Source organism: Natrialba sp. SSL1, from assembly GCF_001861355.1.
Classification (GTDB): Archaea; Halobacteriota; Halobacteria; order Halobacteriales; family Natrialbaceae; genus Natrialba.
The window spans coordinates 1-57,671 of record NZ_MASN01000012.1 but is presented as its reverse complement, the minus strand read 5'-3'; the positions used below and the strand labels follow the sequence as shown (position 1 = coordinate 57,671).

Genomic DNA, 57,671 nt, shown 5'->3' with positions numbered 1-57,671 from the left:
CATCGTAATTCCCGAGACTTCGGCGAAACCCGCGACTGTCTCGCCGTCGATTTCGACTTCGAAGTTGTACTGCGCGTATGGCCCGTCTCCGCCCGTGTATGGTGTTTCGTCGCCGGTCATTGTGTGTTGGATCCTGCTTGTAAAAGTGGGGAGTTCCGCGTACTCTTCGTCGCTCCCGTCGTCGTTCAAGTCGCTGCTAATTCGTTTCAGAGTTCGTCCAGTGAGTTCTGCAGCACGATCCCATCACCGTCATCGTCGAGGAAGCTCCCGGCACCACCAGTCTGTGCGCTGGCGCCGCCAGCTCTCTCAGTTGCGCTCTGACCACCTTCATGGTCTGGCATACCCGTTTCGTTGATTCGGTCGTTGATCTCGCTGATCGCGCCACACCACCGGCGTCGTTCCCAGTGGGGGAGTGTGAGGACCTCGTCGTGGCTCCAGCCGAAGTGATAGGCGATGAACGCGACCTCCTCGAAGAGGGTGTCGGGATCGGACAGCCGTATCACTCGCTCGGGTTTCCCGCTTCGACCTCCGTCTGTTCGTGTTCGCGCTCGGTATCGTTCCCAGCGTCCGAACCATCGGGTACAGCGGTAGCGGCTCCAGTCGAATCGGCCGACTCACTGGTTCCGTGAACCCCCTCGATGGGGTCTGCGTCGGCGTTCACACCTGGCTGCTCAATCTCCGCATCGGCTGGCGGTGCGAGCTGTGCACCGGTTTCGACATCCACGTCGAACACCGACCCGCAGTCCGGACACGCCGTTTCCGTAGCGTTCCGCCCGCGGTTGTTGACTCGTTCGTACATCGCCTGGAGGTACTCGAGATCCGTTACGAAGAGATTCTGGATGACGTCTTCGTCGATCGTCTCGAGTGTCCCGAGTTCAGTGACGACACGTGAGAGCAAGACGATGGTCAGGTACGACGAGTTCGATTGTACGCGCGGGTTCTGCAACGGCTGGATTTCGTCGGCAGCGGTCGCAAGGCGCATCCGGCCCTCCGTGTGGAGTGTGCCATCGTCATCGACGTACCCCCGAGGTAGCGTGAATTCGAACTCGGTCTGTAGTGGCTGGTCTGTCATGGGTGGCGAACACCTCGATGCGTGAGCGCCGACTGCGTACTCGTCGCCGTGCGCTCGACGAACGGCGTGGTCGTCGCCGATCCGGTGTGCAGACAGCCCTCTGCATCGACAGTCCAACTGTCACGGTACCGGTTGCGACCAACCGTGTACGTGCGGGCTATCGACACTGCTGTCTCGCTTTCCCCGTCCGATCCGGTCATACGTTCTTCCGTTCCATCTCCTCGAATTCGACGGTGTAGGTTTCGACGGCGATCGCTTCTGGGCCGCCGCCTGCCTGTGCGTTGAGTGCTGGCGGTTCGTACTTCCGAATCCAGGCGTTGGTGAACTCGAATCGGAGAGCAGACTCACCCGCCTTGTCCTGGATGATGACGGCGATATTCTTTCGTGCCTCCTCAGCGTCACCGTTTGCGACGGCTTTTCGCCAATCGTCGAGTCGTTCGTTGTCTTCTTCGGCACCGCGGGCCAGTACGAGTGGCGTGTAATGGACGTCACCGAAGAGCTTCTTCGAGTGCTTCGGGTCGTCGCCTTCGCGGTAGTCCTGTTCGTCCGTTTCCTGGGTCGGCAGTTTGACCTCGAGGAAACCGGGAATATCGACGCCGTCGAGTTCGACGGCGAACTCCGTGCTTGGAAGTGGTCCGTGTTCTGGCATATGTGCGCTGTTGTCTGTTGTGAGTTGGTGTCGGCTGAGGCGCTCCCGTAGTCACGGCGCCCCGCCTCGTTCGGTTGTTTGTTACGCGTCTCGTGTCCGCAGGTTGTTCCGCGTGTCTGTGCTCGCGGGCTGGTAACTAACGGCTCGCAGTGCTGGTGGCGTTAGGCGTCGCCGGTGTCCTGACTGATGCGGAAGATCACGAACTCAGCCGGCTTGACCGGTGCAACGCCGATTTCGACGATGAGACGACCGTTGTCGATATCGTCCTGTGTCATCGTTTCCTCGCCACAGCGGACGTAGAACGCCTCGTCTGCGGTCGACCCCTGGAGACCGCCCTCGCGCCAGACAGTTGTGAGGAAGTTTTCGGCGGACTGACGGATCCGTGCCCAGAGGTCCTTGTCGTTCGGCTCGAACACCGACCACTGGGTCCCCTCGTCGATCGACTGCTCGATGAACAGGAACAGGCGTCGGACGTTGAGGTATTTCCATTCGGGATCGCTCGAGGTGGTTCGCGCCCCCCAGACGCGAACACCGCGGCCCTGGAAGCTGCGGATACAGTTGATCCCCTTCGGATTGAGTACGTCCTGTTCTCCCTTCGTGATCTCGTGTTGCAGGCCAACGATGCCGCGAACGACTTCGTTTGCGGGGGCTTTGTGCACGCCGTGCTGTGCGTCGCTTCGGGCGTAGATACCGGCGATGTGGCCGCCTGGTGGGGCGAGCTTTTCGCGATTCGTCACTGGATCGAGGACGGTAAGCCACGGATAGTAGTACGCCGCGTACGTGGAGTCGACCGGTGTCTCCATCTCCGAGACTGGGCCGGGGTTCTGTGGCGCTTGGAGGATCGCAAACCGCTCGCCCATGTTCTCACAGTGAGCCACGAGGGCGTCGGTCAACCCACTCACATCGTTCTCGTCGGGAACACAGACGATCGAAATGTCGTCGAGTGCCTTGAAGCCAGCAAGGCCAGTCCGGAGACCCGGCTTGTCGATCCCTTCGTAGTGGCTCAGGGTGACTTCGCCCTCTGCATCGGGCTTCTCTGGTTCCTCGGTGACGACCTCGACCTCGACCTCTCGCTCACCGGAGCGAATCTCTTCGAGCTCTTCGATGAGATCGTCCTTCGAGGCATTTCCTGCGATTTCGAACGGCTTTGCGACACCGCGAAGATCGTTGTACCCCAGCTCCTCGAGTTCGTCTGGGATGTAGACGACGGTTTCCTCACCGTCCGTCTCGACGAGACCGCCGTCGGAACACGCCGTCGGCGTGTCGCGGCTCAGCCACGTGAGTCCCTCGACGGGGCGTCCGTCTCCGAGGTATTCGACATCGACGAGAACGGAGGAAGTCACTTGCTTTTCGTAGAACTGGCTCGACTGTGGGTCACTCGAGAGACCATCGAAGACTTCCTCGACATCGGGTGTGGGTTCCGGACGGTTGGATTCCGGCTGGCTGACCTCTTCGAGATCACACGACCAGTAGCGGACGATCATGTCGAATTGGCCTGGGCGCTGGCCGTCGCGAACGATGACTGCGACGGACGTTCCCCACTCGCCTGGGCCGTTCGCTTCGATTTCGACGGTTTCCGTACCGGTTTCGTCGATCAACGCCGTCGTTGCAACGTCGTTCGGATCCACGGCGGTCACGCGACCGATGTAACAGCGGCTACCACCGTTCTTGAAGAATCCGTCGACAGCAACGTCGAGGTGGGAGTTCTTCGGGCTCGAACCGTACACGCGTTCGAACTCGGCGTAGTTCGTCACCAGCCGTGGCTCCACCGGGCCACGGCGCGTTTGACCGAGGAAGCCAGCCGTACTCGTGCTAACTCCTTCGACCGATTTGCTTCCGCTACTGACTTCCTCGACGTAGACACCTGGGGCCTGATACTCTGGCATTCTTAATTACCTCTTGAACTTCTACTACGTTATGTGTGTTCTATATTGATATAATATAATACTTTTGCTTAACCTACACGTTCCGCCGGTGGCGGTTCTCGACGTTTCTACGCTTCAGGAACGACACCAACCAGAATTTCGAGCGACTCGGCCGCTTCACACACCTGGTCGTGTGCGTCGATCAACTCGAGTAGCGGTCCGTTCTCGTCGATCCGTGATTGGAGTCGAGAGACCGCTTTCAGGTAGCGTTCGAGACTCTCCTCGGTGACGACCGATTCGAGGGGTTCACCGAGTCGGACCAGGTAGTCCAGCAGCGCGGAGAGTTGTGCGCGATAGACGTCTTCGCGTGTGGTCGCGGCGTGATTGTCCCGGGAGAGCTCTGCGATTTCACGGGTGATCCGCGCGCCTTCGCCCGTGTGTGGCTCGAGTCGGTCGCTCAGCGTTTCGAAGAACCGGACACGGTCTTTGACGGTCTTCCGGAGCAGGTACGTCTGCATCGTGTCTCGCTCCTGTTCGAGTTCGCCGACCGTCTCTTCCATCGCCCTGAGCCGTTTGACGATTCCGGTCAGGTCGTCGGGTCGGTCTTCGGTCTGGTCCGAGACTGGTGTCTGGTGTGGGTTGTCGGTATCGGCGAGGTGTGCTGCAAGCGCTGCGAACAACAGCTCGTGATCAGCTGCGTACTGCTTGCCGGTGTCGGTGTCGGTGTCAGTGTCGGTTGCCGCGGTTGCTATCGGTTCCCACCGCCCATCCGGCTGGCGCTCGAACCCGCCGAGATAGACGGCCGGGTCGTCCGTTTCCGGTGTCCCGGTTCGGTGGTTGGCATGGTACTGCGCTGTCAGTGCTCTGGTAATCGCCTGTGGGTCGGCCGTTTCCGGATCGTACCCGTCGAGGTCGAGCGTCGGCGGCTCTGTGGGTGTCTCCGGGGGCTCCTCGCGGTGTGTCAGTTCGAACACTTCGACATCGCGGTTCGGTACCGCTTCGTCGTCGATTGCACCGTCCGTGTCCGGAACGGGAACGGTTTCGACGGCGACCTCGCTGAACTGGATAAACAGGTGTACCTCGTCGGTCGTCGGTTCGGGAAGCGACTTCGTCGTTACCTGTTCGACGACGATCGGTCGCCCGCGTCCGTCGAGTGCAAAGCCAGCGTCGACCGTAACGTCGAGGCCGGTCTCTGTTTCGGTAACGGACTGAACTTCGAGCCCGTGGACGATTCCCGATCCATCGAGGAACCGGGTTATCGTCTCCAGTCGCTCAGCGTGGTACGCTTGCTCTGCTTCCATATCGCGGGGGGTCATCAACTTCCCCCTGAAGAATCGATTCTTCTTGAACTGAGAGAGTCCTCCCATCTCGTTGGTCGTGTAGTCCCCGTCCCGAGTCATGGCAAAGCGAGCACATCTATCGTTCTCAGTCACTATGTTATAAAATGATCGATTGGTTCAGTATTGAACGAATGCTACTGGTAGTAAACAGTAGTGCCTTCAGTCGGACACCGAACAAAAGTGTACGCATCAGGTTGGGTAATTAGGGGCACACCGCTATATTTTATATACTCAGCGTTGGAATTGCAGCTACGAGCCGGCTGTACCGAAGCTCAAACACACCGCAGACACGACTCGCTCCATTCCGCTCCTCGAATGCAGGCCACTATTCAGTCCCGGACCGATCGACGCGTCGACCTCACTGTCACAGATAACGACGGCATCGAACAGTCGCTTACCGTCACACGCGAGGGTGAACTCGAGTACCACTCCTCGGACGAAATCCCACCGCCTACCGGCGACGACCGGGCGGTGGCGGCACGTACACAGCATGCACAACGATCCAGATTTGCCAAGTACGTCGCCTTTCGTGCCTGCGGGTTCGATACGATCGATCCCTACAGCACGACCGATCGAATCACCTATCCGGAACACCTGGCTGCTGCGACGCTCGTGCTTGGCGCAATGACGCCCGAAACGGTTGCATCGACGTTCGAAACGGCGTATCGACAGCGAGTGGCTGGTGCTGACCGGCGCGTACTCAGCCCGGATTCCGACTCTGGAGTCGACACTGACTCTGCACCCGATGCTGACACCGCGGCGTCAGCCGCAGATGGACTGCCCGTCGATCCGCCGACTGGGTTCGCACCGTCGACCTGTCGACTGATCGAGCAGGACATTGCCGTCGACATTGAAGACGCGGCACTTCGGCCGCTTCTCGACATCCTCATCGAACTCGAGGGACTCGGCGCGCTCCGGAAATCGATGGCTGCCCTCCCGGAACGACGAAGCGGTGACTGTTTCGCTCGCCTCGCCAGTGCCCTCTCGCAGGTACCTGTCGACGGTTCGCCACCCCTCCCGACGGTGGACGCAACCACCGACCGCGACGGTACGACGCTCGTCTTTCCCTGTCGTCCCCTTCGCGTTGAGTGGGTGCGCGATGGGTGTACTCGAGTAGAATACGAGCAGTCGAGCGAATCCGTTGCTGACGACGAGAGCAGCGTCCGGCTGCAGTTGCCGGTGGAGGAGACGCCGTTCGAGTCCGTTGCTGCGTTCCAGCGCGCTCTCGTCGACCAGCTTCGGTGCCAACTCCGCGATTGCTATCTTGGAATGGGTGTTGCACCGCCGCGCGATTTCCGGGTTCGTGGGCCGGGGATCGACTCGTTTACTGCTGTGTATGAACAGGATGCGTTCTATCAGCGCTACCACGATCCGGATGCGGTTATCGACTGGATGCGGTTTCCGCCGCTGCCGTCCCTTTGATATGCGTTTCGACTGCGCTGTTTCGTTTCGCCGTCCCACCACTCGCTCTCGTGTGTTTCTTCACTCTATCTCTGTCCTTCTCTTCATCTCCGTTGCCTTTCGCGTCCTCTCGTCACCCTTTCGTCGCCCTTTCGTTGACTGCTCTTCCTCGTACCACCCCTTCCCCTCACTCGCCCCCATCCACCGCGGAAACTAAATCTATATTGCACATGAGAAAGGTAGCTTTCACTAGTGATGAACGTCCCACCTACTCGCGACACCCGCCGCGGCCGCTGCGTCTGGCTCGGTGGGGTCGATCCCGTCCGGAGCCGTCAGTTGTGGACACGCTCGTGTGTTCAGTCCATCGCCGATCTCCTCGTCGTTGGCCGCTGGGACGGCCGCGTAACTGCGTTCGACCGCGACACACTCGACCCCCACTGGACGGTTGCTCACCCCGGACACGCGGTCACGATGACGCCGCTCACAGACCGACTCATCGTCGGGAGCCGTGGCGAGCAGGGGACGATTGCGGCGTACGATATCGACACTGGCACGCAGTGCTGGCAGTACGAAACGGCGACAGACATCGGCGTCCCCACCAAGGACGGACTTTTCGCGCTTCCGCACGTGACCGCACTCGAGTCGGAACCGGCCGCCAGCCTCACTGCCGACCGCGGCCGTGTGTACGCGGCCGCCCAGCGGTACGAACGCGATGGCGAGCATCGGTGCTGGCAAAGCGTCGTGCTCGCGTTCGATGCGGACGGAACCGTCGACTGGCGATACAAGACAGATGCGTCGTCGAACGCGCTCTCACTCGGCGACCGGTCGCTCGGATCGACCCGTCACAGACACGACGGCGGTGCTACTCACTCGAGTACCCACCTCGCCGTCGGCTACAACCGCTGTCTCGGTGACCACAACGTCGGTCTCGTCGTCCTCGATGCGGACTCTGGGACAGTGAACTGGAACTGGGATCCCGGCACTACAAGCGGCCGGCGCGTCGGCGACGTGGCTGTCCATGGCGACCGCGTTGCGGTCGCGAGTCACGGCGACAGGTGTGGCTACCTGCTCGGTCCCGGCGGTGAGGAACGCTGGCGGGTCCCCCTCGCTACGGAAACGGAGTGTGACGGGGAGACGCTGTATGCATATCCGAACCACGTCGCTGTCGGCGACGATCACGTCGCGTTCGTCACCGGGAACACCTACGCCGTGGGGAGCCGCGAAACCGCTTCGCGCCACCCGAACGAGCACCAGCTCGCCGTGTTCGATACGGACGGCACCACCCGCTGGAGTGCCGAAATCCGCGGCTACGCACACGAACTGGCCACAACGGCGTCGTCAGTCGTCGTTCCGTGTGCACAAAACGTCCGGGTCCGCGATCCGATGACGCACGGCGTCCGTCAGTTCGACCTCGAAACGGGAGCCGGGACCGTCCTGGAGACCGACGGTATCGCGACCGCAGTGGCACTCGAGTCGGCCACGAACACGAACTCGACTGCTGCGTCGGATCTGAACACGATCGGTGCGGTCGAGGAACCAGTCGAGTACCACGACGGCGATCACAGCTACGGCGAGTACGCGCTTCGAACCTGGGTACTCGAGTAGTGGTTTCTCTCCCTCTGCGATCGGTGTGAGGGTCGGGTGATGATCCGATGACGTTCCGGTGATAGTGTAGTGATGGTCCGGACGTGGCTTGTATTGCTCTGTCCGTCCAGTTGTGACGGAGTGGAAGGGGCTGCTGGAAACAGGTGGTCGCCGTCAGAGCCAGTCAGAAGATGCCACCGATGAACGCCAGTCCCATGCCGACGAGGACGACTGCGGTCACGAGCGGGAGGTACGGCGTGTAGCGTTCGACGGTCTCCCGGTGGCGTTCGTAGCCGGCGATCAACAGTAGCGTTGGAACGAGGATGGCGATGATTACGGCCAGCGAGTAGAGCAGCATGAGTTCGAGACAGTACGCCGTCCCGACGCAGATTGCCAGGATCTGGATCGGCTCCTCGTGTGCGAAGCCGAGCAGTAGTGCAGTCGCTCCGAGTGCGAAGAGGCCGCGGTCGGCGTCTGATTCGTCGAGATGGCGGTGACCGTCGCCATCGCCGCCGAACAGTTTGGTTCGGAGGTTGCTCAGTAGACCGCTATTGCTGACTTCGTCTTCGTTGATTTCGGCGGTGTTGTGGTCGTGTTCGTGCTCGCTCCCGTGCCCGTTCCCGTGCTTGTGTGTATGCTCCTGTTGGTGGTCATGGTCGTGCCCGTGTTCGTGTCCGTGGTCGTGCCCATGGCCATGACCGTGGCTGTGTCCATGTCCACCGTGACGATACTCGTGGATCCCCAGCAAAATGAGCATCGTCCCCGCAACGTACCGGAGCCACGGTCCCTCTGCGAAACTCGCGAACCGGCTAAACCAGAAGTACGCAAGCACCAGCACGACGCTACTGAACAGGTGTCCAAGACCGAGTATCAGTCCCCCGAGTGTCCCGTAGAGCCACGTCCGAGAGTGGTTGAGCCCGTAGGTCGCCGCAATCGGCCAGCCGTGGTCGGGAAGCACACCGTGAACGAACCCGATCACGATCACCCCCAAGACGAGATCGAGATCCATACCGTATAGCGTCCGATAGCCCACAAAAGGACTGTTATCACCATTTCGGGGGAATCGTAATACTGCTTGGTGCTGAGACCGAACGACCGATACGATGCGAACGAGTTTCAATATCCCGGACGACCTCCTCGAGGAGTTCGACGAGACCTGGCAAGCGGAAGGGTTCGAGTCGCGCTCGCGTGCGGTTCGCGAGGCGATGCAGGAGTACATTGCGGCACACACCACCTTCGAGTCCGTCTCTGGTGATGTCAGCGCAACGCTAGCGTTCGACTACCAGCACGAACACGTTATCCGCGACCTGCACGATATTCAGCACGATTTTCAGGACGTGATCGTCACGACGAGCCACATGCACGAAGACGGGTGGTGTCTCGAGACGGTCTTCTGTCGCGGCGACGCGACACGCGTGCGTGAGTTGGTTTATGAACTGCGGGACTTCGACGCTGTTGGTCGAGTGAAGGTGTTGTTGTTGCGGTCCTAGGTTTACCGCCCTCTCCTCTCCTCTCCTCTCCTCTCCTCTCCGTGTCCCACCACAGCACTCGCCACCCACCTTCCGCTACTCACCTCCCGCTACCCCACCGCGAACACCGACCGCCACCCAACACACAACACCGACCGCTTTCCCCGCCCGCCACAAACTGCCCTACTCGAGTAGCCCTGCCCGCACACTGCAGCACTCTCCCCACACACCACAGCCCCGTCACCTGCACATCACAGCCCCGCCCCCACTCACTCACAGCACCGCTACCCAACATTGCGGGGTACACGCTCCAGCACGTGTCTCTGCAGCGTCACACCGCTTCGCCACTCGTGTCGGCAAGTCGCGACGTTTTTGCCCGCCTGCGATGACGAATGGATATGGCCGATACACCCGCGCGCGCCTCGCTTACGATCCGCCGCGTCGACCAGTCCGATGCGCCTGCGCTTGCCGCCCTCTACCGTCGTGCGTATCAGAGCGCTGCCGACGACGGCTTTCCATCGAGTATGGTCGATATCGAAGCCGAAACTGTCTCCTCGTGGCTCGAGCGTGACGCGACGACCATCATCGCCGAAACCGCAGACGACGAACCGGCTGGCACCGTTCGTCTCCTCGAAGAACGCGACGTTCCCTACGCCGAACGCCTCGCAGTCCATCCCGACTGGCAGGGTCAGGGCGTCGGCAGCCACCTGATGGACCGACTCGAGTCCATCGCCAGCGAGCAGGGCCACGACCGTATCCAGCTCTCGACCTACACCGGCCATCCGTTCCTTCTCGAGTGGTATCGCGATCGGGGCTACGAGCGGACGGGTACTCAAGAGATCACGGATCGGCCCTACGATATGTGTTCGATGGAGAAGTCGCTCGAGCCGGCTCGTGGGGGAGAGGAAGGAGTGATCGGTGAGCAGTGAGTGGTATAGTAGCCACTGCAAGTCAATGCACACCTGATCGCCAGCCTGCTCGGCGATCAGTGTGTAAATAGTTGCAGTTGTTACTATAGGTGGTGGGCAGTGAGCAGTGAGTGGTGAGCGGCAAGCGGACAGTAGTAAATCTTGTTCAGCATCCAATCGATATCCTAGCCGAAAGACCACGAACGCTCACTGCGGGAGATGTGAGTCAATTATATGTGGGGCGGTGCGAATACTCTGGTATGACCGTAGGACCAGCGATTGACGACCTTCACTTCAGTCAGGAACCCGACGTCGACGAGGTACCCGGGCCGAAATCGAACGAACTCCGCGAGCGCCAGCGAAACGTCGACAGTAACGCCGTCGCGTATCCTCGACGCGTTCCAATCGCCCTCGATGAAGCGCGAGGCGCGACGATTCGGGACGTCGACGGCAACACGTTCCTCGACTTCTTCGCAGGAATTGGTGTGCTGAACGTTGGCCACTCGAACCCGTACGTCCTCGATGCCGTCAAGTCGCAACTGGACGATGTCGCGCATACGATCGACTTCCCAACAGAGGCGCGAATCGATCTGATCGACAAACTCCGCGAGATTGCACCGGGTGGCCTCCAGGGCTCGAGTAACGTCGTCTTCGGCGGTCCGAGTGGGAGCGACGCGATCGAGGGCTCGATCAAGCTCGCAAAGCACAACACCGGCCGACACGGTGTGCTGGCGTTCGAGGGTGCATACCACGGCACGACGGCCGGCGCGCTCAGCCTTACCGCCGGCAAGAAGTACAAGAAGAACTACAGCCCGCTGCTCGCGGATGCCGTCCACGTCCCGTATCCGGACCCGGAGGGGACCGAGGATGGGATTAGCGTCGAGCGCGCGCTCGACGCCGTTCAGCGGAAGTTCGAGGACCCCTACGGCGGCCACGAGTCACCGGCGGGGATCTGGGTCGAGCCGATTCAGGGCGAAGGCGGTATCAACGTCCCGCCACAGGGCTTCCTGCAGGGGCTGCGAGACATCGCGGACGACAACGACGCGCTGCTCGTCGTCGACGAGATCCAGACCGGCTTCGGCCGTACCGGCGAGTGGTTCGCCTCGGATCACTACGACGTAACGCCGGACGCGATCACGATGGCGAAGGCGCTCGGTGGCTCCGGCCTTCCGATCGGCGGCATGCTCTACCACGAGAAGTTCGACACCTGGGGCCCCGGTGGCCACGTCGGAACCTTCCGCGGCAACGCACCCGCGATGGTCGGTGGTATCCGCGCGATCGACTACATCGAGTCCCACGACCTGCTCTCCCACGCGACCGAACTCGGCGAGTACATCTGCGGTCGCTTCGCCGAAGTTGCGGAAACGACGCCGGAAATCGCGGACGTCCGCGGCAAGGGACTGTTCGTCGGCGTCGAGTTCGTCGACGAGGACGGCGCGCCGGCAGACGACCTCGTCGAGGAGATCCAGACGCGCTGTTACGAGAACGGCGTCCTCGTCTGGAGCGCCGGCCGCCACGGCAACGTCCTCCGTCTCATCCCGCCGCTCGTGCTCACCGAGCAGCAGGCTGAGGTCGGGACTGACATCATCTGTGCGGCGATCGACTCGAGTACCGGTTCGAACTGATCTCGCTTCGGTTCACGTTCGCGACTTCTGATTCGCGTTTCACCATTTTGTCAATCAGTTGACCTCGTCTCCTCGAGTGGCTATGTGGATGCCTGTCCGGTGTTGCTGACTGGTTGATTGCTGGTGGTGACTGTGGTGACTGGGTGGTGACTGGTTAAAGGCCGGTCGGAATGGTTGGGTAGATTGCTGGTCAGTCCTCGACCGACTGCTCTTCGAAACTCCCTCGTTCTCGCATCATCGAGGTACCTCGTTCGATCCAGCGGCGGCGATAGAAGACGACGCTGAGGTACCCAACTCGGAACACGAAGTCGAGGACGACGGCGACGTACGCCGCGACGACGCCGTATCCGAGGATGACGCCGAACACGTAGGTGAAGCCGAGCAGGAACACGAACGTCCCGATAACGCGGGAGACGAACGGAACGACGGTTTCACTCCCACCCCGGAGCGAGCCCGCGAGTGTGAGATACGCCGCGATCAACAGCGCGGCAATCGCGTACGCCTGCGCGAAGCCGACTGCGTAGCTGATCGTCTCCGGCTCGCGCGTGAACACGAGGACGAACTGCTCGGCGAAGAAGAACAGCAAACCGCAGAGTCCGCCGATGGTGAGCACGCTCAGTGACGTTGCGGCGATTCCGTTGTAGTAGGCGGTGGACGCCTCGTTGCGCCCGAGCGACTGGCCGACCATGATGTTCGCTGCGACGCCGTAGCCTCGCGCAAGCGGCGAAGCGACCTGCTGGTACATTCGTCGTCCGATGTGGTAGGCGGCGTTGACCTCGGTGCCAAACGCGAGCAAGATGGCGTTGAACGGGAACTCCGCAATCATCTCCGTGACGCCCTCAGCGATCCGCGGCCAGCTGATGAGCATCAACTGCTTCGTGATGACGAGTTCGCGCGGGGCGACGAACTGAATCTCGCTGCGTGGCGACCAGAGTATCGCGAGGAAAGTCAGCGCGCCCAACGTGTCGGCGACCGCGGTCGCGACCGCGATCCCGATGACGGTCAGCTCCGGCAGCGGGCCGAGTCCGAAGGCGAGGCTGACGGTGAGGACGATGTTGAGCGCGTTGACGGCACCGTTGACGTACATCGGCGTCTTGGTGTCGCCGGTCCCCTGGATCGACCGGGCGGCGATGAAGTTGGTGTGGATCGCCGGGGCCGAGATCATGATAATCATGAGGTAGGTACTGCCGTAGTTGATCACGGCCTCCATCGCGCTTTCCTCGGTGAGCGCCCCGAGTACGGCGATTGCGTACTCGTTGAGCAAGAGGCCGAACAGGATGAACGGGATACCGCCAAGAAGACCGATTAGCACTGCCTGCGAGACCGCCTGATTTCGGTTCGCCGTCGCGTCCGCGCTCGTGTCCTGACTCGAGAGGGCGATCGCTCCGTCGCCGATTCCGATCCCGAATCGGAGTGGGAATCGCGCGTAGATATCCGCGAGGCCGACGGCTGCGACCGCGGCGGGAGAGAAAAAGCCCGCGACGATCAGGTCCGTCGTCCGCATCAGCGTCCGCAACACCTGTTCGGCCATCACTGGCCACGAGAGGCTAAACACGCGCCGCCAGACGCGCCAGAACCGGCGTTCAGCCAGCGATAAGAGAACGATAAACACAGGCCGATTTCCCACCTTCAGGGATTAAACGTTGAGTTGTCGGAAAAGTGACCCGGCTCGTCTGTATTTCGGGTGTAGATCCGCTGCGTGTCTCGATCGCTGCGTGTCCCGATTGGTGAGCCGAAAGCTTGGCTCTGATCAAGTCGAGACGATTGCCGGTCCGAGCCTACTCGTCGTCGTACGGCCACCGCCCGCCAATCTTCAGCTCCTGGACGTAGCCCTCGTCGATCATCGCTTTCGTCTCTTCTCGAGTACGCTGTGGGAACTCGCGGTCGGCCTCCGCAGCCGTGAGCGCCGCTGCAGCGATGAGAGCCGACAGCGCTCGCAGGTCGCGCACGTCCAGTTTGTCCAGCGTGTCGGCGTGCGTGTGTCCCCAGCCGCGGCCACTCGAGTCGGATGTCGACGACGTCATCGATGCCGGCACGCCCTCCTGGACGAACGCCCACTGGTCCCCGTGCGGGCTGATGGTGTCGCTCGTCGACAGCGGCACGTCGAACTCGTCTGCGACCTCCTCGAACAGCGCTTCCAGCGCGTCGAACTCGTTGGCGTTGACCCGGAGGTTCCGGGAGTTCCCGGCACCGTCGATGTTGATGACGCACTTGACGTTCGAGAGCTCTTGGGTCGCCGCGGAGTGGTAGGCCCCCTGCAGTCCGATCTCCTCCGAGCCGAACGGGACGAATCGGACGCGGGTCTCGAGATCGTCTTCGACCTGTGTGAGCAGCCGTGCGATTTCACAGACCAGCGCAGTGCCCGCGCCGTTGTCGTTGGCTCCTTCCGAGATGTCGTGGGCGTCGACGTGGGAGGTCACCATTACGACTTCGTCGGTGTCCGGCCCGACTTCGCCGACGACGTTCACCGAGTTGGTGCGTTCGTTGCGAGCCTCGACCTCGAGTTCGACGGAGAGCGGTTCCGACGCCGAATGACGCAACAGTCGCTGGCCGACTTCTTTCGAGACGCCTACGGCCGGAATCGGTCCAGGGCGGTTGTCGTAGCCGATTTCGCCGGTCGCCGGCAAGCAGCCCTCGACGTGGTTCCGGAAGACGAAGCCGACCGCACCGGCGTCGACTGCGCTGACGTACTTCTCCATCCGGTGAAGCCTGCGGCCGTAATCGTTCGGCGTCTCGCTCGAGGCCATCACGACCTTCCCCTCGAGTTCGGCATCTTCGAAGTCTTCCGGCCGACCATAGCCGACGTCGACGAGTTCGGCTTCGACGGTGTCGCTCGGCGTCCCCGGGAGGGCGAGTACCTGATAGTCGGCCGCGAACGTTTCCTCGTGTGCGCCGCTCGTCGAGAGCGTGGCAGGGCCGCGCCACCAGCCGTCGATTTCGAACTCGTCCAGGTGGACATTGCGCAATCCAACGGTTTCGAAGGCGTCCCGAATACGCTCGGCCCCTCGTCGTTCGCCCTCCTGTCCAGCCATCCGGTTGCCGATGTCGACCAGATCTTCCAGAACCTCCCAGTGGAAGGTGCTCGTATGCGCGTCGCCGATCACTTCGGTGGGGAGTCTCGTCATGAATAGGTGCCTGTCGGCCTGTCAAAAGAAGCTGTGGAACGCGGAAGTCTCACACGGGAGTGAGACCAGTCTGGTTGCGTTCGAGTCGGATCGGGTCACACTCTCCTCGTCGGTTCACGTCGGTGGTTCCGGGACCCATACGTTCAAACGAACGGCGTTGCTGCACCAGAGTATGACACGAACTGTCGGACGCTATCTGAACGCTCGCGGAACGAGAGGGGCGACGGTCGCGCCGGATGGCCGTCTGGCGTTTCGCGCTGACACCACCGGAACGATGCAGGTCTGGACGCTTGACGAACCGGGCGGCTGGCCGACCCAGCAGACGTTCTACGACGAGCGCGTTTCGTTCGTCGACTGGTCGCCAAGCGGCGACGTGATCGCCTTCGGCAAGGACGCCGGTGCCGACGAGCACGACCAACTGTACCAACTCGATCCTACCGACCGTTCGATCGACCGACTGACGGACCAGCCGGATGCGATCCACGAGTGGGGCGGCTGGAGCCCCGAGGGAGACCGGATCGCGTTCACTGCCAACCGTCGCTCAACTGCTGACTTCGACGTCTACGTGATGGATATCGATACTGACGAGGGCGGGACTGACCACGGAAGCGCAGCCGACGCCGATGAACCGACGCTCGTCTGTGCGGGCGACGGCCGTATCAGCGTCGTCGGCTGGAGTCCGTCTGGCGACCGACTCCTCTGCAGAAACGCCCACGCCAGTTCGGACATTGACCTCTCCGTCGTCGACGTCGATAGCGGCGAGCGTCGGCACGTTACCCCGCACGAGGACGCCGCTCGATACGGTCACCCCACCTTCGGCCCGGACGGCGAGGCGATCTACTGCACGAGCGATCGCTTCGGCGATACTCTGGAACTGATCCGTATCGATCTGGGGACACTCGAGTGCGAACCTGTCGCCGTCGGTGACCAGGAACGGAACGGAAACGGGAACTGGAGTATCGACGAGTTCGAACTCGATGCGGCCACCGGCCGGCTCGCGTACGCGCGGAACGTCGACGGCTACTCGGAGCTATTTATTGGCGAACTTCACACATCAACCCAGGCGGACACCGCCCCAGTCGAGGTGCCAGACGGCGTCGTCTCTGGGCTGACGATCGACCCTGCAGGAGCCCGGGCGGCGATGACGGTTTCGTCGACCAACCTGAACTACTCGATCTACGCCGTCGAGTTGGAGACGCTCGCTGACGGCGAGACACCAGCGGTGGAGCGCTGGACGGTCCCCTCCTCTGGCGGCGTCCCGCTCGACCAGTATCACGAGCCCGAACTGATTCGATACGAGACGTTCGACGGGAGGGAGATTCCGGCGTTTTTCACCCTTCCTGACGACGACGAAGAAGCGGGAGCGCGAGAGGGGAAGAAAGCGGGAGAGACACCAGTCATCGTCGACATCCACGGCGGCCCCCACTCCCAGCGACGCCCGTCGTGGCGAAACCGGCCCATCCGTCAGTACTTCCTCGACGCGGGCTACGCCATTTTCGAGCCGAACGTTCGCGGTTCCTCGGGCTACGGGAGCGAGTACGCCGCACTCGACGATGTCGAGAAACGGATGGATTCCGTCCGGGATATTGCACACGGAGTCGAGTGGCTCCGCGACCAGCCGGCGATCGACGCCGACTCGATCGTCTGCTACGGCCGTTCCTACGGCGGCTTCATGGTGCTCGCGTGTATCACCGAGTACCCCGACATCTGGGCGGCTGCCGTCGATTTCGTCGGCATCTCGAACTGGGTGACCTTCCTCGAGAACACCGGCGACTACCGCCGACCCCACCGCGAGGCAGAGTACGGATCACTCGAGTCCGACCGCGAGTTCCTCGAGTCGATCAGCCCGATTCACGAGGTCGATCAAATTTCGTGTCCGCTGTTCGTCCAGCACGGCGCGAACGACCCGCGTGTTCCGGTCGATGAGGCCCGACAGATCGCTGCCGCCGTCGAAGAACAGGGTGTCCCCGTCGAAACCTGCATCTTCGAGGACGAAGGTCACCACACGACCAAACTCGAAAACCGTATCGAGCAGTTCGAGCGGATTGGTGCGTTCCTCGACGAACACGTCTAATTTCGGATCGACGCGTCGTCTTCACCAACCGCGGAACCGTTCTCGACCCATATTCTTCGGCCCCGTCGAGCACTACGACAATTTTGTGGAGCGAAAGCGAGCACCACGCCGGCTGCTGACTCTTGATGTTCGTCTGTCATCCAAAAGTACCTACCCAGAATACAGTTATCTATTTAGGCACTTTTGGACTTCTCTACTCGGGAGCAGCCTCTACGGCGAGAGCAACGAGTACAGAACTGCACCAACGACAATACTCCCCTCAGGTATCGGCCGAGCGCTAGCACTACCCATAGCTATTCGACTGTGGAACGACAACCCCACGACGACCAATGACAAGCATCGACGCAGAGCGGTTCCGAAACACGTTCGAAACGTACTCCGATATCGGCCGCACCGACAACGACGGCCTCCACAGACTCACGCTGTCGGACGCCGACGTTCGTGTCCGCGACCAGCTCGTCGACGATCTCGAGTCGCTCGGGCTCGACGTCCGTATCGACGAAATCGGGAATATCTTCGGTCGGCGGGAGGGAACCGATCCCGACGCTGCGCCGGTACTGATCGGTTCTCACCTCGACTCCCAGCCCTACGGCGGGCGGTTCGACGGGCAGCTCGGTGTTCTGAGCGCCCTCGAGACGCTGCGCGCGTTCGACGACCAGGGTATCGAGCACCGCCGCCCCATCGAACTCGTCAACTGGACCAACGAGGAAGGATCGCGATTCAAGCCGGCGCTGATGGGCAGCGGGACGTTCGTCGGCGAGTTCAGCGTCGAGGAGACGCTTGCTCGCACCGACGCCGACGGGACGACTGTCGAGGAAGCACTCGAGTCGGCCGGCTATCGCGGCGACGCCGAGTGCGGTCCGCACGAACCGATCCACAGCTACCTCGAACTCCACGTCGAACAGGGGCCGGTACTCGAGGAGCACGGCCAGTCGGTCGCGGTCGTCGACGGAATCTACGGCATGTCGTGGCTCGAGGCGACCATCGAGGGAACGGCCGACCACGCCGGTCCGTCGCCGATGCATTCGAGACGCGACGCGTTGGTTGCGGCAACCGACGTTGTACAGGGAATCCGTCGCCTTTCGAACCGCTACGAGGACGTTGTGACGACGGTAGGCGAACTGACGGTCCAACCCGGTTCGATCAACGTGATCCCCTCAGAGGTGACGTTCACTGCAGACGTCCGCAGCTACGACGACGCGATCGTTGCTGAACTCGTCGAGCGTGTCGAGTCCGAACTCGAGGCCGCCTGTGCACGCGAGGGTACCGAGTACGAACTCGAAGAAATCTGGCGAATCGAGCACACGGAGTTCGCTGATTCTGTCCGGACTGCTGCCCGCGAGGCGGCCGAGGAGGCGGGTGTTTCCTACCGGTCTATGGTCGGCGGTGCCGGCCACGATGCGAACTATCTGACCGAGGTAACGGATGCGGGAATGCTCTTCGTTCCGAGCGTCGACGGCCGGACTCACAACGAGGACGAGTTCACGGAGTGGGAGGACGTGGTCGCGGGAGCGAATACGTTCGCGGCGACGACGCGTCGGCTGTCGCAGTAGCTTCGGATTCCACCTCGTTTCACAGCGCAAGTGAGTCCGCGTAGTACACATACTATAACTGATCTATGAGCCTTTATCTCTGCATATTGTTGTATTCGTGCGCGTCGTCTTACTCGAGTACGGTGCACCTGAACGGAGTCGACATCGCGGTCGGAACTGGGTCCTGAAGTGCAGTGGAGGGTGGGGGCACGAGTGAAGCTGACAGTTTGTTGCCGTCAGCTTGGTCGGTCTGTCACTGTCTGCGTTCGCCGGCAAACCCGAACCCGACAACAATCACTATCCGTGGTGCGTTCGTGTCGTGCGGACAGAGAGCAATGGATAGACGCGCCGTCTGGCTTCTCTGTCTCGGCCTCGCCGGCATGCTGGCCGTCTCAGTGGCTGCACCGGCGCTGCCGACGGCCGTTTCGGTTGTCGACGACGACGCCGTCGACTCATCGGAACCGAGCGACGAAGCCGAATCGATCCTCGACGACCAGTTCGGCGAACCGGAGGGAGCCGACGAAGCCGAGAACCCGCTGCCAGTCGAATGGCTTCTCCTCGGTACCGGCCTCGTCTCGCTGCTGGTACTCGGCCGTGCGCTCGTCGTCAATCCGGATCGGGGACGAACGATTCTCGCAACTACCGTCATCATCGTCGCGCTGATCGGCGTGCTGTTCGCCTTCGACCGATCCGGCCAGATCGGCGGGGACGCTAGCACCGGTCTCGTCTCCGAATCGTTCCCGCTCGTTATCGGGGCGCTCGTCGCGTTTCTGACCGTTCTCGCGGCGGCGTTCGTCTTCTCCCGTGACGACGATCCGGTCCTCGACGGGACGGACAGTACCAACGGCTCCGTCGAACTGCAGTCACCGACCCGGCGGACCGCCAGCGCGTCCGACCCCGTCTCCATCTCGCATGCCGCTGCGGACAACGACGTGTATCGGACCTGGCTGCTGATCGCCGATGCAGTCGGCACGGGCAACGATGCCGCCACAACGCCGGGAGAGATCCGAACCCAAGCGATCGAGTGTGGCTTCGACCGCTCGGCAGTCGACGAACTGACTCGCCTGTTCGAAGCTAGCAGGTACGACCACCGTTCCCCGACACTGGACCAGGAACGTCGAGCACGTGCGCTGGCGGAGGACCTTGCACTCGAGTTGAGCGAGACAGACGGCACACGCGAGACGGAGCGTGAGCCACCAGTGGAGGAGTCCGATGAGTGAGATGGCCGACGGCACTGCCAGATACGTTCGGTTCGCGATGGTTCTACTCGCCGCTGTTGCGATTGCCGGCGGTGGAATCGTGTTGCTCGCGACCGATGTCGTTCTGGCTGTTCTCCCCTACGAGGTCGTTGTCGCCCTCGAGGTGTTCGGTCAGTTGGGGCTCTATCTGGTGTTGCTCGCTCTGCTGATCCAGAGTTACCGCATCGTCCGCCACATACTTCGATCCGGTGAGTCGGCGGCGTCGCCGCCGGACCGCGACACTGCGAGTCGGGTTCCAACGCCCGGCGACGAGTTGTACCACCAGCTTATCTCCGTCTCGGATCGTTCGGATCCGACGTACGAGGCGGTTAGAGATAGATTGCGAGCACGTGCCCGCAACGCACTGGTGGCTGCCGAGAACCAGACCGAAGTCGATGCGGCCGAGGCAGTTGCAACCGGTGACTGGACGGCCGACGACGGTGCTGCGGCCGTGCTCGCCGACGATGAGGACCGGCCGCCTACGTCGTTCGAGGACCGTGTGCTTGCCGCTCTGGGCGGTACAGATATTCTCGCACGTCGTGACCTTCGCCGGGCAATGACCGCTGTCGGAGCGCTTGCCGGGGCGGCACCCGATGCCCGCCGGCCAACAGCTGTTCCCCCGCTCGAGTCGACGGCGGCGATCGGCCCTGGGTCCGAAACGGATGCTGGCGATGGGGGGTCGAACACAGGCAGCCAGACGAACGAGGATGATGGTCCGGCGACGAATACGAGCGCCGATACTGGTTCGGCGACGAACGCGAGTGAGAATGGTGAATCGACGCCAGCCGTCACGACGCGCCGGACGGGGCGTTGGGTAGGAATCACCGTCGTTGCGCTCGTCGGAATCGTCATCGGTGTGCTCTACCAACAACCCGCAGTGATCGTCTCGAGTGGCGTCGGGATGGGATTTGCGGCCTATTCGCGGCTCGGATCGGTCGATGCTGACCCACCGGAGATCGCAGTCGAGCGCAGCGTCAGTGAGGCCCACCCTGAGCCCGGCGAATCGGTTTCGGTGACGACGGTCGTTCGAAACGAGGGTGAGCGTCGCCTCGTCGACGTGCGGATTATCGACGGCGTACCGTCCGAACTGGCCGTCGAATCGGGTTCGTCGCGGGCGGCGACGACGCTTGCTCCTGGTGGGTCGGCGGTGGTCCAGTATACGGTTACTGCCCGGCGCGGCCGCCATCAGTTCGATCCGGTGCAGGTTCTGTGCAGAAACGCGAGCGGGTCGGTCGAAACAGACGTTCGAATCACGGCGTCGGGGCCGGACGCAGAGGGGGCATCAGCAGCAGCGTCGCCGTCAGCTGACTCGCCAGTGACCGAGCAACCGACTGCTGATATAACGACCACGGATACGACACTCACGTGTCTCCCGACACTGCAGTCGCTCCCGTCGGGTGTCGACCACCTGCTCGCACACCGTGGCTCGACTCTGTCCGGTCCGCTGCAGACGACCGATTCTGGCCCTGGGGTCGAGTTCCACAGCGTCCGTGAGTACCGTTCGGGCGACCCGATGCAACGAATCGACTGGAACCGCTACGCGCGACACGGCTCGCTGGCGACGGTTTCGTTCCGTGATGACCAGTCGGCGACAGTGGTCATCGCCATCGACGCCCGCGACAGCGCGTATCGATCACCCGACGAGGCGACACCGACACACGCCGTCGACCGGGCTGTCGACGGTGCGGCTGCCGCCTTCGGTACGCTGCTCGATGCAGGACACACTGTCGGCCTCGCGTCTGTCGGTCCCGACCCACTCTGGCTCGCGCCGGGAACCGGTCGCGAACACCGGATTACTGGCCGAACGATGCTCGGCACGGCACCAGGACTCAGTCCACAGCCGCCCACAGCTCGGTCTGCTGACCGCCCGAACGCGGATTCCGATGCTGATGCTGATGGGCCTACGGACACCGTTCGAACCGACGAGGGCAGGACTGTCGCGACTACTGCTCCTGCCAGCGGTGCTGACATCGACCTCTCCCACTTCAACCGCATTTCCCCAGCATCGACACAACTCATCCTCATCTCGCCTCTCTGTGACGACGGCGCGCTCGAGTTCGTTCGCTCACTGCACTCGAGTGGGTTTGCGCTGTCAGTCGTTGCGCCGGATCCGACGACGGTGGATGGGCCGTCGAGGGCGCTTGCACGGGTCGAACGGAGGGAGCGAGTGCGACAGCTCCGGTCGGAGGGGGGTACCGTGATCGATTGGGGCTGGGATAGTGACCTTCAGACTGCGCTGAGAGGTGGTCGGTGATGAGCCGGAGCACCGATTCGCCGGCGACGGTGAGTTCGTGGAGTGCGATCTGTTTCGCGGGTGTCGGCTGGAGTGTTGGGATTCCGTACTCGATCCATGCGACGGCGCTTTCGACGGTGGGCTGGCTTGTGCTCGGACTGGCGCTGCTCGCTGGCGACCGAACGACGCTAACGACGGGTGCCGGTGTGCTCGTCCTCGGTGGGTTCGTCGCCGCTGGAAACGGTGCGTCGACCGCCGCTGTTCTCGTTGCGGTAACGGCGTCGATCCTTGCGTGGGACAGCGGTCAGAACGCGATTAGCATCAGGCGTCAACTGGGTCCGTCCGCTCCGACCGTTCGGGCTGAACTCGGCCACAGCCTTGCCAGTCTCGCTGTCGGGAACTGTCTCGTTCTGGTTGGGATTGTTGCATCTGGTCTGGGCGGTGGCGTACAACCGCTAATTGCAGTCGTTCTGTTCTTCCTCGCAGCGAGTGTCGTCGCGATCGCGTTAGGCCCGAGCGCAGTACTTGACGGTCGAATATTTGGGGGCGGCGACGCCGAATCTGCTGAGAGTGAGCGGTAATCTTCCCGGTGTATCGGCCCGTCTCCTCTAAATGAAAATTTTACGAAATACCTAGTTATAATCGTACTTAGTGTGAAAGTACGCGCCAACTCTCGGTTTTTGACCTACTAATGGGAAAGATTTATATACTGCCTCTGTATCTTGTATGATGATGTCTTGCAAGGACGGTGTTTCACGACGAGACGCATTAAAGCTAACTGGAGGGGTCGGGCTTGTTGGTCTCGCTGGGTGCCTTGGCGGCGGTGACCAAACCGATATTACGGTCGGATCGTCGTCGTCCGGGTCGACGACGTACGACAACTCACAGGCAATCCAGCGAGTCGTTAGCGAGCAATCCGACTCGATCAACTTCATTACGCAGGACGCCGGCGGTGACCCGCAGTCGATGCGACTGTACGCCGACGACGAACTAAACGCCTACTCGACGGGGAACTTCATCCTCAATCAGGCGCTGACGGACTCGGGGCCGTTCGAGGAGCCGGACAACATCGATACGTTCCCACTGCACGGCTTCTCACACCTCTCGCTGAACCTCTACTGGGTTGCACTGGAGGACAGCGGGATCGAGACCACCGACGACCTGTTCGGTGCCGACATCTACGCGCTCCCTGCTGGCTGGGGGCTTCGGGACATGACCGAACAGATGTACGGCGAAGTCGGTCTCTGGGAGGAACTAGAGGACGGGGTTGTCAACTTCGAAACCAGTGAGGCGGCGAGTGCAATGGAGGAAGGCCGTGTCGATGCAGCGGTCGTCTACACGTCGAACTACGATGCGCTGCCCGCCTGGGCCGTCGAAGTCGACGCGCGGAACGACGTCCAGATGGTCGAGATGACCGACGAGTTCGCCGACGCAGCCGAGGAGTTCGCGGGTGCAGGATACGAGGAGCTCGACGAGGCGCCGGGCGGCTGGGATCAAGACGTCGACATTGGCGACGACTCCTACGCAACGTGGACGGAGACGTACCCGTACATGTTCGACCCAGACATCTCGGACGAGGTCGTCTACGACCTCATGGAGATCTGCCACGAACACTACCAGTCGATGCAGGACGCACAGCCTGCGATTCTCGACTACTCCGATCCCGATAACTTCACGTTCGCCCTCACTCACACCGACGAAGTCGGTATCCACCCCGGTGCAGCCGACTGGTACGAAGACAACGGCGTCTGGAACGACGACTGGACTCGAGGCGAAATTTAACTGAGTGACGACGGGACGAACACGGAATATATGGTTTATTCAACAGCTGATAAGAACCGGCTCGATATCGCTCGCGATGCGATCACGCTCTTTGCGATCGTTACCTGGGTGTGGATCCTCTACTACGCGTTTACCCAGCAGATGGATCGCATCCTCTTCACCGTCATCTTCCTCGGTGCGATCATGCTCGTCTACCTGGGAGACGAACTGATCGACGCGATCGAGGACGGAAACACACTCGACATGGTTCTACTGAGCGTCTCGAGTGTGATCACGATCGGGACCACGGTGTACATGTATGCGTTCTACGAGACACTGCTCTCGATCCGGGTCGGGACCGCCCTGACTCACGAGTACGCGATCGCTGCGGCGTTCGTCCTCGTAGTGTTGTACCTCTCGTACCGCGCCTACGGGTTGACGTTCCTCGCAGTCATCGTCGCTGCGATCCTGTATGGAGTCTACGGAAACTACGCACCCGGTATCCTTCGCCACGGCGGCTTCAGCCTCAACCGTACGGCGAACATTATGGTGCTCGACTTTCAGGGAGTCTACGGCTCGATCTCCCGGATTATTGCGACCTGGGTCGCGTTGTTCCTGCTCTATGCGGGACTGATGCGCGGCTTCGGTGCGTTCGACCTCATCATGCGGCTTGCGCTGCGTGCCGCAGAACTCGTCCGGTCGGGCGTTGCACTTTCTGCGGTCACCGCGAGCATCATCATTGGTTCGATTACCGGGAGTCAGGCCGCGAACACGGCGATCACCGGCTCGTTCACGATTCCGCTGATGAAGGAGAGTGGGATCGACTCAGAGGTGGCCGGCGGCATCGAATCTGTCGCGTCAACCGGCGGACAGATCATGCCGCCAGTGATGGGCGCAGCCGCCTTCGTGATGGCGTCCTTGCTCGGCATCACGTACCTGGACGTGCTCGTCGCCGGCCTCATCCCGGCGGCGATCTTCTACGGCTCGGTCATCATCGCCGTCCACTACACGGGGACTGAACAGCTCCGCGGGCAGGACCTCGATGTCGCGGTAACGAATCACTTCGACGAACGGCTGAGCCGTCGCGAACTCGCGATTCAGGGCGCACGGTTCGGGATTCCGTTCGCGATCCTGATCTGGACGCTCGGCGTTCTCCAGTGGACGGTGCTGACATCCGCGCTCTACACCGTCGTCGCGATGTTGGTCACCGGCTTTGGCTTCCCGCTCGTCGCGACGATCACCAACGGCGGCGACGTCAAAGCGGAGTTCTCCGACCTCCTCGGACAGGCTGCCTTCGGCTTCCGTGAAGGTGCGATTATCCTCGCGCCAATCGCGATCATCATCGCCTCGATTAATGGCGTCGTCGACATTCTCGAGGCGTCGGGCGTTCCGGGTGTGCTCTCGCTTGCCCTGCTCGACCTCTCGGGCGGCGTGATGGTCGTCGCGGTCATCCTCGCGATGATCATCTCGATCATCCTCGGACTTGGGATGCCGACGGTGGCAGCCTACGTCGTCGTCGCAGCGCTGATCGCACCGGCACTCGTCCAACAGTTCTTCGTGCCGGAACTCGCCGCACACTACTTCGTCCTGTACGCGGCGATCCTATCGGGACTGACACCGCCGATCGCGATCGCTGTCGTCGTCGCAACCGGAATCGCCGACAGCAACTTCTGGCGCACCTGCTTCGAGGCGCTGAAGATCTCGGCCCCGATCTACATCCTGCCGTTCGCGTTCATCTACAACCCCGAACTCGTCGTCGGCGGCTGGGGACCATGGACGTTCGCGTCGGGACTGATCGCGCTGTTCGGCGCGTTCGGCGTCTCCCACGGACTCAACTACCACGGGAAGTTCTTCCACCCGAGCCCAGCCGTGGTCTTCCCCGTGAAGGGCGTCTACTTCGTCGCAGGACTACTGGCCATGGTGTTCCCGAACACCGCGGTCCGCCTGGCCTGTGTTGCGCTCATCCTCGTGCTCGTCATAGCCCAGCTTCGCGAGCCGATCCTTGCCCGGTTCGGCAGCGGCTCTGCAGCTGACTCCGACCCCGTCTCTGGGACGAAAGACTAGCGACCCACTCCCTTTTCGGCGTCTCTCACACCGCCCGTTTCGCTGTCGGTTGGTTCGAGCGGCTCGCCGTCAGCTCCTGTGAGTCATAGTAATCAGTTCCCGTCGCAGTCGAACAGCCAGGACAGTCCGCTACGGTAACCGGCCAGTCAACGCCTCGCTCGCCGGTGCGAACGAAACCGTCGACCCGATCCCCTCCTCACGTGCTCGCTCGTAGAGCATGTGCGCCGCGGCGACGGTCTCGATCCCCGTCCCGCCGCTGTCGAACACCGTAATCTCCTCGTCGCTCGTCCTGCCCGCCGCCTCGCCAGCCACGACCTCGCCTAGGTCGGCGTGGACGTGGTCCTCCGTGATCGCGCCCGCCTCGAGTGCGGCGAGAAACGCGCCGGCGTCGTAGGTGGCCCGTTCGCGCAGATCGGGGACGTAGGTGGCCCGCTCGATCGTCGCCGTATCGAGTTCGCGGCTCCCCTCCTGGTACTGCCCCATTGCTGTCACGTGAGTTCCCGGCTCGAGGTCGTCGCCGTCGAAGACCGGCTCGCTCGCTTTCGTCGCCGTGATAACGATATCCGCGCCGTCGAGCGCGGCGGTACTCGAGTCCACCGCGCGAACGTCGGCCGAGAGCTGGTCGTCGAACTCGTCGGCGAACGTCTCGCGGTTCGCTTGTGTCGGCGAGAAGACGCGGACCTCGTCGAGGTCACGGACGGTTGCGGTGGTGTGGAGTTGGCCGCGTGCCTGCGAGCCGCTGCCGATGACGGCGAGCGTCGTAGCGTCGTCGCGGGCGAGTTCGTCGACGGCGACGGCACCTGCAGCGCCGGTTTTGAACGGGTTCATGCTCGCGCCGTCGAGGACGGCCAGCGGTTCGCCGCTCTCGGCGTCGAACAGGGGCGTCATGAACCAGGCGTTGCCGGCCCCGAAACCGGAGCTGTACATGTAGCCGCCCATTGCCCCGGTGTCGGGGAGCAGAGCGGCGTAGCTCGTGAACATTCCGTCCGGATCGGTTCGGTTGAACTTCTGGCGGGGGTAGGCCGGTGCACCCTCGCCGATCTGTCGGTAGCCGTCGCGAACTGCGGCGACGTAGTCCGCCGGCGATGCGAGTCCGTCGAGCTGTTCGCTGGTGAGAAACAGGGTTTCTGTTCCCGTCTCTGCTTGGGTCTCGGTCATACACAGAGTCTCTCATCCCGTATAGAAAAAGGCGCGTGATGCGGCGACGACTTGCGCTGCACCGTTTCCAACTCTTCGGTGGCGTCGAAGGATTGCGTTGTGCCCGTTCGTGCCATCGCGACTGTGCTATTCGCTTGCTACTCCGTTGGACGTCTCACTCTTCCGTCTCGGGTTCGGGTTACCCAGTAACTGTCTCCGTTACACCCACCATAGTCGACTGCCGTCCCCAGATAGGATTTTAGTATAGCACGGCTTACAGACAATATGACGACCGCAAAATGGCTGTTCTCAGTGGTGCTGCTACTACAGGCCCACTTTGCGGCGTCGTATCTCGTGCCGCTGGACAGGGAGGCACAACAGGAGTTTGGCGGCCTCTTGCGGTGGGTCTGGCCGTGGAGTGATGGCGACAGCGGGCTGTTCGGCCAGCTTGCGGTGTCGGCCGACTTGCCGCTTCTCGGATTATTCCTCGCGCTGACCGCCGCAACGCTCTCGTTTTGTGCTGCGCTGGCGGTCCTCGAGTTCTGGCTTCCGTTCAGCTGGTGGCGACTCCTGGCTGGCAGCGGGGCCATCCTCTCACTCGTCCTGATGGCTGGGTTCTTCGATGCGACGAAACTGCTGCCGATTGCTCTCAGTGCCGTCGTTTTGTGGGCCGTCATGGCCGATTGGCTGTAGTCCGCCTCCCCGTTCTCTCCACGCAACTGCCCTGCCAGCGGGCCACTACCGCTGGGAACGGTCTGCCCGTCCGAACCACCATGATCTCGTCAGAGTCAGTGATACGTCAACTTGAGCTCGATCTCGTTCGCCGCACCGAGCAACAGGTTCGGTAACTCCTCGCGAAAATACGCCTCTGTGAGTCGCCTGGCCGGCCCCGCCACGGCGACGGCCCCGTAAATATCGTCCCCCAGAACGATCGGCGCGGCTACACCACGAACCCGTTCGTGTGACTCACAATCGTTGAACGCCACGCCGCGCTCGCGGACCGTCTCGAGGTCCGCCTCGAGTTCGTCGCGCGTCGTGATCGTTTGCTCGGTGACCGCCGTCAAGCCACGGTCGTCGATGATTTCGTCCCGTCGATCCGACGACAGGTGCGCGAGAATCACCTTCCCCGAAGCCATCGTGTGCATCGGTTTTCGCTTGCCAACCCAGGCGTTCGTCGGCACTCCCTGCTCGCCGACCCGCCGATCGACGTACACCGCCTGGTTGTTCTCCTGTGCGAGCAGTCCGATCGTCTCACCCGTTTCGTCGACCAGCTGTTCGAGCACCGGCTCGGCGCACTCGAGTAGCCCGTCGTAGTGACGTTTGGCTCTGATACCGACATCCATGAACTTGAGGCCGAGTCGGTAGCCCTCGTCGTCTTCGACGACGTAGCCGTTTGCTTTGAGTGTCGCGAGGTGTTCGGAGGCGGTGCTGTTTGCGATACCGACTGCTGTCGCGAGCTCCGTCAGCCGCGCGTGGTCACGCTCGGCAAGCGTTTCGATGAGGGCGAATGTGGTTTCTGTCGCCCGGATTCCCCCTCCAGCCTCGGTATTGTGTGGCATTCTCTCGGAACAAGTGGTAACAGGACCATAATTCTGCCGGTGTCACCAGTCTTGTGCATTCAACACGTTGAGAGTGTATTTGGGCTACTGCTGGCGATTTTAGATATATCACGTTTGTACGCACTTTGGTGGTTTCGGTGCTGGCGAATCGAGCGTCTGGTGTGTTAAATTGTGACGCTGCTTGCGGTCCGTTCGATCGATTTTACCGAAATCGCGGTCAGAATTACAGCTGTACATTCGTAATACATGGCTACTGGCATGTTATGTCTAGCCATATTGGTACAGCTGCGTACGGACACCGCGTGGCTTCTTTATTTTCGCCCAGAAGCCATTCTGTGTTCGTTCTGTTTTGTTACTTCGATACCGGCGATCCGATCAGGACCGTCAGAATTGGATAGCACGACGTTTCGGCTCTGCCGAAATTCTTCACTCTCGTCGACGCCACTCCGAAATGGAGTCGTTTTCGGGGGTATACCAATCTTTAATTGCACGTACTGCTATCGTAGGGCCACGTGGTACCCGATCCGTCGCGTTCCCTGAGCGCACTCTCCGAGACAGTCGCTGCACTCCGTAAGGACGGGCGTGGGTCAATTCTGCTCGCGCTTGCGGGTGGCTGGTTCCTCTCGATGGGTGTTCGAATGATCTATCCAGTACTGTTACCTCACCTTCGAGAGGCGTACGGGCTCGATCTGACGACCTCCGGTTTGCTGTTGACGGTCCTCTTTCTTGCGTACGCGATCGGGCAGTTGCCGGGCGGGATGCTCGCCGACCGAATCGGTGAGCGAACCGTACTGACGCTTAGTACGGTCGTCGCCGCGATAACCCTCGGCCTCGTTATCACGGCCAACTCGCCGGCGATCCTCTTCGCTGCAACGGCGCTGTTCGGGTTCGGGACGGCGCTGTACGCCGTCGCGCGGTACACGATCTTGCCGAAACTGTACCCCGAACGCATCGGCGCAGCAAACGGCGTCACCGCGGCCTCACAGGACGCCGGGCAATCGGTGCTCCCGCCGCTCGCCGGCGTCATTGCGTCGCTGTTTCTCTGGCAGCTCGGGTTCGGATTCGTCATCCCGCTGTTCTTGCTGATGGGCGCTGTCCTCTGGTTCACCGTCCCGGTCCAGGAACCGGCAGCGAACGGCGAGGACAATTCAGGTCCGCTGTCCGAACGCATCCGCGACCTCCTCGCCGTGCTCGGACAGCGAGCCGTCATCTACCCGACCGCCGTTCTGGTGCTCGGTCTCTGTGTCTGGCAGGCCTTCACGAGTTTCTATCCGACTTATCTCATCGAAGTCAAGGACCTCTCGACCACCGTCTCCTCGACGCTGTTCGGGCTCTTCTTCGCGCTCGGCATTCTCATCAAACCCCTCGCGGGCGGCGCGTACGACCGCATCGGCATTCGGCGTTCGCTCGTCATCGTCGCGAGTGGCCCCGCAATTGCGCTTCTCGCGTTGCCGTTTATCGAAGGATTCTGGCCGTTGGTTGGGATAACGGCCCTCGTGAGTACACTTCTCGGATTCGCAACTGTGACCGAACCGTACCTCCTCGAGACACTCCCGGAGGAGATCAGAGGGACCGGATTTGGGATCCTTCGAACGATCGCGTTCATGGTCGCAGCATTGAGTCCCGTCGCGTTCGGTGCGGCCGCTGACAACGACTTCTTCGATCAGGCATTTATGGCTTTGGCCGTTCTCGCGGGTGTTATGCTGCTCCTCGCAGCTCGCATTCCAGAGCAGTGAGTCGGGCACTCGCCTCCCGCCTCCCGCTCCCCCATCTCGTCGTGTGCATTGTTCCCAAAAGTCTTTCTCGGTTCACTCACATCCCCTGACTATGCAGCCACAGCCGCTAGACGACCTCACGGTCGTCGACATGACTCAGTCGGTTGCCGGACCTGTCTGTACGCAACTGCTCGGCGAAATGGGTGCCACCGTCATCAAGGTCGAACCGCCCGCGGGAGACAACTTCAGACACCTCATGGGCGGCAGTATGTTCACGCCGTTCAATCACGGCAAGCAGAGCCTCTGCGTCGACCTCAAGTCCGAGGACGGCCACGAAATCGTCACCGAACTCGTCGACGAAGCGGACGTCTTCGTCGAGAGCTTCCGCCCCGGCGTTCTCGAACAGTACGACCTCGACTACGAGTCCGTTACCGAACGAAACGAGGACGTGATCTACTGCTCGCTGTCGGGCTTCGGTCGTACGGGCCCTTACAGCTCCTACCCCGGCTACGACCCCTGCATCCAGGCGGTGTCCGGGCTCATGGCGACGACCGGCTACAGCGACCGTCCGCCGGTCCGCATCCGCGCGAGCCTCATCGACTGCGGAACGGGTGCGAACGCCGCCTTCGCGATCCTGGCGGCCGTCCGCCATCGCGACCGCCACGGCGAGGGAACCGAGATCGACATCTCGCTGTTCGACGTTGCCGTCGCCTGGATGTCCTACTGGATCTCGCGCTACGACCGCACCGGCGACCTCCCCAAACGCGCCGGCGGCCGCGGAATCGGCAGCGCACCGAACGGCGTTTTCCCGGCCGGCGGGCAGGAGGGCGACGAGGACGGCACCGACTACATCTACGTTGCCACGCTCTCCGAAGCGATGTACGAACGCCTCTGTCACCTCCTCGACCGCGAGGACCTCCTCGAGGACGAGCGCTTCCAGACCATCGAGGACCGCATGGACCACCGCGAAATCCTTCGCGACGAGTTCACCGCCGAGTTCGAACAGTACGACATCTGGGAACTCGAGACGGAACTGCTCGACGCGGGCGTCCCATCGGGTGCGGTTCGAACCGTCGCGGATCTCGTCGACCGCGATCCACACGTTGAGGAGCGCGAGATGCTCGTCGATTCGTACAATCCGGAGACCGACGAGGCCGTCGTCGCTCCAGCGCTCCCGTTCCGCTTTAGTGCAGGTATTCACGATGGCGGCTTCTCCTCGCGACCGCCGGCAAAGGGTGAACAGACAGCCGATATTCTGGAGGCGCTCTCGTATTCGACGGCCGATATCGACCGACTGCACGAGCAGGAGGTGGTCTTTTCGGAGGCGTAGCGCTCAGGCTGGTTGTCCCGACTGAACTGTCGTCGTGCCCACTGGGTATTACGTTCAATCGGTGTCACGCGCAGTCGCTATCACACTCAGCCGGCGTCACGCTCGATCGGACTCGAGTACCGTCCCGATCATCTCGTCGGACATGTTCGCGATCACGCGACCGTCCGTTTTCACCTCCTGAATCACGAACTGCGAGGATGTCTCGTTAACACCGTCGATTTCGACGATGTCGTCGATGAGTGCGTGGAGCTGGTCGTGGGTTTGCACCCGTGAGATGACGATGAAGTCGATGTCACCCATCACGTAGTAGACCTGTGAGACGCCGTTGATTTCGGCAATCGCCTCGCCGATATCCTCGGCGTAGCCGCTCTCGTGGGAGACGGTGACGTCCGTGAACACGAGCATGTCGAGTCCCAGCGCGTGCGGATCGACTGTTGCTGCAGTCGCGGTGATCACGCCGCTATCTTTGAGCTTCGTCAGCCGGTAGTGGATCGTCGACTTCGAAAGCCCGAGTTCCTCGGCGAGTTCTTCGAGATTCGTCTCGCTCGATTGCTCGACTCGTGCGAGGATTTCGACATCGGTTTCGTCGAGATCGGCTGCCATATCGTCTGTTCGGCGAACTGCGGTTAATAATTTCGTGCGCTGTTCCAGAGAGACTGGCCTCGGTCTCCGATGGCTCGGAACAGCCGTTCCGTGTGACCTCCGCGTTGCCTACGCGCGATGTTCTTCGACAACATCCCAGTCCAGTTCGATTCCCAGCCCCGGCGTATCCGGCACCTCGATGTAGCCGTCCTGAATCAGCGGCTCCTCGCGCACCACCAGGTCGTCCCACCACGGCACGTCACGCGCGTGGAACTCGAGTGCCAGGAAGTTCGGCACGGTCGCGCCGACGTGGACCCCGGCCATCGTCGCGACTGGGCTGCCGATGTTGTGGGGGGCGAGCGTCATGTAGTAGGTGTCGGCGAGTTCGGCGATCTTCTTGGTCTCGGCGATGCCGCCGGTCTTCGGGATGTCGGGGGCGACGAACGAGACGGCCTCCTGTTCGACGAGGTCGCGGAAGCCGTGGCGACCGTAGCGGTTCTCGCCGGTCAGCAGCGGTTGGTCGACGCTGCGGTTGAGCGTCGCCATCGCGTCGCCGTTCTCCGGCGGTAGTGGATCTTCGACCCAGGCGAGGTCGTAGGGCTCGAGTGCGTGACAGAGCTTTCGGGCCGCGTCGGAACTGAAGTTCCAGTGCAAATCGACGGCGACCTCGGCTTCGGCACCGACTTCGTCGGTGACGGCCTCGACGAGGCGGCGCTTGTGCTCGATTTCGGGACTGTCGAAGTGCCGTGAGATGGTGTCGATTTCGCGGCCCGAGGGGACGTCCAGGTCGAACTTGATGATCTCGAAGCCGTCGTCGACGGCGGCGCGGGCGGCACGGGCGTAGGCCTCGGGCTTGTAGACGCCGTGTTCTTCGCCCTCGTTGAGCGCCGATTCGACCATTCCCTCGCCCGCGTGGCAGTCCGCGTACATCCGGACCTCCTCGCGCATTTTGCCGCCCAGGAGCTGGTAGACCGGCTGGTCGAGAATCTTTCCGGCGGCGTCCCACAGCGCGAGTTCGACGCCGCTGATCGCGATGGTGCCGATACCGTCCTGCGAGCCGCGCCCCGAGAGCGCCTCGCGCATGAGGTGGTAGAGCCGTTCGACGTCGAGCGGGTTCTCCCCCTCCAGTACGGGGCCGAAGAAGTCGGTGATGACCTCGTGGACGCCGGGGGAGGGGTAGGCCTCACCGATGCCGGTGACGCCCGCGTCGGTCTCGACGGTGACGATGGTCCACGGGAAGTTGCCGTCGATGACGACCGTCTCCACGTCGGTGATCGCCGGCGTATCCGTCGACCGCGCTGGCGTCCGATCGAAATCCGGCCAGATACTCGTTGCTAACCGCGCCGCAAAGTCTGTATACATGGTATCACGTGGCACCGTTGCGAGCCGACAGTATCAATCTACTGGTACTGGCGATTTCGTGTGGCTGGCGGCCGGCTGTGGAGAGCTGTTAGAAACCGTTCTGTCGGCAGCGACCAACGACGACTGCGGGTATCGCGACGACCGTGACGACCGCGGACACCGCCACTACCGCTCCGGAAGCACCTTCCCCGGATTCAGAATCCCGTTCGGATCCATCGTCTCCTTGACCGACTGCATGAGCTCGAGTGCGGCCCCGTGCTCGTCGGCCATGAACTTGCGCTTCCCGATGCCGACGCCGTGCTCGCCGGTGGCGGTGCCGCCGAGTTCGATCGCGCGAGTGACGACCCGCTCGTTGAGTTCGTGAGCCCGTTCGACCATCTCCTCGTCGTCCGGATCCACCAGCGGCGTGAAGTGTAGGTTGCCGTCGCCGGCGTGGCCGACGCAGGACGTGACGAGGTCGAGGTCGTCGCTCACCTCCTGTACCGTCCGAACGATCTCGGGGTACGACGAGATCGGAACCACCACGTCGCCGACGAGCGCGATATCCCACTCCTCGCGGTAGCTCCGCGTCGCAAAGAGCTTGTCTCGGCGGGCCTGCCAGATCTCGTCGATGTTCTCCTGTCCTGCTGCCTCCCAGGAGGTCATGCCGTGATCCTCACAGATCGCCTTCGCGAACGTCAGATCCTCCTCGATCCCGTCGTTGTTCGCGTGCAACTCGATGAGCAACGTCGGCTGTTCCGTAAACGGCGCGTCCTCCCGGTAAGCGTTCAGCATCTTCGTCGACATCTCGTCGATGAACTCGAGTGCACCCGGCACGAGCGCGGAGCCGATGGCGTCGGCGACGGCTCGCGAGGCCGACTCCCGGTCCGGGAAGGTGACGAGTGCTGCCCGGCGGTGTTCCGGAATGCCGACGAGGCCGACTGTAACCTCCGTCACGACGCCCAGGGTGCCCTCGCTGCCGACGAGCAGGTCCTTCAGGCTGTAGCCCGCGGAGGTCTTGACGACGCCGCGGCCACACTCGACCACGCGGCCGTCGGCGGTGACGACCTCGAGCCGGCGGACGTGATCGCGCGTCTCGCCGTAGCGGACGGCGTTGAAGCCGCTCGCGTTCGTCGCGACCATGCCGCCCATCGTGGCGACTTCGCCACTCGAGATGCCCGGTGCGAACCGGAGTCCGTAGGCAGCGAGTTCCTCGTTCAGATCGTCGTAGACGACACCTGCGCCGACGGTTGCCTGCATATCTTCGGGGGAGACGGAGAGACTCGTTAGCTCGGCTGTGTCGAGAACGATGCCGCCGGCGAGCGGGACCGCGTTGCCCTCGAGTCCGGAGCCGCCGGACCAGGGGGTGACGGGAATCCCTCGGTCGTTGGCGGCCGCGAGAACGGCGGCGACGTCGTCAGTCGAGGCTGCCCAGACGATTGCCTCCGGGAGTTGCCCGGTGTGGGCGCTCTCGTCGGAGACGTACCGCTTACGAACGCTTTCCTCGAAGCTCACCCGACCGTCGATCGAGAGCTCCTCGAGGAAGCGGCAGGCTGATCCGGACCCTGTTTCGTGTGCCATCGTGCCATATGGTATGGTAACGAGCACAAAACAGCTCCGGTTGCGGAGAGAACCAGTGGCCTATGATCGTTGCCCATCGAGAACGCTTGTTCTTCCCAGCAGTACCTGCTGAGCCGGAAGCTACATACGGATCTGCACACATTCTTTCCAACAGAGATTCCCATGTACCAGATTGTTATTCCGGTCGACTCGGAACAAGACCGCGGGACGAAAGCAGCACAGCACGTGATCGACCTCGTTGGTGAGGACGGCCCGATCGATGACCCCGACACCGTCGCTGTGTCGATCCTGAACGTGTTCAAGGAGTTCGAAGCGAGGGACGAAGGCGTCGCCCGGTCGGAGGACCTCTACGACGAAGACGAGTTCCCAGACGCCGTCCTCGCTGTTCGTGACGAACTAACGGCCGCCGGCATCGAACCGGATCTCGTCCGTCGCCACGGCGACCCGGCCGCAGAGATTATCGATTACGCGAATGAGGTCCCGGCCGACGCGATCGTCCTCGCGGGCCGCAAGCGCTCGGCCGTCGGCAAGGCCGTCTTCGGGAGCGTCACGCAGGACGTTATTCTCAACGCAGACCAGGCCGTGACGGTCGTCTAGGTCGAAGTTGAGTCCGAGGACGAGGATGAAGGATCCGAAAGGTCTGCCTCGGCAAACTCCGAAAGCAACGCCACCGTAGTCCGCGCTCCTGCGCGGAAGCAGGAGAGCTTGAGATTCTCGTTCGGCGCGTGGTTACGCTCGTCCTCGTTCGCGTAGGGAATCACGAGACACGGCACGTCCAGATTGTCCGCGAAGACGTACGTCGGAACCGATCCTCCGAGTGTCGGCTTCAGAATCGGCTCGGTGCCCCATCCTTCGCGCGTCGCCCGCATCGCCGGCTCGACCACGGGGCTGTCGGTTGGCGTCCGCTGCGGTGCCATCGCGGCGACGCGGGAGAGTTCGATCTCGACGCCCGCCGGTACGTGCGCCGTCGCGTAGTCGACGAGCGACTCGTAGATCGCGTCCGGATCCTGGTCGGCGACCAGCCGGAAGTCGATCTTCGCGCTCGCTTCCGAGGGGAGCACCGTTTTCATCCCGTCGCCGTGGTAGCCCGCATCGAGCCCCGCGACGTTAAGATTCGGACGCGTGAGCAACCGCTCGACGTAGTTCTCGTCTGCGTCGGTTTCGAACGCGTCGAGCTCGAGTTCGTCCCGGATTTCCGCTTCGTCGACCGGTATCTCCGCGACGATTTCCCGGCCGCGATCGGTTAGCGGCCGCACGTCGTCGTAGAATCCATCGAGCGTCACGCGCCCATCGTCCTCGAGTGAGGAAAGCAGATCGGTGAGTGCGGCGGCCGGGTTCGGCACCGGGCCGCCGAAGTTGCCTGAGTGCAGGTCCTGGTTCGCCCCGCGCAGTTCGAGGTCGACGTACAGGAGTCCGCGCGCGCCGAGCAGGACGTGGGGCCGACCCGAGGAGTCGATCGGGCCGTCCGCGACGACGGCAACGTCGCAGGCGAGTTCGTCCCGGTGCTCGCGGACGAGCCACTCGAGATGCTCGCTGCCGCTTTCCTCCTCGCCCTCGATCAGGAGGGTGACGTTCGCGGGGAGGCCGGTGGTCTCGCGCAGCGCGCGGACGGCACAGACGTGGGCGAACCACTGGCCCTTGTTGTCGCCCGCGCCGCGCGCGTAGAGTCGCTGCTCGCCGTCGGGACCCTCGCGGACGGTCGGCTCGAACGGCGGTGAGTCCCACTCCTCGGGTGTCGCGGGCTGGACGTCGTAGTGGCCGTAGAGGAGGACTGTGGGTGCGTCTTCGCTGTCATCGGCGGGCGCTCCATCTCCCTGTCCTGCTCCGCCGCGGTCGGCCGCCGCACGCGCGATGATCGCCGGCTGTCCCGGCGTCTCGACGATCTTCGCCTCGTCGAAGCCGTACTCGAGACATAGCTCCTGGACCATTGAAGCGCACTCGACAACGCCCTCGTCGGTCGCGCTGATCGAGGGTTGGGCGAGCAACGACTCGAGATCGGTGCGGAACGTTTCGTCGTGCGCCTCGAGAGCGTCCGTGGGATCGGACGCGCCGGCAGGCGTACTCGAGTCGCTCACGAACGGGACACCTCACGTGGTGATCGCGGCTGCTGGTGTGGCATGCTGTCTGGACACACGATTCGCGTCGGGATACAAAGCTCTACGGGAAGCCCCGGATTTGACCGCGAGGCAGCTCATTGACGGCCTTTGTCCGAATCTGACCTCGAATCACCGTTGCGCAGACGGGCCACAAAGAACGGCTCGTCGGCACGCCGGTCGCGGTCGTACTGGTGCGGATATGCACGGGACTCGATTACGACAGGGTCACCGATCGCGAGTTCTTCGTATCTGGCATCGAACTCGGCGAGCACTCGTGGGCCCTCCTCGAGTGTCACCAGTCCGACGACGAGTTCGTCGGGGAACCCTTCGGCGGTCGCGTGCTGGCGAGTGAACGAGTAGAGAGAGCCGCGGCCCGACGAATCGTCCCACTCAACGCTTCTCGAGTAACAGTGCGGACAGCTCGGTGCTGGTAGGAAGAAGTACTCGTCACACTCCTCGCAGTGGGGGACGACGAATCGTCCGTCGGCGAGTGCCTCCCAGAACGGGTCGGTGAACGCGGTTTCGGTCATCGTTACGCACCCCTCCCTCTCGCGAAGACGGTGGCGGTCGCGCCGTTGACGTGGCCGTGCTCCGCGGTCGTCATGACGTGCTCGGCGCCTGCAATCTGGGTCGAGGCCGTTCCCCTGAGCTGGCGGACGGCCTCGACGTAGTTGTACAGCGGCGTCACCATCGGCGGGTGGCCTCGGCCGAGACAGCCGCCAGAGGGGCTGATCGGGAACGCGCCGTCGGGCCGTGTTTGACCGCCGAGGCAGGCGTCGACACCCTCGCCACGGTCGACCAATCCGAGCTCCTCGGTGATGATCGCCTCAATGTGCGGAAACGGCGCGTATGGCTCGTAAATGTCCAGTTCGTCGGGCTCAAGCCCAGCCTCCTGGCTCGCCGTCCGGGCTGCTCGCCGAACCGCGGGGAGTTCGGTGATCGGTTCGCCGTGGGTCTGCAGAAAGTGACTCGCCGCGTGGTGGCTGCCGACTCCGGCGATTGTGATCGGTGGTTCGCCATCGTCCTCAGATTCCGTGCCCGTCTCCCCAACGTCGTAGGCCGTCACCACCAGCGCCGCCGCCCCATCACACGGTGCCGGACAGTCGTACAGCCGGATCGGCTCCGCGATCGGCCGGGACTCGAGTACCTCCCTCCGCCCGACCCCCTCGCTGAACAGCGTGTCCGGATCGTCGGCCGCGTTCTCGCGGTTCTTCACGACGATGTCGGCGATATCGTCGCGGTCGATGTCGTGTTCGTGGCAGTACCGCTGCATGCTCTGGGCGTAGGCACCCGGCACTGACAGCCCGATTGGGGACTCGAACTCCGCGTCGAACGTGCTGAGGATGTACTCGAAGTAGGGACCGGTCGTCTCGACGGTCGAACTCCGCTCGGCCGCGAGGACGATCGCCGTGTCGACGACACCGTGTCGAACGTCGTGGACGGCGGTCTGGAACGCGTTCGCGCTACTCGAGCCACCGGTCGACACCTCGAGGGTTCGATCGGGTTCGATGCCGAGTCCGTGGACGAGCGTCGTCGAGACGAACTTCTGCTCCGCCCACGGCCGCGGCGCGGGCATGTAGAGCCCGTCGATCGCTGCGGGCGACAGTCTCGCGTCCGCCAGCGCGTCACGAACGACAGTCAGTGCGAGCTCTCGTTCGGGACTCGAGTGCGTTCCGTTCGGGAGTAGTCCGATACCGGTCACCTGTGCTGTGCGTGAACGTCCCATGCGATGGCTGTCTGTTACGAGTGCAGTACCATACGTCTAGGTGTCGTCGGCGTGGGTTGCAGGGGTCGACGACGTGGATGGGATGGTTGGTGCAGATGATGTACTTGGTGTGAAGATGGATGGAACGGATAGGCTGGATGGCACGAGTACTGGATAGCAACTACAACTCCAGCGAGAACAGCCAGTTCACGGCGAACGCGATGACCGCGAGGAGCAACAGACCGGCGAGGAACGCAAACGCGATTCCCCAGCCGAAGAAGTCGGCGACGAGCCCGACGATGACGGAGCCGAACGAGGCCGTGATGACGTATACTGTGCGCACGAGGCCGAAGCCAGTGCCGCGTTCCTCGTCCCCGAGCGCGTTGAGAAATCGCGGGAGCAGCGACGCCTCGAAGCTCATACCGATTCCGAGGAGGAGTACGCCTACTGCGGCACTGACGAGGCCGGGACCGGCGACGAGCAGCCAGAGACCGATCGCACCGACGAGAAGACAGCCGGCCGTCGCCCGGTCGCGCCCGAATCGGTCCGAGACCGCACCGACGCCGACCTGTGCGATTCCCTGCGCGACGAAGTACGCCGAGAAGCCGGTCGCTGCGAGGGTCGGCGAGTACTCGCGGTGCTCGATGAGAAAGACCGGGAGGAACGACGCCGCGCCTTGCCACACGAACTCGCCGACGATGGCGACGAACAGCGTGAACGCGATGACGGGCCGCGAGAGGATCTCGAGGAGCGACGCCAGGTCGAACTGGTCGCGCATCGACTGCTCCGGCCGTCGCGGCTCGGTCGGTTTGACTAACAGTGCGAACAGGACGAACGCCGGAATGCCGACCACAGCGGTAGTGGCGATCGCCGCGCGCCAGCCGTAGGTGACGCCAACCCAGGCGACGATCAGCGGTGCGACCAGGCCGGCGATTGTCGCTCCAGAGTTGTGGATGCCGATCGCGGTGCCGACGTTGTCGTGGATCCGCGACAGCAGCGTCGTCGCGACGCTGTAGTGTAACCCCGCGACTGCGCCGAGGAGGACCGTCGCGACGACGAAGACGCCGAAGACAGGAGCGACGGCGATGAGCACGCTCGCGACCGCAGTTCCGCCGAGTGAGACGAGGATGACGACTCGCTCTCCGTACCGGTCGCCGAGGACGCCACTCGGAAACTGCGACAATCCGTAGGCGAGCCACATTCCCGTCAGTGCCACGCCGATGACGGCGTTCGACACGCCGAACTCGTCCGTGATCGACGGCACGACCGGGCTGATCGCGACCCGGCCGTACATCGTCACGAAGAACGCGAGCGTACACAGGGCAAGCACCGTCTCTCGATATCGCCAGCGCATCATCGAACACCGACCGGTCGACTCGACAGTCGTCCGCCTGTGACTCGCCTGTATCTCGATCCAATGGCGTTCGAGCGGCGGGTGTACTCGAGTCGACTCGCTCTGCGTGATACTCATTCGTCGATACTAAGAATGTAGGGGTTTCTGAGACGACGTTGAACAGGAGTCGGTGTCTTTCATACGCCGAACGAAACTGGTATGTCGGTGTTCGAATGATAGTGTTCTATGTGTGCATCCACCAGGGAACACGATCACGTCGTGATCGTCGGTGCTGGCGTCGCCGGCTGTCACGCCGCCAGGAACCTCGCCGTCGACCACGAGGTCACGGTACTGGACCGAAGCGGGATCGCGGCCGAAGCGACGGGCCTCTCTGCGGGGATCATCGCCCCGACGCTCTTCTACAGTGACGCGCCCGATATCGCTCGGCACGCGAACGACTTCTTCCGGGAGTTCGACGGCTCCCACGGCTTCACGTTTACCAAACGGGATCGGATCGACGTGATGACCGAGGCTGAGGCGGCGGAGGCACAGGAGCTCGCCTCCCGACTGTCGGACGAGGGGTTCCCGGTTGCGTACCGGGACTCGGGTGCGGTCACGGAGCGCTACCCGCAGTTTAATCTCGAAGAGTTTGCGGGCGCAGTGGTGTACGAGGACACTGGCTGGGTCGATCCGTACACGTACGCAACGGCCCTCCAGAGTGCGGCACGCGAGCGGGGTGCGACGTTCGACTTAGATGCGGAAGTAACTGATCTGGTGAGTGACGATGGCGATGTATCCGGCGTCGAAACGGAGTCCGAAACTATCGAGGCAGACGCGGTTGTGATCGCGGCCGGCTGGCGAACGAGTAGTCTGTTGCCCGATGGCGTCGACGTTCAGATCCGCCCGTATCGGACGCAGGTCGTCGTCCTCGAACCGGAGGGGCCGCTCTCCTCGGAGTTCCCACTCGGGCGCGTCGGGAGCGAACACGTCTACTTCCGGCCGGAGCACAACGGCGACCTGCTGATCGGCGGTGGCCACTACCCGATCGACGATCCGGCGTCCTACACGACGGATGTCGACGAGTCGTTCCGGCTCGACATTGCTGATTTCGTCCCCGAGTTCGTCGACGGCTTCGACGACGCTGGCTTCGTCAACGGCTGGGCGGGGATCGACGCCGCGTCGCCGGATACGCGCCCGGTCATTGACGCACCGCGGGGTGCGCCCGACGGCCTGCTCGTCGCAACCGGATTCAACGGGCTCGGTATCATGACGTCGCCGGTCGTCGGCCCGACGGTTCGTGAGCGACTGACGGGCGAGTCGCCGTCGTTCTCGACCGACCTGTTCGCGGCGGACCGCTTCGAGGACGTTCCCGAGTCGTTCGAGTACGTCTCGACCTCGGACGTATAGGGTATCGATCTGTAGAAAAGGGTCTGCGACGCTTTTTCGTCCGTTCGTCCTCAGTTCCGTCTGTCGCCGGTCCGTGAGAGCGCAATCGCGAGGGCAGCGCCCGCTGCGGGGAAGACGGCGAGGATGACGAACGTCTGCCAGACGGTGCCGATCGAGAGGAGGAAGCCGGCGATCGCCGCGCCGGCAGCACCGATCCCGAAGACGCCCAGATACGTGTAGCCGTAGGAGAGGCCGCGTTCTCCGGGCGGACTGTACTCCGCGATGGTCGCCTGGTACATCGGCTGTAGAGAGAACAGCAGGAAGCCGAGTAGCGCGCTGACGAGCAGGAGCGACGCCAGCCCAGCCTGTGCGGCCGGCACGAACAGGACGGCGACCACGGTGAGCGAGGCGAAGATGACGGCGAGTCCGGTCTCGGTCCGGATTCGGTCGGTGAGCTTCCCGCCGACGTACTGGCCGGCCATGCCGACCATCAGGAGCCCGGCGTAGAGGTAGGATGCGGGGTTGAACTCCTCTGCCATGGGACTATCGGGGTCGAACAGCTGTAGTTGCTCGGCGATGTCGGGCATGAAGTCGCTCAGCACGTCCGGCAGGAAGGTCAACGTGCCGCGGTAGAACAGCCCGTTCATCATCACGACCGCGATGGCGACGGTGAAACCGAGCGTGAACAGCGCGCGACTGTCTGCAATGAATCGCGAGAGCGTCATCTGTCCCTCGACGTCCTCGTCGACGTCACCACCGTCGGTCTCGGCCTGCACGGCCGCTTGCTCGTCGAAGCTCGCCGTCAACGCGTACGCGATCGCGATGCCCGCGGGGATGACGAGCAGTGCCGTAACGAGCCGCCAGTCGAAGAACAACAGGAGGATCGCCGTCAGCAACGGCCCGAAGGCGATTCCGAAGTTGCCGGCCATGCCGTGGTAGGCAAAGCCGGTGCCGCGCTGCTCGACGCCGGTCGAGATCAGCGAGAGCCCCGCTGGATGGTAAATGCTCGCTGCAATCCCCCAGAGACAGAGCGCAATGGTGATCGTGACGATTCCCTGTGCAGCGCTCAAAAGCAGGAACGAGCCGCCCATCCCGGCCAGACAGGCCAACACGAGTTCGCGCGATCCGAACCGGTCGACCAGAATGCCGGCCGGCAGCGCGCCGATCCCGAACAGACCGTAGCCCACCGCGACGACGGTACCGAGAATTGCCGTGCTCACGCTGAATTCGGTGAGCCAGATCACCATCAGAATCGGGATCGAGAGTTCGTACGTGTGGACAACCGCGTGGGAAATCATCGCGAACCCCGTGATCGATTTGTCGTTGTCGTTCATCCGACCTGACTGCGCCGTGCTCATTGACAGTTCACACACGAATCCCCTCCGTCATAACGATTTCTACCTGTGTGTACCAGGGACGAAGTTTTCGAATAGTGTAGAACAGGATCCTCGATACGAGTACGAGGGCTGAACAAGGTTAAAATAGTAGCCGTCTCATAACTCTACTGTCACACCGTGACTGGCTCATCCTCCACCGTCGATGGCAGTCTCGAACCGCGTACAGCGAGAGCCGCGATTGCCATGTTACGTACACTCCCGTACTCGAGTACTGACTGCTCACAACTCAGATTCCGAGACCGAGATGGATAGCGCCCCAGCGGAACAACCGCCGAGTCAGCCGTTCCGAACTGACGACGGGGGCGACGTCGACGATACCGGACACGCGAGTGGCAGCCGCGAACTCGAGTCGCTCGCCGACGTTCGCGATGTCTTCCCTGTTCTCGTCGAACTCCGCGACCACCTCGATGAGGAACAGTACCTGGAATACTACACCGAGATGGCCGACGACGGATACACGATGTTCGCCTGCGATGTCGAGGGCGACACCGTCGCCGTCGCCGGCGTAAAAATCACGACCAACTTTTACCTCGGTCGCCACGCCTACGTCTACGACCTCGTGACGACCGAGGCGGAACGGTCGCACGGCTACGGCCGGCGGCTACTCGAGTACGTCCACGAGTGGGCGGCCGACCGAGACTGTGAGGCGGTTGAACTCGAGTCGGGGCTGTGGCGCGACGAGGCTCATGCCTTTTACGAGGACCTGGGCTACGAGAAGTACTGTTATTCGTTTGCGTACGATCTCTCCTGATCGGGCGAACCAGATCCGTTCGGGCACCCCGTCCTGGGCCTGCTCCGTTTGTGCTCCCTGACCCGGAACCGACTCCGTTCGAGTACTTCGTTTCGGGGCCGGCCTCTTCGAGTACCCGAACTGTTATGTTTGACATTGCTGTGTGTTCACTTATGCCAATTAGCGAGGCAGTTCACTCCACGAACCCACCAGCTAGCCGTCGGTGCCAGCACCGTCCCGCTCGCATTACCGACCAACGGGCCGTCCCTTCCCGCCGAAATCGGAGGGGGTGGCCGTGAAGATCACCGGCTACGAGTGCGTCGAACTGACGGGGACACTCGAGGGCTACGACGATGCGCGAACGTTCTACGAGGAACGGCTGGCGATCCCGCTCGACGTCTACGACGAGTTCCGCTCGATCGGCGCGGAGTATCTGATGGGGACGGACGACGTGATGACCCCCTACGTCGACGAGGAGCGAGACGAGATCCGCGTCACGCAGACGTACCTCCGGCTCACGACCGACGCGGGAATCGAGGGTGTCGCGGGGCCGATCGACCGCGAGTGGGCTCGACTGGTCGACTCCGTCGCCGGCCTGCTCGTCGGCCGGGACGCGCTCGCAACCGAGAAGCTCTGGGATCTCATGTACCGCAACGAGATCCACGGCCGAAAGGGCAAGACGATGAAAGCGATCAGCGCGATCGACTGCGCGCTCTGGGATCTGAAGGGGAAGTACTACGACGAGCCGGTCTACCGGCTGCTCGGCGGGCCGACGCGGACAGAGATACCCGCCTACGCCTCGATGCTCGGCTACTCGGTCGACCCCGCCGACGTTCGCGAGCGCGCGACGACGATGAAGGCGGCCGGCTACGACGCCCAGAAGTGGTTCTTCCGACACGGTCCCGGCTCCGGCACGGACGGGCTGGAACAGAACCTCGAACTCGCCGAGGCAGCACGCAACGCGGTCGGTGACGGTTACGATCTCATGTTCGACTGCTGGATGAGCTGGACCCGCAGCTACGCCGAGCGGGCGATTCCGAAGCTCGCTGACTACGACCCGCGCTGGATCGAGGAACCGGTTCACCCCGACCGACTCGACCAGCTCGCGCGCCTCCGCGAGACCTCCTCCGTCCCCATCGCGGGCGGCGAACACGAGTACACCCGCTGGGGTATCCACCAGCTCCTCCAGCGCGAGGCCCTCGACGTCGTCCAGGCCGACACGTTCTGGGCCGGCGGCATCACGGAACTCCAGCGAATCTGTACGCTCGGCTCGGTCCACGACGTCCCCGTGATTCCCCACGGCCACTCCGTCTCGGCGAACCTGCATCTCACCGCCGCGCAGTCGCCCGCCGTCTCGCCGGTACTCGAGTACCTCGTGAAGTGGAACGAAGGGTTCCAGTTCTTCCTGGAGGAGCCGCCGGAGCCAGAGGATGGTGTAATTTCGCTCGACGACCGACCGGGGCTTGGGATCGTGATCGACGAGTCGGTGGTCGAGTCGCGGACGCAGGTTTGTTCGTCCTCGTAGGCGGGTTTTGTTCCGGTTTTCGGGTTTTCAGACCTTCTGACATTCGGGTTTTGGCTGTTTCGATGGTTTAGCACGATCTCGCCGTCGTCGCTGTTATCATCCAGCCGGAATCACCGCGGGGGAAAGAGATTAGGTAACAGTCGACAATGCGCCGGTAGATGCCTCCCGAGATCACGCGCATCGAGTCCGTCGAGTTCGGCTACGAGTTGCCGGACGTCGGCTATGCGCCGAACGGCTTCAGTATCGTCTACGAGCCCGGAACGACCACGGAGCGGAAACTGTTCGCGCTTCGGATCGAAACCGACGCTGGGATCACTGGCGAGTACATCGGTGGCAACTCGCCTGCCGCCGCACAGCTCAACATGGTTGCCGACTACCTCGTCGGGAAGAATCCACTCGACCGCGAACAACACTGGAGCGCGCTCAAGCGCGCACTCCGAAAGTACGACTGGATGGGTATGGGGCCGATCGACATCGCCCTCTGGGATTTCGCCGGCAAGTACCGCGATGCGCCGATTCACGAACTGCTCGGCACCTACCGGCGATCGTTCCCCAGCTACGCCTCGACCTATCAGGGCGACCGCAACGGCGGTCTCGACTCACCCGAAGCCTACGCCGACTTCGCCGAGGACTGCCTCGAAATGGGGTATCAGGGCTTCAAGATCCACGACTGGGGCGGCGACTGGACCGACGCCGAGGAGTCGGCCGAGACGGTCCGCGAAGTCGGCCGCCGCGTCGGCGACGAGATGGACCTGATGATCGACCCCGCCTGCAACCCGGTCACGTTCGCGGACGCGCTGAAAATCGGAAAAGCCTGCGACGAAATGGACTACCTCTGGTACGAAGATCCCTACCGGGACGGCGGCATCTCCCAGCACGGCCACCGCAAACTTCGGGAGCAACTCGAGACGCCGCTGTTGCAGACCGAGCACGTTCGCGGGCTCGAGCCACACACCGATTTCATCGCGGCGGACGCGACGGACTTCGTCCGGGCGGATCCGGAGTACGACGGCGGTATCACGGGTGCGATGAAGATCGCTCGCGTCGCGGAGGGTTTCGGACTGGACGTTGAGTATCACGCGCCCGGTCCGGCCCAGCGCCACTGTCTGGCGGCGACGCGCAACAGCAACTACTACGAGGTCGCGCTGGTCCATCCCGACTGTCCGAACACCCAGCCACCGGTGTACGCCGACGACTATTCGGACATGCTCGATACGGTCGACGAGAACGGCCACGTTCAGGTTCCGGAGGGGCCGGGCCTCGGCGTCGAGTACGACTGGGACGAGATTTACGAGCGCGAGATTGGCCGCCGGACCTACGAGTGAATTTGCGAATGAACTGGCCGAAACCGAGCCTGACAATGAGCACGAACACGCACTCCCGACGAACGGACAGAGACACCACCAACCAACGGACAGGGACACTTCCCATCAACGTACAGAGACACCACCTCACCAACCCACACGACTACGGAGGACTCGCTGCCGATGACTGGTGATGCCGACAGCGCCGACCTTGCGGCACAGCTAACCTCGGGAAACGCGCTCGGAATGTGGGTCTCGATCGGCCATCCCGCAATCGTCGAAGCGGCTGCCAGCGCGGGATTCGACTTCGTGCTGATCGACACCGAACACACGGCGATGAGTCTCGAGACCGTCGCAGCACTCGCCCGAGCGGCGACGGCTGCGTCGGACGACCTCTCGGTCGTCATCCGGCCAGCCTGGAACGATCCGGTTCGGATCAAACGCATCCTCGATATCGGCGTCGACGGAATCATGGTGCCGATGATCGACGACGCCGGGGATGCGCGGGAACTCGTCCAGGCGACGCGCTATCCGCCCGACGGCGAACGCGGCGTCGCCTCTGGCCGTGCGGCGGACTACGGGGAAAACTTTGTCGAGTACGTCGAATCCGGCCACCGCTCGCTGTGCGTTATCGGCCAGATCGAGACCGAAGCGGGCGTCGAGAACGCCGAGGAAATCGCCACAGTCGACGGCCTCGACGCGCTGTTCGTCGGCCCGGCAGATCTCTCGGCGTCGCTCGACGTCTTCTACGACTGGGACGCGCCCGAACTGGAGGCAGCGATGACCTCCGTCATCGAAACGGCGAACGAGGCGGGACTCGCGGTCGGCACGCTTTCAGTCCGTGCAGACGATGTCGACAGAGCCGTCGAACGCGGATTCGACTGGCAGATTGCCGGCAAGGACATGACGAGTCTCATCGAAACAGGACGTGACGTGTGTGCGGCCTACGAGGAGAGTCTGGAACGACACGACGAGCGCTGACGCGCTACTCGCTCTTTGCGATCTTCTCGCTACTCGCACACGATCCTCTCTCCTTCTCTACACTCTGGACAGGTTCCCACTGTCTCTCTGGTGTGGTGAATTCAGTATGGATAACAACGCTTATGGCTGCTATTGACTACCACTCAACTATCCAGCTTCATCCATGAGTAAAGTGACCAGTATGCACGACGCCGTCGCGACAGCCGTCGACGACGGAGATAGCCTCTACCTCGCGGGATTCACCCACCTCATCCCGTTCGCCGCGGGGCACGAAATCATCAGACAGGGTCGAACGGATCTCGAACTCATCCGAGCCACGCCGGACCTGATCTACGACCAGTTGATCGCTGCCGGTTGTGCGCGGAAGGTGACCTTCTCCTGGGCGGGTAACCCTGGCGTCGGCAGCCTTCCTGCGTTCCGACGCGCAGCCGAGGACGGGTATCCCACGGAAATCGAACTCGAGGAGTACACGCACTTCGGGATGATTGCGGCACTCGAGGCCGGCGCATCGAACCTGCCGTTCATGCCGCTTCGGGGATTCATCGGTTCGGACCTGCCCGAGCACAACGACAACATCGCGCGGGTCGAGAGCCCGTTCGATGACGACTACGTCTACGCGGTCGCGCCGATCGAGCCCGACGTTGCGGTCATCCGCGCCCAGCGAGCCGACGAGGACGGCAACGCCCACCTCTGGGGGATCCAGGGGGAGGTCAAACTCGCCGCACTGGCCGCGGACACGGTGATCCTCTCCGTTGAGGAGCAGTGCTCCGAGGAGACGATCCGGAGTGATCCGAACCGGACCGTCATCACGGCCGACGAGGTCGATCACGTCGTCGTCGAGCCCTACGGTTCGCATCCCTCCTACGCGCAGGGCTACTACGGCCGGGACAACGAGGCGTACCTATCGTGGGCCGAGACCGCGGCCGACCGCGAAACGGTCGAGGAATGGCTCGACGAGTGGGTCTACGGCGTTGACGACCGACGCGAGTACGTCGAACAGCTTGGGACCGAACGCATTCTCGACCTCGAGCCGGAGACGGCCTACGCGACGCCGGTCAATATGGGTGAGTACCGATGACGACGGACGAGACGGAGACCACCACTGAAACCGACACCGAACGCGCATACACGAACAGCGAACTGATGGTCGTCGCCGCAGCGCGGGAACTCGAGTCCGACGACTCTGTGCTCGTCGGGATCGGAAAGCCGAATCTCGCCTGTAACGTGGCGAAGCGGACGCACGCACCAGAATTGCGGATGGTCTACGAGTCGGGGACGATCGGCTCGAACCCGAAGACGCCGCTGCTGTCGATCGGCGATCCGGGACTCGCCGCCGGCGCGCTCTCGATCGAACCGATGCGCAACGGATTCAACTACTATCTGCAGGCCGGCCGCCTCGACGTCGGCTTCCTCGGAGGCGCGCAGATCGACCGGCACGGGAACATCAACTCGACGGTTATCGGTGACTACGACGATCCGGTCGTTCGGTTGCCGGGAAGCGGTGGGGCCTGCGAAATCGCCTGCCACGTCGATCGAACGATGATCATCACGCCGCACACGGAACGCCGGTTCCCCGAGGAGGTTGACTTCATCACAAGCCCGGGCTACGTCGGCGGCCGTGAGGGTCGAGCAGAGCTCGGACTCGACGGTGGCCCGGAGGCAGTGATCACTGATCTGGGCGTCTACCGATTCAATGACGACGGCGAACTGTACGTCGACTCGCTACACCCGTCTGCAACTCGAGACGATATCCAGTCGAAGACCGGCTGGGAGATCGAGTTCGCCGACGACCTGCAGCAAACGCCGGAACCCACCGATGAGGAACTCCGCCTTATTCGAGAGGTGCTCGATCCGGAGGAGCTCTACACCGACCAGGCGGAGTAGGTGCTGTCCGCCTTTCTCTGGCCGCTCTCCGCCCTATTCTAACTCTCGATCTCATTCTCTATTCCTGATCTCGAACGCAACTCCAATTCTGGTTCCGATCCGGGAGCAACCGGATAGTGATCGACATATTCGAACCTCAAAGACCAGTCTCCGACTTTTTCGGCTATCTCTCACACTGTGGTCAAAACTACTGATGTTCTGACAAAAGCGTTAGGTACTCTCTCACAAAATGGAGTGGTATGCCAACGACACTCGTGACCGGTGCGTCCCGCGGAATCGGCCGTGGGATCGCCGAGCGATTCGCCAGGGATGGATACGACGTCGCCGTCAACTACTACAGCAGCGAGGACGCGGCTACCGCAGTCGTCGACACGATCCGCGACGAGACAGACAGTGACGCCGTCGCCCTCCAGGCAGACGTGGGTGACCCCGAGGCGGTCACAGGCCTCGTCGACGCAACGGCCGACCGGTTCGGTGGTATCGACCACGTCGTCAACAACGCCGGCATCAACCAGCACAAATACACCCCCGAACTGTCCCCCGAGGAGTTCAGTCAGATACTCGAGGTCAACGCAACCAGCGCCTTCTCTGTGACGAAGACTGCACGGGAACACCTACTCGAGTCCACCGTCCCTGAAGGACCCTCCGTCATCAACCTTTCTTCGCGGCTCGCCCACGCGGGGGCGGCGTACGAACCGCATTACGCGACGGCGAAGGCGGGAATCATCGCGTTGACGAAGAGCCACGCGAGCGAGTTTGCGCCAGACATTCGCGTCAACGCGATCGCACCGGGATACATCGAGACGGATATGACGGACCAGACGAACACGACGGAAGACAAACGCGAGCGACGCGAGCAGATCCCCCTCAAAAAGCTCGGCCAGCCGTCCGAAATCGGACAGGCAGCGGCGTTTCTCCGAGATGCGACGTTCGTGACGGGTGAGACGGTGAACGTCAATGGAGGACAGCGGATGCAGTGACTGGTGTTCTATCGCTGTTCCAGTGCCGTTCTATGGCGTTCTATACCGCCAACTCGAGCGGTGGAGCACATGTCGGCCAACGGAGCACAGTTGTTGATAGGGACTGACTGAGATTGTAACTGTAACACATGGACACTGAAGTGGATCGCCAATCTGATTCGCAGTCGGATTCGGACACGTCAACGACCGTCACGATCATCGGTGCCGGTTCGATGGGCCACGGCTTCGTCGTCCAGTTCCTGCGTTCGGGACTGTCCGTCAGGCTAGTCGACCACCGCGAATCGAACCTCGAGCGAGCACGAGAGCGAGCCCGAAACGCCGCGAATTTTCTGGCTGAGCAGGAACTCGCCGCACTCGAGCCGGCCGCCGTCGAAACGGACGTAACGTACACGACTGACCGCGCTCGTGCCGTCGCCGACGCTGACGTAGTACTCGAGACGATCTCTGAAGACCTCGACGCCAAGCGCGAACTCTTCGGGGCGCTCGCAGACGAAGCCGAGAGGGATGCGCTGCTGGCGTCGAACACGTCGGGCCTGCCGATCACCGACATCGCCGCCGGTGCGCCGGACGCGGCGGACCGCATTATCGGCTGTCACTGGTGGTATCCGCCGTATCTGCTCCGTCCTGTCGAAGTTATTCCGGGAGAGCAGACGAGCGAGCGAACGGTCGAGCGGCTCCGGTCGTTCCTCGCGTCCGTCGACCGCGACCCGGTTATGGTCGAGCGTGACGTGTCGGGCTTCGTCTGGAACCGCGTTCAGCACGCCGTTATCCGGGAATGTCTCCACATCGTCGAGGAAGGGATCGCGTCGGCTGACGATGTGAACCGTGCGATTCGAGACGGCTATGCGACCCGGACGGCTGCGATCGGCCCACTCGAGACGGTCGACATCGCGGGCCTAGAACTGTTTCAGACGAGTGCGAACGACATTTACCCTGATCTGACGGATCGGGACGACGCGAACCCGCTGTACGGCGAGCGAATCGACGAAGGCCGAACGGGGATCGAAGCCGGTGCGGGATTCTTCGAGTACGACGACGACCCGGACGAGATTACGGGCCGCCGTGACGAGCGAGTTGCGGCGATTCGACGGGCGCTCGGCGGTTTCGCGGATGGTTCAGACGCTACTGCAGTCGAATCTGGTAACGATCAAAACGAATCGGGACGGGAGGAGTAGCACCTCATCAGTGGGCATCACTCGTCCCCAATCGATAGCAGCGTGGTCTTTATCGGAGTTGGATGGAACTCGCGTTCGGTACGGCACTTTCTTTTATCGGGGACAGCGGCCAGCGTCTTCGACGCTCGCCTCAACCCCCGTCAAAACCCGTTAATGGCGAAATGTTGCCGTCGCGGGGTTTCACCGCCGCTCCGGCGGTGAATCGCCCACTTCGTTCGCGAATACTTGAGTAAAGACGGGTGACCACTACACCTGCGAATGGAGAGACGGAGCAGATACCTGTTTGCTTTTCTTGAGACTGAAAGAAGAGACGGTGGTTGAACGGGAAACTCCCTCAATTTGGCGTGTACTTGGAGAAGTTAGCGTCATCACAAATGATGCATTTTTGGGGAGGAGTCAGTGATGAGGAGGCCATAACTACTCCACAATGTCGGCACACATGTAGATGGTTTCTGTCGCCCATAGTTGCTCTATTTATGTTATACGGTAGCAAACAGCATAAGCTGCGTTTCTCGTGAATTGGCACGTACTATTTTCTTCCGCACGTCGAGTTCCAACACGGCGTGCCGAACTGAACAGTTGCGTTCCGAGACTTATACTCGGTGAATAAAATTACTGCTAACTACTGGTACGCTATTCGTCAGCGACCGACTCGAGTAACGCCTGGCGATCGATCTTGTCGCTTTGGGTCATCGGCAGGGTGTCGCGGAACTCGTAGCGGCGCGGGCGCTTGTAGGATTCGATGGCGTCGGAGTTCAGGAAGTGCGATTCGAGGTTGTCCGCTGTCAGCGACTCGTCGTCAGGAACGACGAAGGCGGTCACGACCGCGCCCCACTCCTCGTCGGGGACGCCGACGACCGCGCCGGCGGTGACGTCGGCGTGGTCGTGGAGTACGTCCTCCACCTCCGCCGGATAGATGTTCTCGCCGCCGGAGACGATCATGTCGTCCTTCCGGTCGACGAAGTAGAGGAAGCCGTCCTCGTCGCGTCGGCCGAGGTCACCGGTCCGGTACCAGCCGTCGACGATTGCGTCCGCCGTCGCCTCGGGATTGCGCCAGTACTCGCGCATGCAACTCGGCGTCTTCACGAGGAGTTCGCCGACCTCGTTGGCTGGCAGCGTCTCCGCTGGATCTGCTGTTTCGGGGTCGACAACCCGAACCTCGGCCTTCGGCACCGCACGGCCGATACTCCCCAGTTTGTCGTCGTGGAACTCGGGGAACAGCACCGTCCCGAAGACGATTTCGGTCGTGCCGTAGGCGTTGACGAACTCACAGCCCGGCACGTGCTCGCGACAGCGCCGGGCGACAGCCTCCGGCATCGCCGCGCCGGAGTACTGGAGCATCCGGAGGTGGGAAATGTCGCGGCCTGAAATCGACTCGTCGTCGACGAGCGCGCGATAGTGTGTCGGTACTCCCCACATCGCGGTGATTCCCTCGGACTCGATCCACTCGAGTGTCACTGCCGAATCAAACTCCTGCTGGACGACCGTTGTCGCGCCCATCGAGAGCCCCGGCAGGATATTACAGAGCAGCGGCCCGACGTGGTACATCGGGCCGAGCGCGAGGTTGACATCGGTTGGCCGGAAGCGGTTGTACGGCAGGCTGGCGTACGTGGCCTCGACGACGTTGCGATGGGTGTGGAGGACACCCTTCGGCTGGCCGGTGGTGCCGGAGGTGTAGAGGAGTAGTGCCGGGTCGGATTCGTCGATCTCGACGTGATACTCGTGACCGGACTCGAGTGCCTCGGGTGCGCTACTCTGTCCGAGCGAACTGTACGCGTGGTCTGCGAGCGAGCCGTCGGTGCGAACGCCGATCAGCGTCGAGGGGCGGTCTTCGGCGGCCACTTCGGCGACGGTTCCTTGACACTGGGTGTCGAAGACGAGGCCTGCAGATTCGGCGTGGTCGAGGACGTACGCCAGTCGCTCGGGAGCCATGCGAGAGGAGATGGGGTTGAAGACGAGCCCGGCGTGGGCGCAGGCGAACATGAGTTCGAGGAATTCGACGGAGTCGGTGAGTATCGCCGTGAGGTGGTCACCGGGCTCGAATCCGATTTCGCGGAGACCGACGGCGACGCATCTGGCACCCTCATCGAGGTCGGCGAAGGAGCAGGAAATGTCTCGGTCTGGATCGCGGATCGCGGTCTGGTCGGGATACTTCGCGGCGGCCTGGCTAAGCACGTCGCTCCCGGTGGGCTGGCTCATATGCCGGCTATCGAAGGGGACCGTAATAATGGTAGTGACTGTCACTCATTTCGTCGCCCTTATCTCTCGTGCTTCACGCATATTTTATACGTCTCTCTGTTTGCCAATCGTTTGTTGATGGCACGGCGACTGCCCCAGCCCCGAGAGTTATGGTCTCCGACGCGAACTGTGCAGACGATCAGCCGACCACGTGAGCACTGATACCATGACAGGGCACTTCGAGCTAACCGAGGCACATCACGAGCACCGCGAGGAAGTCCGCCAGTTCTGCGAGGCGGAGATCGACCCGCACGTCGAAACACACGAATCCGAGGGGACGTTCCCGTTCGAGATCGTCGAGAAAGTCGGCGAAGCAGGCTTCAACGGCGTCCAGTACGGCACGGAGTACGACGGCCTCGGCTTGGACTACCGGTCGTACGCGATCACGATCGAGGAACTCGCCCGAAGCTGGAAGTTTCTCGCGGGCACCGCCTCCATTTGCGGCAGTCTCGTCGGCTATCCGATCCACGAGTTCGGCGCGGAGTGGCAGCGCGAGGAGTGGCTCGGCTCCATCTGTGCCGGCGACTGGATCCCCGCACTCTCGCTAACCGAGCCAGATGCGGGGAGCGACGCAGCGGCACTCGAGACGACCGCCGCACGCGACGGTGATGAGTACGTTATCGACGGCCACAAGGTCTGGACCACGAACGGCGAGGTCGCCGATTTCGTCGTCGTTGCCGCCCGAACTGGTGACGAGGACGGAGCTGGCGGTGTCAGCCTCATCGGCGTGCCGAACCCACAGGAGCGAGACGGTTTCGAGGTCGTCCGCGATATTCCATCGATGGAGGGCGAGGCAGCAATCGAGAGCGAAATCAAGTACGACGGCCTTCGTGTGCCCGCCGAGAACGTCATCGGCGAGGAGGGTCGCGGCTTCCGGTACGTGATGGAGGGACTCGACATCGGACGAATCGGCACCGCCGCACAGGGTGTCGGCGTCGCGCAGGCTGCCTTCGAGGCCAGCCGCGACTTCGCGGACGAGCGCGAGCAGTTCGGCCAGCCGATCCGGGAGTTCCAGGGCGTCTCGTTCAAACTGGCGGATATGGCGACGGAGGTGCAGGCCTCGCGACTGCTGACGCTCCAGGCGGCCGCCAAACGGGACCAGGGTGAACGCGTCACCCAGGAAGCTGCGATGGCGAAGGCGAAAGCGACCGACGTGGCGATGGACGCTGCCACCGAGGCCGTCCAGATTCACGGCTCGCGTGGCTATTCGAAAGACCGGCCAATCGAACGCTACATGCGCGTCGCAAAGGGTATGCAGATCTACGAGGGGACGAACGAGATCAACCGGCTAGTTGTTGCCAACCAGTTGTACGAGTAGTCCTGGCAGACACTTCGAATCTCGAGTGACCGCCTTGCCCCGAGCGCCAACTGTTATACGACACCCACTCACACGTCGGGTATGGCCGAGCTGATAGACCTGACTGCACCGATCACCGAGGAGATGGCAAACCACCCGAGTCACGGCCGGAGTCCGGTCTTTCTCACGGGGACCCGCCTGAACCACGACGACGCGGAAGACCTCTGGCGTGGCAAGGGCGTCGAGGACCTCTCGCTGATCAACGGCTTCGTTCTGCTGGCCGAACACAACGGCACGCACATCGACGCGCCGTTTCACCTTCACCCAGAGGGGTCGACCACCGAGGAAATCGCACTCGAGGAGTGCTATGGCTCTGCGGTCTGGCTCGACGTCTCGGATGCCGGCGCGAAGGGGGAAATCGGACCGGAGCTACTCGAGCGCGCGGCCGCTGACGCCGGGGTCGAGGTCCAACCGGGTGACTCGGTCTTGCTCTACACCGGCTGGGATTCGTACCTGCCAGAGGACGAGGAGACGTATCTGGAAGAGCATCCGGGGCTGTCAGAGGCGGGCGCGGAGTGGCTCCTCGAACGTTCCGTTAGCGTCGTCGGCATCGACTGCGGTAACGTCGACGTGGCGGGTGACGTGTCGTTTCCCGCACACCGCGTGCTACTCCGGGACGGTGCACCGGAGGAGTATGTGCTGGTCGTCGAGCACCTCCGTGGGGTCGACGACATTCCCGCCCACCGGTTCACGTTCAACGCGGCACCGCTCCCACTCGAGGGCGCAACGGCGAGTCCGATTCGGGCATTTGCTGTCGTCGACGACTAACTGTTCACCGACGCCCGATCCGAGCGCCGGGATCTCGTTGCACTCCAGTTTTAAGGCACCCGACCCGCTAGAGAGGGTATGGAACAACGGGAACTCGCGAGTATCGGCGTACTCGGAATCCTCGCCGAAGAAGACCGGGCGTCGGTCGAGACGGTTCACGAGCGACTGCAGCACAACTTCGGTCGGTACTGGGGTGCGAGTACCGGCATCCTCGTCCCCACGATTGATCACCTGGAGGACCAAGGCCACGTCGAACTGACAGCCAGTACGCCAGTTGCGACGTACAAACTGACAGATTCTGGTCAGGATCGACTGCAATCTCTCCTCACCGAGCCAGTCGAAGACGTTTCGCATCCGTCCTTCCGCCCGCATCTCATGCTCAAACTCGGCTTTTTACATCATCTTCCGACTGAGCGACAGCGCGACGAACTCAATCAGTTCAAGGATCAATTGCACACCGCCCGCGAGACCCTGCTCGATATCGACCAGACGCACGAATCGTCCGTCGATGACCGTGAATCAGTGGGGTACCGACGTGACCTCATCGACCTCCGCGTTCGAATTATCGATGCGTTCCTCGCATGGCTCGACGAAGTCGAGCCGCCACGCTAGCCCGAGACCGATCACGGATCACGGTTTTGTGCGTCTGTTTGTACTCGAGTATTCCACTGCAGTCGTTAGTACACGTCATACGTTGAACCATTCAGAAATATGTAGAGTATACGACACTGATCTTATTGTGGGTTTGTGAGGTATCCAGTGGGGTGTCAGTAGTCTTGATTTTGTATGTGGATCTTGCGACTACTGCGTACCGGCCACTTTGTCGTTCAAATTGTGGTGTTCGATTGATCGAAAACCCGACCTCACCTATCTTGTTCTGAGTATTTTGCTATTGATTTCTGATATACTCTGTACTTCGATAGCTATGTATACAAATTCCCATAACTGGTTGGTACTAGCAATCACCGTTAATTATATAGTCTCCTTCATTATTGGATAGTTATGTGATCAAACAGTGTGAACTAACAGTACTGTTTGGTTACTAAGCTGTCGAAACGGTACGCGCGGTCTGCGCAGTCACAACAATCGGTTAGACAATACTATCCAATGACAGACACACGAGAACAATTGACTGCCGTCCTGCTCACTGCACTCATGGTGCTTTCGCTCGTCGCGATCGCTGGCACCGGGCTGGCAGGGAGCGTTGCGGCAACGGAGCACAGTGACGCCCAATCAGTTGTCGATGCCGACGCCGACGGGCCGGCATCGATCGACACCGAACTCGAAGAAGCGAGTGGGACAGAACAGGTATACATTATCCTTGATCAGTACGATGGGCAACTGAGTGATGATCGCGAGCGTGCGATCGCACAGTTGCAAGAGCACGCTGAGATGTCGCAGACGGCTGCGACTGAAGACATCGACGCACTCGCTGGCGTCGACGTGGTCAACACCTACTGGATCACGAACGCGATTCGTGCTGAGGTCGACACCACTGCAGTCGACACGGCTGAACTCGCGACTATCGACGGTGCAGAGACGATTCAGCTCCGTCCGGAGTACGAAGTGCCGGAACCGGAGCCGTCCGTCGAGTCTGCTCTTGAATCCGACGAAGACGACTACACGT

50 protein-coding genes (1 of these 50 running past the window's edge) are annotated in these 57,671 nt (G+C 62.3%); 29 read left to right on the top strand and 21 right to left on the bottom strand.

The window, feature by feature from the left end; all coding sequences use genetic code 11:
- The 7 genes from BBD46_RS03235 to BBD46_RS03205 all read right to left on the bottom strand — a co-directional run.
- A protein-coding gene (locus BBD46_RS03235) for a phage tail protein (RefSeq protein WP_071400323.1) crosses the window boundary here: on the bottom strand, nucleotides 1–120 show its 5' end (the start). 348 nt of this gene lie to the left of the window's left edge; only the first 120 of its 468 coding nucleotides appear in the window; its start codon is at nucleotides 118–120; its stop codon lies off the left edge, out of view.
- Between the two features lie 86 nt (nucleotides 121–206).
- Nucleotides 207–503 carry a DUF6760 family protein gene (locus BBD46_RS03230; RefSeq protein WP_071400322.1) on the bottom strand — a complete coding sequence of 99 codons (297 nt, stop codon included), beginning with the start codon at nucleotides 501–503 and terminating at the stop codon, nucleotides 207–209.
- Nucleotides 500–1,072 carry a hypothetical protein gene (locus tag BBD46_RS03225; RefSeq protein WP_071400321.1) on the bottom strand — a complete coding sequence of 191 codons (573 nt, stop codon included), beginning with the start codon at nucleotides 1,070–1,072 and terminating at the stop codon, nucleotides 500–502. The genes BBD46_RS03230 and BBD46_RS03225 overlap by 4 nt, the downstream gene beginning before the upstream one ends.
- Complete coding sequence (locus BBD46_RS03220) at nucleotides 1,069–1,272, bottom strand: hypothetical protein (RefSeq protein ID WP_071400320.1); 204 nt, start codon at nucleotides 1,270–1,272, stop codon at nucleotides 1,069–1,071. Before BBD46_RS03220 ends, BBD46_RS03225 begins: the two co-directional genes overlap by 4 nt.
- Nucleotides 1,269–1,721 (bottom strand): phage tail protein, encoded by a 453-nt coding sequence (locus BBD46_RS03215; RefSeq protein ID WP_071400319.1) that lies wholly within the window; start codon nucleotides 1,719–1,721, stop codon nucleotides 1,269–1,271. The genes BBD46_RS03220 and BBD46_RS03215 overlap by 4 nt, the downstream gene beginning before the upstream one ends.
- A 161-nt stretch (nucleotides 1,722–1,882) precedes the next feature.
- A complete protein-coding gene (locus BBD46_RS03210) occupies nucleotides 1,883–3,607 on the bottom strand; it encodes a phage tail sheath family protein (protein ID WP_071400318.1) in 1,725 nt (574 codons plus the stop codon).
- A gap of 107 nt (nucleotides 3,608–3,714) precedes the next feature.
- Nucleotides 3,715–4,986 carry a hypothetical protein gene (locus tag BBD46_RS03205; RefSeq protein WP_071400317.1) on the bottom strand — a complete coding sequence of 424 codons (1,272 nt, stop codon included), beginning with the start codon at nucleotides 4,984–4,986 and terminating at the stop codon, nucleotides 3,715–3,717.
- Nucleotides 4,987–5,241: 255 nt separating this feature from the next.
- On the opposite strand from BBD46_RS03205, the gene BBD46_RS03200 reads away from it, so the two are divergent.
- Both BBD46_RS03200 and BBD46_RS03195 read left to right on the top strand, forming a co-directional pair.
- Nucleotides 5,242–6,348 carry a hypothetical protein gene (locus tag BBD46_RS03200; protein WP_071400316.1) on the top strand — a complete coding sequence of 369 codons (1,107 nt, stop codon included), beginning with the start codon at nucleotides 5,242–5,244 and terminating at the stop codon, nucleotides 6,346–6,348.
- A gap of 234 nt (nucleotides 6,349–6,582) precedes the next feature.
- Nucleotides 6,583–7,932, top strand: a complete 1,350-nt coding sequence (locus tag BBD46_RS03195) for a PQQ-binding-like beta-propeller repeat protein (protein WP_071400315.1) — start codon at nucleotides 6,583–6,585, stop codon at nucleotides 7,930–7,932.
- Between the two features lie 163 nt (nucleotides 7,933–8,095).
- On the opposite strand, the gene BBD46_RS03190 is transcribed toward BBD46_RS03195, so the two are convergent.
- The gene (locus BBD46_RS03190) at nucleotides 8,096–8,920 is read right to left on the bottom strand and encodes an ABC transporter permease (protein WP_071400314.1); all 825 of its coding nucleotides are present in this window, start codon (nucleotides 8,918–8,920) and stop codon (nucleotides 8,096–8,098) included.
- A gap of 94 nt (nucleotides 8,921–9,014) precedes the next feature.
- On the opposite strand from BBD46_RS03190, the gene BBD46_RS03185 reads away from it, so the two are divergent.
- The 3 genes from BBD46_RS03185 (at nucleotide 9,015) to BBD46_RS03175 (ending at nucleotide 11,913) form a co-directional block, all read left to right on the top strand.
- Nucleotides 9,015–9,401: a CopG family ribbon-helix-helix protein gene (locus BBD46_RS03185; RefSeq protein ID WP_071400313.1), complete on the top strand. Its 387-nt coding sequence runs from the start codon at nucleotides 9,015–9,017 to the stop codon at nucleotides 9,399–9,401.
- Nucleotides 9,402–9,778: 377 nt separating this feature from the next.
- Nucleotides 9,779–10,309 carry a GNAT family N-acetyltransferase gene (locus tag BBD46_RS03180; protein ID WP_071400312.1) on the top strand — a complete coding sequence of 177 codons (531 nt, stop codon included), beginning with the start codon at nucleotides 9,779–9,781 and terminating at the stop codon, nucleotides 10,307–10,309.
- 239 nt (nucleotides 10,310–10,548) lie between these two features.
- The gene (locus BBD46_RS03175; protein ID WP_071400311.1) at nucleotides 10,549–11,913 is read left to right on the top strand and encodes an aspartate aminotransferase family protein; all 1,365 of its coding nucleotides are present in this window, start codon (nucleotides 10,549–10,551) and stop codon (nucleotides 11,911–11,913) included.
- A gap of 190 nt (nucleotides 11,914–12,103) precedes the next feature.
- Here the strand turns inward: BBD46_RS03175 and BBD46_RS03170 are convergent, their stop codons facing one another.
- Complete coding sequence (locus BBD46_RS03170) at nucleotides 12,104–13,525, bottom strand: MATE family efflux transporter (RefSeq protein ID WP_071400310.1); 1,422 nt, start codon at nucleotides 13,523–13,525, stop codon at nucleotides 12,104–12,106.
- Between the two features lie 166 nt (nucleotides 13,526–13,691).
- Complete coding sequence (locus BBD46_RS03165; RefSeq protein WP_071400309.1) at nucleotides 13,692–15,038, bottom strand: M28 family peptidase; 1,347 nt, start codon at nucleotides 15,036–15,038, stop codon at nucleotides 13,692–13,694.
- Between the two features lie 172 nt (nucleotides 15,039–15,210).
- Between BBD46_RS03165 and BBD46_RS03160 the strand changes: the two genes are divergently transcribed.
- The 7 genes from BBD46_RS03160 to BBD46_RS03130 all read left to right on the top strand — a co-directional run bounded on the left by BBD46_RS03160 (nucleotide 15,211) and on the right by BBD46_RS03130 (nucleotide 25,940).
- Entirely contained in the window at nucleotides 15,211–17,112 is a 1,902-nt protein-coding gene (locus tag BBD46_RS03160; protein ID WP_071400335.1) for an alpha/beta hydrolase family protein, read from the top strand.
- Nucleotides 17,113–17,441: 329 nt separating this feature from the next.
- Complete coding sequence (locus tag BBD46_RS03155) at nucleotides 17,442–18,665, top strand: Zn-dependent hydrolase (RefSeq protein ID WP_071400308.1); 1,224 nt, start codon at nucleotides 17,442–17,444, stop codon at nucleotides 18,663–18,665.
- Nucleotides 18,666–18,979: 314 nt separating this feature from the next.
- Nucleotides 18,980–19,864, top strand: a complete 885-nt coding sequence (locus tag BBD46_RS03150; RefSeq protein WP_071400307.1) for a DUF4129 domain-containing protein — start codon at nucleotides 18,980–18,982, stop codon at nucleotides 19,862–19,864.
- Nucleotides 19,857–22,136 (top strand): DUF7269 family protein, encoded by a 2,280-nt coding sequence (locus BBD46_RS03145; protein WP_071400306.1) that lies wholly within the window; start codon nucleotides 19,857–19,859, stop codon nucleotides 22,134–22,136. Before BBD46_RS03150 ends, BBD46_RS03145 begins: the two co-directional genes overlap by 8 nt.
- Nucleotides 22,136–22,696 (top strand): DUF7519 family protein, encoded by a 561-nt coding sequence (locus BBD46_RS03140; protein ID WP_071400305.1) that lies wholly within the window; start codon nucleotides 22,136–22,138, stop codon nucleotides 22,694–22,696. The genes BBD46_RS03145 and BBD46_RS03140 overlap by 1 nt, the downstream gene beginning before the upstream one ends.
- Before the next feature lie 151 nt (nucleotides 22,697–22,847).
- Nucleotides 22,848–23,897, top strand: coding sequence for a TAXI family TRAP transporter solute-binding subunit (locus BBD46_RS03135; RefSeq protein ID WP_071400334.1), 1,050 nt, complete (start codon nucleotides 22,848–22,850; stop codon nucleotides 23,895–23,897).
- Nucleotides 23,898–23,927: 30 nt separating this feature from the next.
- Nucleotides 23,928–25,940 (top strand): TRAP transporter permease, encoded by a 2,013-nt coding sequence (locus tag BBD46_RS03130; protein WP_084777664.1) that lies wholly within the window; start codon nucleotides 23,928–23,930, stop codon nucleotides 25,938–25,940.
- 129 nt (nucleotides 25,941–26,069) lie between these two features.
- Here BBD46_RS03130 and BBD46_RS03125 read toward each other — a convergent pair whose 3' ends face one another.
- Complete coding sequence (locus BBD46_RS03125) at nucleotides 26,070–27,098, bottom strand: ornithine cyclodeaminase family protein (RefSeq protein WP_071400304.1); 1,029 nt, start codon at nucleotides 27,096–27,098, stop codon at nucleotides 26,070–26,072.
- Nucleotides 27,099–27,362: 264 nt separating this feature from the next.
- Here BBD46_RS03125 and BBD46_RS03120 point away from each other — a divergent pair, with 264 nt between their 5' ends.
- Nucleotides 27,363–27,770, top strand: a complete 408-nt coding sequence (locus tag BBD46_RS03120) for a hypothetical protein (RefSeq protein ID WP_171908144.1) — start codon at nucleotides 27,363–27,365, stop codon at nucleotides 27,768–27,770.
- A 95-nt stretch (nucleotides 27,771–27,865) separates the two neighbouring features.
- On the opposite strand, the gene BBD46_RS03115 is transcribed toward BBD46_RS03120, so the two are convergent.
- On the bottom strand, nucleotides 27,866–28,636 hold the full coding sequence (locus BBD46_RS03115; RefSeq protein WP_071400303.1) for an IclR family transcriptional regulator: 771 nt from the start codon (nucleotides 28,634–28,636) through the stop codon (nucleotides 27,866–27,868).
- A 512-nt stretch (nucleotides 28,637–29,148) separates the two neighbouring features.
- Between BBD46_RS03115 and BBD46_RS03110 the strand changes: the two genes are divergently transcribed.
- Both BBD46_RS03110 and BBD46_RS03105 read left to right on the top strand, forming a co-directional pair.
- A complete protein-coding gene (locus tag BBD46_RS03110; protein ID WP_071400302.1) occupies nucleotides 29,149–30,372 on the top strand; it encodes an MFS transporter in 1,224 nt (407 codons plus the stop codon).
- Nucleotides 30,373–30,463: 91 nt separating this feature from the next.
- Nucleotides 30,464–31,681, top strand: coding sequence for a CaiB/BaiF CoA transferase family protein (locus tag BBD46_RS03105; protein WP_071400301.1), 1,218 nt, complete (start codon nucleotides 30,464–30,466; stop codon nucleotides 31,679–31,681).
- A gap of 96 nt (nucleotides 31,682–31,777) precedes the next feature.
- On the opposite strand, the gene BBD46_RS03100 is transcribed toward BBD46_RS03105, so the two are convergent.
- The 3 genes from BBD46_RS03100 to BBD46_RS03090 form a co-directional block, all read right to left on the bottom strand.
- The gene (locus tag BBD46_RS03100; RefSeq protein ID WP_071400300.1) at nucleotides 31,778–32,284 is read right to left on the bottom strand and encodes an Lrp/AsnC family transcriptional regulator; all 507 of its coding nucleotides are present in this window, start codon (nucleotides 32,282–32,284) and stop codon (nucleotides 31,778–31,780) included.
- A gap of 108 nt (nucleotides 32,285–32,392) precedes the next feature.
- Entirely contained in the window at nucleotides 32,393–33,625 is a 1,233-nt protein-coding gene (locus tag BBD46_RS03095; RefSeq protein WP_071400299.1) for a mandelate racemase/muconate lactonizing enzyme family protein, read from the bottom strand.
- A 165-nt stretch (nucleotides 33,626–33,790) separates the two neighbouring features.
- Nucleotides 33,791–35,185, bottom strand: coding sequence for an FAD-binding oxidoreductase (locus BBD46_RS03090; protein ID WP_071400298.1), 1,395 nt, complete (start codon nucleotides 35,183–35,185; stop codon nucleotides 33,791–33,793).
- 162 nt (nucleotides 35,186–35,347) lie between these two features.
- Here BBD46_RS03090 and BBD46_RS03085 point away from each other — a divergent pair, with 162 nt between their 5' ends.
- Nucleotides 35,348–35,782 carry a universal stress protein gene (locus BBD46_RS03085; RefSeq protein WP_071400297.1) on the top strand — a complete coding sequence of 145 codons (435 nt, stop codon included), beginning with the start codon at nucleotides 35,348–35,350 and terminating at the stop codon, nucleotides 35,780–35,782.
- Here the strand turns inward: BBD46_RS03085 and BBD46_RS03080 are convergent.
- From BBD46_RS03080 to BBD46_RS03065, 4 genes are all read right to left on the bottom strand, one after another.
- Nucleotides 35,779–37,260, bottom strand: a complete 1,482-nt coding sequence (locus BBD46_RS03080) for a M20/M25/M40 family metallo-hydrolase (RefSeq protein ID WP_071400296.1) — start codon at nucleotides 37,258–37,260, stop codon at nucleotides 35,779–35,781. The genes BBD46_RS03085 and BBD46_RS03080 overlap by 4 nt on opposite strands.
- Nucleotides 37,261–37,376: 116 nt before the next feature.
- On the bottom strand, nucleotides 37,377–37,811 hold the full coding sequence (locus BBD46_RS03075) for a Zn-ribbon domain-containing OB-fold protein (RefSeq protein ID WP_071400295.1): 435 nt from the start codon (nucleotides 37,809–37,811) through the stop codon (nucleotides 37,377–37,379).
- A gap of 2 nt (nucleotides 37,812–37,813) precedes the next feature.
- Nucleotides 37,814–39,007, bottom strand: a complete 1,194-nt coding sequence (locus BBD46_RS03070; RefSeq protein WP_071400294.1) for a thiolase family protein — start codon at nucleotides 39,005–39,007, stop codon at nucleotides 37,814–37,816.
- A 160-nt stretch (nucleotides 39,008–39,167) separates the two neighbouring features.
- Nucleotides 39,168–40,343, bottom strand: coding sequence for an MFS transporter (locus BBD46_RS03065; RefSeq protein WP_084777667.1), 1,176 nt, complete (start codon nucleotides 40,341–40,343; stop codon nucleotides 39,168–39,170).
- 222 nt (nucleotides 40,344–40,565) lie between these two features.
- Here BBD46_RS03065 and BBD46_RS03060 point away from each other — a divergent pair, with 222 nt between their 5' ends.
- Nucleotides 40,566–41,726, top strand: coding sequence for an NAD(P)/FAD-dependent oxidoreductase (locus tag BBD46_RS03060; protein WP_071400293.1), 1,161 nt, complete (start codon nucleotides 40,566–40,568; stop codon nucleotides 41,724–41,726).
- Nucleotides 41,727–41,776: 50 nt separating this feature from the next.
- On the opposite strand, the gene BBD46_RS03055 is transcribed toward BBD46_RS03060, so the two are convergent.
- Nucleotides 41,777–43,063 carry an MFS transporter gene (locus tag BBD46_RS03055; RefSeq protein WP_071400292.1) on the bottom strand — a complete coding sequence of 429 codons (1,287 nt, stop codon included), beginning with the start codon at nucleotides 43,061–43,063 and terminating at the stop codon, nucleotides 41,777–41,779.
- Nucleotides 43,064–43,313: 250 nt separating this feature from the next.
- On the opposite strand from BBD46_RS03055, the gene BBD46_RS03050 reads away from it, so the two are divergent.
- From BBD46_RS03050 to BBD46_RS03015, 8 genes are all read left to right on the top strand, one after another.
- Nucleotides 43,314–43,853 carry a GNAT family N-acetyltransferase gene (locus BBD46_RS03050; RefSeq protein ID WP_071400330.1) on the top strand — a complete coding sequence of 180 codons (540 nt, stop codon included), beginning with the start codon at nucleotides 43,314–43,316 and terminating at the stop codon, nucleotides 43,851–43,853.
- Nucleotides 43,854–44,127: 274 nt separating this feature from the next.
- The gene (locus BBD46_RS03045) at nucleotides 44,128–45,357 is read left to right on the top strand and encodes an enolase C-terminal domain-like protein (protein ID WP_071400329.1); all 1,230 of its coding nucleotides are present in this window, start codon (nucleotides 44,128–44,130) and stop codon (nucleotides 45,355–45,357) included.
- Between the two features lie 158 nt (nucleotides 45,358–45,515).
- Entirely contained in the window at nucleotides 45,516–46,682 is a 1,167-nt protein-coding gene (locus BBD46_RS03040) for an enolase C-terminal domain-like protein (protein WP_071400291.1), read from the top strand.
- A 162-nt stretch (nucleotides 46,683–46,844) separates the two neighbouring features.
- Nucleotides 46,845–47,642 (top strand): HpcH/HpaI aldolase family protein, encoded by a 798-nt coding sequence (locus BBD46_RS03035; protein ID WP_071400290.1) that lies wholly within the window; start codon nucleotides 46,845–46,847, stop codon nucleotides 47,640–47,642.
- A gap of 163 nt (nucleotides 47,643–47,805) precedes the next feature.
- Nucleotides 47,806–48,720, top strand: coding sequence for a CoA transferase subunit A (locus BBD46_RS03030; protein ID WP_253184492.1), 915 nt, complete (start codon nucleotides 47,806–47,808; stop codon nucleotides 48,718–48,720).
- Nucleotides 48,717–49,526 (top strand): CoA-transferase subunit beta, encoded by an 810-nt coding sequence (locus BBD46_RS03025; RefSeq protein ID WP_071400288.1) that lies wholly within the window; start codon nucleotides 48,717–48,719, stop codon nucleotides 49,524–49,526. The genes BBD46_RS03030 and BBD46_RS03025 overlap by 4 nt, the downstream gene beginning before the upstream one ends.
- Nucleotides 49,527–49,765: 239 nt before the next feature.
- Nucleotides 49,766–50,506: an SDR family NAD(P)-dependent oxidoreductase gene (locus BBD46_RS03020; RefSeq protein WP_071400287.1), complete on the top strand. Its 741-nt coding sequence runs from the start codon at nucleotides 49,766–49,768 to the stop codon at nucleotides 50,504–50,506.
- A gap of 128 nt (nucleotides 50,507–50,634) precedes the next feature.
- Nucleotides 50,635–51,681 carry a 3-hydroxyacyl-CoA dehydrogenase family protein gene (locus tag BBD46_RS03015; RefSeq protein ID WP_071400286.1) on the top strand — a complete coding sequence of 349 codons (1,047 nt, stop codon included), beginning with the start codon at nucleotides 50,635–50,637 and terminating at the stop codon, nucleotides 51,679–51,681.
- 633 nt (nucleotides 51,682–52,314) lie between these two features.
- On the opposite strand, the gene BBD46_RS03010 is transcribed toward BBD46_RS03015, so the two are convergent.
- A complete protein-coding gene (locus tag BBD46_RS03010; RefSeq protein WP_071400285.1) occupies nucleotides 52,315–53,880 on the bottom strand; it encodes a class I adenylate-forming enzyme family protein in 1,566 nt (521 codons plus the stop codon).
- A 205-nt stretch (nucleotides 53,881–54,085) separates the two neighbouring features.
- Here BBD46_RS03010 and BBD46_RS03005 point away from each other — a divergent pair, with 205 nt between their 5' ends.
- The 4 genes from BBD46_RS03005 to BBD46_RS02990 all read left to right on the top strand — a co-directional run.
- Entirely contained in the window at nucleotides 54,086–55,237 is a 1,152-nt protein-coding gene (locus BBD46_RS03005) for an acyl-CoA dehydrogenase family protein (RefSeq protein WP_071400284.1), read from the top strand.
- 81 nt (nucleotides 55,238–55,318) lie between these two features.
- Nucleotides 55,319–56,044 (top strand): cyclase family protein, encoded by a 726-nt coding sequence (locus BBD46_RS03000; protein WP_071400283.1) that lies wholly within the window; start codon nucleotides 55,319–55,321, stop codon nucleotides 56,042–56,044.
- 78 nt (nucleotides 56,045–56,122) lie between these two features.
- Nucleotides 56,123–56,656: a helix-turn-helix transcriptional regulator gene (locus BBD46_RS02995; RefSeq protein WP_071400282.1), complete on the top strand. Its 534-nt coding sequence runs from the start codon at nucleotides 56,123–56,125 to the stop codon at nucleotides 56,654–56,656.
- Between the two features lie 495 nt (nucleotides 56,657–57,151).
- On the top strand, nucleotides 57,152–57,671 hold a 520-nt coding region (locus BBD46_RS02990; protein WP_216094818.1), incomplete at its 3' end, for a surface glycoprotein.

Coding starts and splice junctions, on each gene's coding strand:
- BBD46_RS03215 (WP_071400319.1), bottom strand. CDS start 1,721: ATGCCAGAACACGGACCACTTCCAAGCACGGAGTTCGCCGTCGAACTC.
- BBD46_RS03085 (WP_071400297.1), top strand. CDS start 35,348: ATGTACCAGATTGTTATTCCGGTCGACTCGGAACAAGACCGCGGGACG.
- BBD46_RS03075 (WP_071400295.1), bottom strand. CDS start 37,811: ATGACCGAAACCGCGTTCACCGACCCGTTCTGGGAGGCACTCGCCGAC.
- BBD46_RS03065 (WP_084777667.1), bottom strand. CDS start 40,343: ATGATGCGCTGGCGATATCGAGAGACGGTGCTTGCCCTGTGTACGCTC.
- BBD46_RS03070 (WP_071400294.1), bottom strand. CDS start 39,007: ATGGGACGTTCACGCACAGCACAGGTGACCGGTATCGGACTACTCCCG.
- BBD46_RS03040 (WP_071400291.1), top strand. CDS start 45,516: ATGCCTCCCGAGATCACGCGCATCGAGTCCGTCGAGTTCGGCTACGAG.
- BBD46_RS03155 (WP_071400308.1), top strand. CDS start 17,442: ATGACAAGCATCGACGCAGAGCGGTTCCGAAACACGTTCGAAACGTAC.
- BBD46_RS03120 (WP_171908144.1), top strand. CDS start 27,363: ATGACGACCGCAAAATGGCTGTTCTCAGTGGTGCTGCTACTACAGGCC.
- BBD46_RS03210 (WP_071400318.1), bottom strand. CDS start 3,607: ATGCCAGAGTATCAGGCCCCAGGTGTCTACGTCGAGGAAGTCAGTAGC.
- BBD46_RS03060 (WP_071400293.1), top strand. CDS start 40,566: ATGTGTGCATCCACCAGGGAACACGATCACGTCGTGATCGTCGGTGCT.
- BBD46_RS03220 (WP_071400320.1), bottom strand. CDS start 1,272: ATGACCGGATCGGACGGGGAAAGCGAGACAGCAGTGTCGATAGCCCGC.
- BBD46_RS03005 (WP_071400284.1), top strand. CDS start 54,086: ATGACAGGGCACTTCGAGCTAACCGAGGCACATCACGAGCACCGCGAG.
- BBD46_RS03175 (WP_071400311.1), top strand. CDS start 10,549: ATGACCGTAGGACCAGCGATTGACGACCTTCACTTCAGTCAGGAACCC.
- BBD46_RS03185 (WP_071400313.1), top strand. CDS start 9,015: ATGCGAACGAGTTTCAATATCCCGGACGACCTCCTCGAGGAGTTCGAC.
- BBD46_RS03095 (WP_071400299.1), bottom strand. CDS start 33,625: ATGTATACAGACTTTGCGGCGCGGTTAGCAACGAGTATCTGGCCGGAT.
- BBD46_RS03130 (WP_084777664.1), top strand. CDS start 23,928: ATGGTTTATTCAACAGCTGATAAGAACCGGCTCGATATCGCTCGCGAT.
- BBD46_RS03020 (WP_071400287.1), top strand. CDS start 49,766: ATGCCAACGACACTCGTGACCGGTGCGTCCCGCGGAATCGGCCGTGGG.
- BBD46_RS03200 (WP_071400316.1), top strand. CDS start 5,242: ATGCAGGCCACTATTCAGTCCCGGACCGATCGACGCGTCGACCTCACT.
- BBD46_RS03160 (WP_071400335.1), top strand. CDS start 15,211: ATGACACGAACTGTCGGACGCTATCTGAACGCTCGCGGAACGAGAGGG.
- BBD46_RS03165 (WP_071400309.1), bottom strand. CDS start 15,038: ATGACGAGACTCCCCACCGAAGTGATCGGCGACGCGCATACGAGCACC.
- BBD46_RS03145 (WP_071400306.1), top strand. CDS start 19,857: ATGAGTGAGATGGCCGACGGCACTGCCAGATACGTTCGGTTCGCGATG.
- BBD46_RS03190 (WP_071400314.1), bottom strand. CDS start 8,920: ATGGATCTCGATCTCGTCTTGGGGGTGATCGTGATCGGGTTCGTTCAC.
- BBD46_RS03035 (WP_071400290.1), top strand. CDS start 46,845: ATGACTGGTGATGCCGACAGCGCCGACCTTGCGGCACAGCTAACCTCG.
- BBD46_RS03195 (WP_071400315.1), top strand. CDS start 6,583: ATGAACGTCCCACCTACTCGCGACACCCGCCGCGGCCGCTGCGTCTGG.
- BBD46_RS03090 (WP_071400298.1), bottom strand. CDS start 35,185: ATGGCACACGAAACAGGGTCCGGATCAGCCTGCCGCTTCCTCGAGGAG.
- BBD46_RS03180 (WP_071400312.1), top strand. CDS start 9,779: ATGGCCGATACACCCGCGCGCGCCTCGCTTACGATCCGCCGCGTCGAC.
- BBD46_RS03115 (WP_071400303.1), bottom strand. CDS start 28,636: ATGCCACACAATACCGAGGCTGGAGGGGGAATCCGGGCGACAGAAACC.
- BBD46_RS03025 (WP_071400288.1), top strand. CDS start 48,717: ATGACGACGGACGAGACGGAGACCACCACTGAAACCGACACCGAACGC.
- BBD46_RS03125 (WP_071400304.1), bottom strand. CDS start 27,098: ATGACCGAGACCCAAGCAGAGACGGGAACAGAAACCCTGTTTCTCACC.
- BBD46_RS03030 (WP_253184492.1), top strand. CDS start 47,806: ATGAGTAAAGTGACCAGTATGCACGACGCCGTCGCGACAGCCGTCGAC.
- BBD46_RS03205 (WP_071400317.1), bottom strand. CDS start 4,986: ATGACTCGGGACGGGGACTACACGACCAACGAGATGGGAGGACTCTCT.
- BBD46_RS03225 (WP_071400321.1), bottom strand. CDS start 1,072: ATGACAGACCAGCCACTACAGACCGAGTTCGAATTCACGCTACCTCGG.
- BBD46_RS03000 (WP_071400283.1), top strand. CDS start 55,319: ATGGCCGAGCTGATAGACCTGACTGCACCGATCACCGAGGAGATGGCA.
- BBD46_RS02995 (WP_071400282.1), top strand. CDS start 56,123: ATGGAACAACGGGAACTCGCGAGTATCGGCGTACTCGGAATCCTCGCC.
- BBD46_RS03150 (WP_071400307.1), top strand. CDS start 18,980: ATGGATAGACGCGCCGTCTGGCTTCTCTGTCTCGGCCTCGCCGGCATG.
- BBD46_RS03100 (WP_071400300.1), bottom strand. CDS start 32,284: ATGGCAGCCGATCTCGACGAAACCGATGTCGAAATCCTCGCACGAGTC.
- BBD46_RS03140 (WP_071400305.1), top strand. CDS start 22,136: ATGAGCCGGAGCACCGATTCGCCGGCGACGGTGAGTTCGTGGAGTGCG.
- BBD46_RS03015 (WP_071400286.1), top strand. CDS start 50,635: ATGGACACTGAAGTGGATCGCCAATCTGATTCGCAGTCGGATTCGGAC.
- BBD46_RS03105 (WP_071400301.1), top strand. CDS start 30,464: ATGCAGCCACAGCCGCTAGACGACCTCACGGTCGTCGACATGACTCAG.
- BBD46_RS03135 (WP_071400334.1), top strand. CDS start 22,848: ATGTCTTGCAAGGACGGTGTTTCACGACGAGACGCATTAAAGCTAACT.
- BBD46_RS03055 (WP_071400292.1), bottom strand. CDS start 43,063: ATGAGCACGGCGCAGTCAGGTCGGATGAACGACAACGACAAATCGATC.
- BBD46_RS03010 (WP_071400285.1), bottom strand. CDS start 53,880: ATGAGCCAGCCCACCGGGAGCGACGTGCTTAGCCAGGCCGCCGCGAAG.